Origin of the sequence: Gluconobacter roseus NBRC 3990 (genome assembly GCF_006538885.1) — a bacterium.
Classification (GTDB): domain Bacteria; phylum Pseudomonadota; class Alphaproteobacteria; order Acetobacterales; family Acetobacteraceae; genus Gluconobacter; species Gluconobacter roseus.
This window is the reverse complement of record NZ_BJLY01000003.1, coordinates 342,099-399,002: the sequence shown is the minus strand read 5'-3', so window position 1 is coordinate 399,002 and position 56,904 is coordinate 342,099. Positions and strand designations below refer to the sequence as shown.

The window sequence follows — 56,904 nt, the reverse complement described above, 5'->3', positions numbered from 1 at the left end:
CGTGAGCGCCCAGGTGGCGTCATCATACGAACTGCCGAGCGATCCCGCGATATGCGGCAGCGCCACGTTGACGATGGTGGTGTCCAGCACCTCCATAAAGGCCGCCAGCGTGACCGTGACGGCCACAAGCCACGGATTGTGACTGGGCTTCCAGTCCTGATGCCCGGCAGTATCGCTCATTTCACATAAACCGTCGGGACGACAGACAGACCAAGGGCGAGCGGGATGTTCGGATCAAGACCGCTGTCCAGCACGATCTTCACCGGAATACGCTGCACCGTCTTCACGAAGTTGCCGGTCGCGTTCTCGGGAGGGAAGGCGCTGAAGGATTCACCCGAGCCGAGCTGGATGGAATCCACATGGCCATGCAGTTCGAGCTGCGGGTAGGCATCGACTTCGACATCCACCTTCTGGCCCGGACGCATATGGGTGAGCTGCGTTTCCTTGTAGTTCGCCACGATCCAGACTTCCGGCTCGACGATGGAGAACATCTGCTGACCGGTCTGCACGAAATTGCCGCGCTCGACGTTACGCTGGGAAATCCAGCCGTCATGCGGCGCGCGGACTTCCGTCCATTCGAGGTTCAGGCGGGCCTGCACCAGATCCGCATTGGCGGAGGCAAGAGCAGCCTGTTCCTGCGTGACGCGGGCATCGGCATTGGCCACGTTTTCCTTGACCGGCTCGGCTTGCGTCAGCTGACCCTGGGCCTGCAGCACTCGGGCCTTGGCCTGATCCAGTGCGGCGCGGGCATAGTCGATGTCCTGCTGCGACGTCGCGGCACGGGCCACCGAACGCTGACGGCGGTAATCAGCTTCGGCTTTGACGAGCTGCGCCTGTGCGGCAGCAAGATTGCCCTGCGCGGTGACGAGCTGGCCGGGGAAGTTCTTGTGCGCCACTTCCAGCATCAGCTTGTAAGCATTGATGTTGGCATTGGCCTGATCGACGGCGGCCTCGGCCTTGTGCAGGGACGCGACATAATCGCGGCTGTCGATCGTCACAAGCAGGTCGCCCGTGTGGACGAACTGGTTGTCGTTCACCAGAAGCTGCGTGACGTAGCCGTTGACGTGGGGCGCAATGGCGATCTTGCGACCGGCCGTGTAGGCGTCATCCGTCTCGATATTGTTGCGGGTCAGGAAAAGATAGGCCCCGATACCCACGAGAACCAGAACCACCAGCAGGATCAGCGCGACCCGGACAAGGGGATGACGCTTTTTCTGCGGCTTTCCGTTCTTGTCGGATGTCGTGTCACCCTGCGCGTGATCGGCCTGATCGCCTTGCGCCATAATGTTTGTCTCGCTTTGAAAACAGGTCTGTCAGATCATGACCGGATGTGCTGTGCGGGGCCTGGAAACCCTCTACTGACCGATCGGTTCGGTCATCCATGACATATCGTCTCACAAGCTTCAAGACGCAAAAAACTGACCCGTTTCCATTCTCCCGCCAGTCCCGTCCCTTACGTCCCCGGCTGATCCAGAAACTCCCGCAGACGTGTAAGACCCTTACTAAAGTTCCGTCGCTCGGCATTCCCCTGCGCTCCTTCCCCAAGCCGCAGCAGCCAAGAGGGATGTGCAAGCGCCAGACGCCGGACAGCATTTTCGCCAGTTCCCACGGTCCATGACGTCCCGCGGACATCCGCCATCGCCATACCCGGCCCGTCCAGTGCCCTGAGCGCCGTGGCCCCCAGCGAAACGATGAGCTTCGGCCGAACCAGGGCGATCTCCTGTTCAAGCCAGGGACGGCAGGCCGCCACATGCCCCACATCCGGGCTCTGATGGATGCGGCGGCGCCCCTGAAGACGGAAGCGGAAATGCTTGACGGCATTCGTCAGATACAGCGCGCCACGATCAACCCCGGCCTCTCCGAGCGCCTTATGCAGGAGCTGCCCCGCCGGACCGACGAAGGGACGCCCTGCCAGATCTTCCTGATCGCCCGGCTGCTCTCCGACGACCATGATGCGCGCGTCTGCCGGCCCCTCTCCCACAACCGCCTGCGTGGCCGAACAGTGCAGCGGACAGGCCGTGCAGGTCCGGATCTGAGCAGCCAGCCCCTCAAGAGTCTCCGTCGTATCCAGCATCGGCTCGGCCGGAAGCTGTTCACGGGACCGCAGGCGCTCATGAAAGGCCGGTGCGGGCTGAAGCTCCTGCTCCGCCATTGTCCGGACGCGCACCTCCGCTCCGGCAACAAGCTGCGGGATCAGACGGGTTTCAGGCAGGTTCTTCCAGTAACGACCGGGCATTTCCCGGCGCATGGCCTTGGTACGAACGCGAGCAGGATTGAAGGTCGAAGCGTAATAGGTGTCCCACAGCTCCCCGAACCCGTCGTCCAGTTCCGGCTGTTCACAGGGTTCCGATGAGTAGGCCAGATCCTTGCCATCCCAGCAGATCGAGCCGCGTGGTGTCAGGATAATCCAGTCCATATCCGTAAAACGTTTTGCAAAGAATGGCGCGATCCGTTCAAGGATATGATGCTGCGGCTCGAACCATGCGAGGAACCGCCGACGTTCACCGCCCTGCCCCTCTCTTTGCGGGACCGGCTGCTCGCGGAAGCGGACAAAGGCCATCATCTTGTGACAGTCCTGCCGGTTCTGTCGCACCATCTGCCGCGCACGCGCGATATCGGCATCCGTCGCCACCTCAGGCAGATGCGGATTGCCCTGCACCCTCCAGGCAATCCGGTAGGCAAGTGCGAACCGGGCGGGATCGGAATGGCACAGCATGTCCCGCAGCAGCGCGAGGCAGGAGGCCCGCAAGGTCACGGTTTTCACGACCGGAACGGCCGTCAGCGCCTCCAGGCCATCGCCGTTATCCGTGATCTGGCCGAAAAGATCCGTCTCGCCCCCCCGGATGCGCCAGTCGAGCGCCTCGGGCAGGACCGCGCGCTGCAATGCCGCACGCGCCATCTCCCGCCAGGGCTCGAAATCCGCATTGTCCTCAAGCGTCAGAACATAGCGCGTCACAGAAGGCTCATCTGCTGCGGCGCCGGGCTGAACAGACTGCGCAGATCGTGCCGGTCAGTCAGGCGGGCGGGACTCCAGCCCGGCGTCTGGACGAACGGACGCACCTTGCGAATAGAGACGTTCAGCCGCGCCAGATCCTCCAGCCGTACCGCCTGATGCCGCCGTGCCCTGAGAATGGCCGCCACAGCCTTCACTCCCAGCCCCGGCACCCGCAGCAGCATTTCCTTCGACGCCCGGTTCAGATCGACCGGAAACAGCGCCCGGTTGTCCAGCGCCCAGGCCAACTTGGGGTCCAACTCCAGATCGAGCATTCCATCCGCGCGGCCAGCCGTCAGTTCCCCGAAGGCGAACCCGTAGAACCGGAACAGCCAGTCCGCCTGATAGAGCCTATGCTCCCGCTGAAGCGGCGGGCTTTTCGCCGGCAACAGTGCGGAAGCGTCAGGAATGGGGCTGAAAGCCGAATAGTAGACCCGCCGCAGCCCGTAGGAGCCGTAAAGATTGGCGCTGCTGGCGAGAATATCCTGATCGGACGCCGCATCCGCCCCCACGATCATCTGCGTGCTCTGTCCGCCCGGCGAAAACCGTTCAGCCCGGCGACCGGTATGGCTGCGTTCCTTGCCCGCATCGATTTTCAGGCGCATCTCGCCCATGGCCTGCCGGATACCGCCCGCTTTTTTCTGCGGTGCGTACTGCTCCAGACCGGCCACGGTTGGCATTTCCACATTGATCGACAGGCGGTCCGCATAGCGCCCCGCCTCTTCCAGCAGACGCGGCGACGCATCGGGGATGGTCTTGAGATGGATATAGCCCCGGAACCCGTGCTTCAGCCGCAGATCCCGCGCCACCTGCACGAGCTGCTCCATCGTGTGATCCGAGGAGCGGATGATGCCTGAGGACAGGAACAGCCCCTCGATGCAGTTGCGCCGGTAGAACTCCAGCGTCAGCCACACGACCTCCTCCGGCGTAAACCGCGCGCGCTCCACATTCGAAGACGAACGATTAATGCAGTAGGCGCAGTCATAGACGCAGAAATTGGTCAGCAGGATCTTGAGCAGCGACACGCAGCGCCCGTCCGGCGTGTAGGCGTGGCAGATACCGTTTCCCGTCGTGGACCCCAGTCCCCCGCTTTTGGCCGAGTCCCTGCGGCCCGAACCGCTCGACGCGCAGGACGCATCGTATTTCGCCGCATCGGACAGAATCGCCAGTCTCTGGGAGAGTGATTTCTTCATCGCGTGTTCTTATTTCGTTCCGAAGTATGAATCGCAAGGGGAAACGTGAATTTAACCATTTGTTTCCCAGTTTTCCGTTATTTTTGGTGGGTTTTTTTTAACGGTCCGGATTCAGCTTCCGTTAACCACTCCCCCCTATCCTGAGGTCGCAAACCTGCACCGACGGAGAACGAATTCAATGTCATTGTCAATTAATACAAACACTGCGGCAATGGCCGCACTCCAGAGCCTCAACCAGACGACGACGGATCTGAACAAGACCCAGAACGCCGTTTCCACCGGCAAGTCCGTCAACAGCGCGTCTGACAATCCGGCCATCTATTCCATCGCCCAGTCGATGAATGCCCGGATCTCGGGCCTGTCCGGCGTTTCGACCGGCCTGAGCTTCGCCGGTCAGGTTCTTTCCACGGCAAGCGCACAGGCATCCACGATTTCCGGCCTGCTGAGCAGCGTGTCCACCACGGTCACGAACGCCGCCAACAACGCCGAAGACCAGGATACGCTGAACTCCCAGCTTTCCAGCCTTTCCTCCCAGATCGACGCCAGCGCCAACAGCGCAACCTTCCAGGGCGTCAACCTGCTGTCCGGCGCCACGGGTGGCGGCGTGTCCTACACGTCCGTCTCGGCCGCACAGGACATCAACGGCAACCTGTTCGTTCAGAACGGCGCCAATGCCACGGCATCCGGCCTAGGCCTTGAAGGCCTGAGCACCACCATGAAGGGTGCAACGCTTGACATGGGAGGCGCGACCTACACTGCAGCTGACACCGGAAACACGCCAGCCGCATCCACGATTACCCTGAAAAATCAGGCAGCGGCAAACGGCAGCGGCACGGCCACGAGCCCCGCCACCACGACCGAGTTTGTCCTTGACGACAACACAAGTGGCCTGTCGTCCACGGCAACCGTTGGCACCGCACTGTCCAATGCTGTTTCAACAGCTCTCGGAAGCACCGCTACCGTAACGGTCGGCACTGATGGAACCCTGACATCCTCGGCTTTCGGCAGCAATGCACCAGTCACGACGTCCGACGGCACCACAACCTATACGATGACGAACGGCAAGAGCATTACCGCCAAGGCTGATGCCAGCGGCAATCTCACCTACAGCGTCACGACGGCTACCGACAGCAATGGCAATGCCACCAGCCTGGCGAAAGTCGTGGACGTCAACACGAGCACAGCCGCAACCAACACAACGGATGCGACGCAGCAGAACACCGACCGTACTACGACGCTTATGACAGCCATGAGCAATGCCGGATTTGGCGTCTCTCGCGCTAATGATGGCACCCTGACGCTGGCTGGTGGCAATCTTTCCACTGCAACAGGGAGTGTTACAACAAGCAATATCGCCGAAGGCACTTCACTGGATATGTCGGGCGCAACCTTCGCAGACGGTGGAACGGCTCTGACGGTTAAAGACGGCACCTCTTCCACAAGTTACGTCGCTCTCAAATCGCCCGATTCTACGACTTCTGCTCTAAGCAGTGCTGCACAGTCAGCTCTGAAGAGCACACTCCAAAGCCTTACAGGCGATACTACCGACGGTGACGTTACCGTTGCTGCTGACGGTTCCGTTGCACTTACCGGTACTGGTACAAGTGGATGGACCACAACCGGGAATGCTTCCAGCGGCCTTACTCTCACGGACAGCTCCGGAAATTCGACCACATACAAGTTCTTTTCCGGTACGGACAAAACATCCTGGACGTCAAGCCTCGCAACAACAGCAGGTCTTACAGCTGGGACCGACTCGACATACACGCTCGATACAGCCGCTTCCAATGTGACGCCAAGTACCAGCATCACTGCCTCGAAAGCAAAACCCACTGTCGGCACAACCTCCGGCACAGCCGTGGTACAGCTTGCGGTCAGTGCCGCTCTGACCAAGGTCAACCAGATCTCTGCGGGCTTCGGCGTTTCCGCCAACACCGTGACCCAGCTTCAGACGGCCACCAGCTCGCTGTCCGACGCCCTGACGACGGGTGTGGGCGCTCTGACGGATGCCGATCTGGCAGCGGAAAGCGCCAAGCTGACCTCGCTTCAGACGAAGCAGCAGCTGGCCGTTCAGTCGCTGTCGATTGCGAACTCGCAGTCTTCCACCCTGCTCAGCCTCTTCCGCGGCTGATCAGGTTTCTGGAGGGTACCGGTCTTCCGGTATCCTCCAGTTCCATATTTTTCCACCCCTGCCACATGCAGGACTGCTTCAGACGCCTCCTGCCCCCATTGCGCAGAGACTTTTGAAACAGTCTTCCCCGAAAGGAGTTTGCCTTCGTGACTTACGCCTCCTCACAGTACCAGAAACAGTCCGGAAGCTATCTGTCCTCCCGGGAAATCGAGGTCATGGCTTTCCGGCATGTCAATTCGCTGCTGGCTGATGCCAGGGACCATCAGAAAAAAACGATGGCTCTGGCTGCCAATCTGAAGCTGTGGAGCCTTCTGTCGATGAGCGTCGAGCGGAACGACAGCCCGCTCCCGCCCGTTCTGCGCGATGACATCATCAAGGTTGGCCTGTGGTCGATGCGTTATTCCAACGCAGCCCTCAACGCTTCAAAGGATCTGAAGCCGCTGATCGATGTCAATAATGACATGATCGAAGGCCTGTCTGCAGAACCCGAACCTTCCCCCATGACCGCTGCTGCCCCGCAGGCTTACGCCGGATCAGCCCCGACATCCTCTCTGGAACTCGTCGGCTGAAGAGAAATCAGCAATTGTGAATATTCAGGGCGCTGGCTCAACCAGGCGCCCTTTTTCTTTGTCTTATTGCAAGAAACCTGCGAGGCACGCCGGCCCTCGCAGGTTTCCACATCCTCAGGGTGTAATCGCCACGCGGTTATCGGAGCGGTCGATATCCGGGATGACATGATCCGGGTCCAGCGTGACAGCCCTGAGGCCATCATGGGCCGGCAGTGAAACAACGATGTCGCTGCCCTGACGCCAGGCTTCCGTCGGGATGCGGAGTTCGTCCGATTTACCGTCCGCATACTCCGCCCGCACGAGCACCGGAAGCGGGAGGGCTCCGTAATTGCGGACCTGCACGGTCACCGGCTTTCCGGCATCGTGATGCACGTCACCCAGCGCATAGTCCGGGGCGGCATTGGTGAAGTACCAGCCACGCCAGAACCAGCCCAGATCCTCGCCCGCTTCGCTGCTCATCAGGCGGAAGAAGTCCGATGGGGACGGGTGCTTGAACGACCATTCAGAAATATAGCGCCGGAAAGCCGCATCGAACCGGACCGGGCCGAGGATCTGTTCACGCAGCAGCTTCAGTCCATAGGCGCCTTTGAAATAGGTCACGCTGTGGCGGTATTTTTCGGACACGCTGTCCGCCGCGGTCATGAGCACGGGCGCATTCGGGTCAGTCAGGACCGGGACGATGTCCTGCGCGGGATTGCCGGTCTTGGGCGCGAACTCGGAATCACGCTTGGGAGCGAATTCACCGTTGTTGAAGTGGTCGGACGCATAGACGTCGATGAAGGTGTTGAAGCCCTCGTCCATGAAGGCGTTTCGGCGCTCATCCGTGCCCACAATCATCGGGAACCAGCCATGGCCCAGTTCATGCGTCGTGATCCAGAACAGTTCCGGATCGCGGTCGCTCATGCCGTCGAAGACGATGCCCGGATATTCCATGCCCGCGCCATGTCCGCCCAGATTGACGGCGTTCGGCCAGGGATACTCGAACCATTGTGACGAGAAATACTCGATGGCGTGTTTGACGTAATCCGTTGAACGGTCCCAGCCATGCGGCCCGATCCCTTCACGCGGATAGACCGACATCGCAAGCCGGGGCACGGCGTGATAGTTCGCCCAGGGCACGATCGGCGGCAGATTGATCCGCGCGGCATCCCAGACGAAAGCCGGCGAGGCCGCAAATGCCACGTCACGCGTATTGCGCATGGCGTAATGCCAGGTGACTTCGCCGCTCTGCTTCAGGTGGCTTTTAGGGTCGGTAATGTCATCAAGCGTGCGAATCATGACGCGCGCATCGCTCTGCGCTGCCTGCGCCAGACGGTTGCGCTCGACCGGGGTCAGGACCTGTTCAGGATTGAGCAGCGCGCCGGAGCCCACGAGCGTGTAGTTCCACGGCACGGTGACGCTGTAATCAAAGCTGCCATATTCCAGAAAGAACTCCTGCCCCAGATAGGGCAGCGTGTTCCAGCCGCGGCGGTCATCATAGACGCTCAGTCGCGGAAACCACTGCGCGACTTCATAAATGTCGCCTTCGCGTGACGGCGTAACGGCGGTCCGTCCACCCCATGGGCCGGGCAGCGTGTAGTGCCAGTCAATCTTCACGAAAGCCACGCCATGCGGGTCGATCGTGCGCGGCAGCTTGAGCTGCATCCGCGTATCGGAGATCAGGGGTGTCACGTCCACTTCGCGTCCGCCCTGCACGACCGAAACGCGCTCGATCACCATGCCGTCGGTGTGGTTGCCGGCCAGATTGTGACTGCTGGCGACCGCGCCGATCGCAGAGCGCGTATCCGCGCGGTAAATGTTCTGGTCAAGCTGGACCCACAGGACGTCCAGCGTTTCGGGGCTGTTGTTGCTGTAGGTCACGGTTTCGGAGCCGTGCAGCACATGGGTCTGCGTGTCGATCCGCGAATGGATGACGTAGTCCGTCCGGTTCTGCCAGTATTGCGGTCCGGGAAGACCCGAGCCCGAACGATAGACATTCGGGGCGTCAGGGAGCGTCAGGGGAGCGAAGACGGCTGCCGGGTCGGCAAGGGTTTTCGCAGAAACCGTCTCGGGCAGCAGGGCGGCGGGAACGAGCACGCCTCCCAGCAGGGGAAGCAGAAAAAGGCGCACAGACATCCGGGACGGACCCTCCATTCGTGGTTCGATGTTATCCCGTTATAATATCGCTGAGCGCTCCCAGATAGGATGCCAGGTCAACTTTCAGCGGCATCAGATACGCATTGTCGTTTTTCTCGCGGATAACGCCCAGCATCCGGCGCGCAAAAGCGATGTTGCCGTCCAGCGTTCCGTCATAGTCGCGCGGGAAGACCACATGGTTCACGCGCTCCCAGTAGCGACGGGATTTATCTCCCAGAACGGGCGAAATGCCCCAGAACACCGTGTCGTCCCGCAGCCAGTCCATGCAGTATTCGAGCATCGGAATATCGAAGAGCGGCTGCGCGAAGAACCCGCAGGCCCCGGCATCGCGCTTGCGGGCAATGTCCTCGAGTTCCTGATACGGCGCACGACGATAGGGGTCGAACACCGCATAGACCTTCAGATGCGGCGCCTCGCGGCGATAGCGCTCAATGATCTGGGCGGATGTGTTGGGATAGACCTTCCAGTCGCTTCCAGCTGGCGGAGGATCGCCAGCGACGACGAGGATGGACGTCAGTTCCGGACGGTCCGCACCCGGCAGCGGCGCGCCCGGTGCAATATCGACGGCGCGGATATGCGGGATGACCTCGAATGGCGTCTGCTTTGTGACCAGCGAGGCGGCGTCATAGCTGCGCAGATCAAAGCGCATCAGATCCGGGACATTCAGCGTGCTGACCTGCGGCAGGACATCGCGCACGGTCTGCACATCCCTCAGCAAAGCTTCTGCGGAGCGCGGAACCAGTTCGACCGAAACGCGGGTCATGAAGATGCTTCCGCGACGGCCTGCGTCGCACGGGCGGCCTGAAGCGTGTTGTGCAGCAGACAGGCAATGGTCATGGGGCCCACACCGCCCGGAACCGGCGTGATGTGACCAGCGATCGGGAACGCCTCATCGAACGCCACGTCACCGACCAGACGGGTCTTGCCGTTCTCGGCCGGAATACGGGTGATGCCAACATCGATCACGGTGGCTCCCGGCTTGATCCAGTCGCCGCGGACCAAGCCGCTTTTGCCCGTCGCCACGACCAGAATATCCGCTTCCCGGGCCAGTTCCTTCGTGTTGCGCGTATGGATATGCGCGACCGTGACCGTGCAGTTCTCCTTGAGCAGAAGCTGCGCCATCGGCTTGCCCACAAGGTTGGATGCGCCGATCACCACGGCATGCTTGCCGGTCATGTCCTCATGGACGGATTTGAGCAGCATCAGACAGCCCAGCGGCGTACAGGGCACGATTCCGTCGATTCCGAGCGACAGGCGGCCGGCATTGACCTCACCCAGACCGTCGACATCCTTATGCGGCGCAATGGCGTTCGTCACCACAACCGGATCGATTTGCGCCGGGAGCGGCAGCTGCACCAGAATGCCGTGGATTTTCGGATTGGCGTTGAGCTGGGTGATCAGGTCCAGCAGTTCGTCCTGCGACGTGCTCTGCGGGAGCATGTGCATGAAGGAACGCATGCCCACGCGATGGGTCTGGATCGCCTTGTTCTTCACATAGACTTCAGACGCCGGATCGTTACCCACCAGAACGACGGCCAGACCGGGAATGGTATTGCCCTGCTCAACGAATTTTGCCACTTCGCGGCCCACCTGATCGGTCAGGGCGCGGGCGATACCCTTGCCGTCAATGATCTTGGATGCCGGATCGGAAGACTTCTCGGGGGACAACGTGTTCATGGGCTCTCCGGATGACAACAGGCAGGCGTTTCAGTTACGCTTGCGGACAGGCCTTAACGGTCGCAGGAATTGAGGATGGTCTCGTGACCGACGAAATACGCAAGAACTTCGCCAGTGACAATGTTTCCCCCGCATGCCCCGCCGTTATGGACGCCATGATGCGCGCCAATGAGGGCTGCGTTGGCTCCTATGGCGACGATGCAATGAGCCAGACGCTGAACGCACGCTTCAGCGAAGTTTTCGGAGCAGAGGTCAGGGTTTTCCCGATCATGACGGGGACGGCAGCCAACAGTCTTGCACTCTCCGCGCTCGTGGCCCCTTATGGCGCCGTCCTATGTGACCAGAGCGCGCATATTAGCAATGACGAGGGCGGTGCGCCTGAATTTTTCATGCATGGCGCCAAGCTCGTCACCCTCCCCTCCGCTGATGGCCGGATGATCCCTGAGGCCCTGCGGACGGGTCTGCGCGCCAATGCGCAGGGCGGGATTCTCAAGCCGCCCATCCAAGCGCTGTCCCTGACGCAGGCCACCGAATGGGGCACGGTCTATGCCCTGAAGGATCTGGCGGCGCTGTGCAGTATCGCCCATGAACACGACATTCCCGTCCATCTGGATGGCTCGCGGCTGAGCAATGCCATCGCGCATCTGGGCTGCACACCAGCGGAAGCGACATGGAAAACCGGGGTGGATGTCCTGTCTTTCGGCGGGACGAAATGCGGGGCGATGGCGGCGGAAGCAGTTGTGTTCTTCGTCAATGACCGCACGCGCCCGGCGCTGAAGGATTTCGAGCGGCGCATCAAGCGCAGCGGCCATCTGTGGTCCAAGGCGCGGTTCCTGAGCGCACAGCTTCTGGCACTGCTGGAAAACGATCTGTGGCTCAAGAACAGCGCCCATGCCAACGCCATGGCGCAGCGCATTGTCGAAAGCCTGCGCCGTCACGCCGGGGCCCAGCTTCCGTTCGAGACGCAAGGCAACGAAGTGTTCGTCATCCTGCCCGATCGCCTTGTCGCAGAGTTGGAAGCCGCAGGCTACGCTTTCTATCGCTGGCCGACGCCCGAGGGTGTGTCCGGCACGCTGATCCGCCTTGTGACAAGCTTCTATACCCGTGAAGAGGACGTCGAGGCGCTGCTGGCAGAGATTGCCGCCTGAATGATCAGCCTCTTTGACCTGTTCAAGATCGGGATCGGGCCGTCCTCCTCGCATACCGTTGGCCCCATGCGTGCGGCGGCCCGGTTCGCGGACAGCCTGCTTCATATGCCGGATGTGGCCCGTCTTCGCGTTACGCTGTACGGCTCGCTGGCCTGGACCGCGCGCGGACATGCGACGGACCGGGCCGTCATTCTCGGGCTGGCGGGAGAAAAGCCCGACACGATGGACCCAGCACTTGCGGACAGCATCGTGCAGTCCGTCACCGACAGACATCTGATTCCATTCAACGGTCATCCCATGCCGTTTGATCCGGAAACTGACATCGTTCTCGACACGACGACCATCCCACCGGTTCATCCCAACACGCTCCAGTTCGAGGCGTTCGATGCCGAAGACCGCCTGCTGGCCTGTGCGCGGTTCTGTTCGGTGGGTGGCGGGTTCATCGTTCCCGAACAGGCGACCGAAACCGCGACCTATGCCCAGCCCGACATGCCGTATGACTTCACCAGCGGCGCGGAACTCCTGACCCGCACGCAGGAAACAGGACTCGATATTGCGGGTGTGGTTCTGGCCAATGAGAGCGTGCTGCGGCCGCGTGCCGAGGTCGAAGCATATCTGGACCAGATCGTGGCCGTGATGATGGACTGCGTGGAGGCCGGGCTGCACCGTTCGGGCACGTTGCCGGGTCGGCTGAACGTGCGCCGGCGGGCGGCGGCACTGTATGAACGGCTTCAGGAACAGCGCCGTAGCAACCAGCCCTCCGCGCACGGGATCATGGACTGGATCAGCCTGTTCGCCATTGCCGTGAACGAGGAAAACGCCGCCGGTGGGCGCGTCGTGACGGCCCCCACCAACGGGGCGGCGGGCGTGATTCCGGCCGTGCTGCGCTATTACCGCGAGTTCTGTCCCGAATATTCGCTCGACGGGCAGCGCCGGTTCCTGCTGACTGCCGCGGCCATTGGCGGGCTGTTCAAACTCAATGCGTCAATTTCAGGCGCGGAAGTCGGGTGTCAGGGCGAAGTCGGGGTGGCGTCTTCGATGGCTGCAGCCGGGCTGGCAGGGGCTTTGGACGCCACGCCACTTCAGGTGGAGAACGCGGCCGAGATCGGAATGGAGCATCATCTGGGCATGACCTGCGACCCGGTGGCGGGGCTGGTGCAGATCCCGTGTATCGAGCGCAATGCCTTCGGCGCGATCAAGGCCATCAATGCGGCCTCCCTCGCCATGCATGGGGATGGAGCGCATCACGTCTCGCTCGATCAGGTCATTCGCACGATGGCCGAGACGGGCCGCGACATGAACCACCGCTATAAGGAAACGTCTCTCGGCGGTCTGGCAGTCAATTTCCCCGAATGTTGAGGGCGCTCAGGCCGCGACCATGAACTGCGCGATGGCATCGGCGGCCCGCTGCGACGCTCCGAGCAGGGGCTCGCCAAAGGTCTCGCGAAACAGTTTTTCCTGTGCGGGCCGATAGACCGTGTGACGCTCCTTTGCGCGGGCGATGGCGGGCATGAGATCATCAAGATCCTCCACCACCTCCCCGAGCATCCAGTGCAGGAAATACGGATCATCCTGCCAGGGGAGCTTTCGCGGGTTCAGAAAGACGCAGGGACGCGGGATGGCCAGAAACTCGTAAACCTGACTGCTGACATCACCGATATAGAGCGCGGCCTGGGACGTGTAGGTCATGTCCAGCATGGCGGACGACCCCGTATCGACCATCACTTCCGGACTGCGCTGGCGTTTGAGCTGGCGTTCGCGGATGCCGAAGCCCCTGTGGAAAGTCTTGATATGCGGTGCCACAACCAGATTGTAATCATTCTGGGCCTTGAAGCCCCGGATTAGTGGCGTCATCCAGCCTGAGGCTGAGGTCAGTTTGCGCTGATAATGCGGATTATACAGCGCAAACGGGCGCCCATTTGCGAACGAGACCGTCTTTTCCCGCTGTACGGCCTCGAACACATCGAACTTCGGATAGCCGACAATCCGTGTGGTTTCCGGCTGTAGCAGTCCTTTGTCCTGAAAATAGCTCGCGATCTTGGGACCGGGAACAAGCGTCAGATCGAACTCGCGCACGAGATGCTCGTCATTGACGTAGCGGTCCCCGGCGCCATGCATGAGCAGAATGAGCTTTGGGCCGGACAGTCCCATCTCCCTGAGCACACCACCGGTATATTCCGTCGCCACGACAGCATCATACTGGTTCAGCTCGGCAATATTCTCCCGCAGCACCACAAGCCGTTCCTGATCGAGCCGCCTTGCGCGCTTCAGAAGGCGGGCTTTCAGAGATTTCGGAAAGGCTTTCAGCGGCAGGTCGGGAACGTCCAGAGCCTGACGGATGCGCCGCAGATGATCCACCGTTTCAGGGAAGCTGTAATACTCCACCACCTCATGACCCGGAAGCGCGGCCAGTGCGCTGGCAACAGAAGCCGTGTGGTAGCACTGGTAAGGCTCGGCAATATAAATGAAGGCGATTTTCATGACTGATCTGCTGCGTCCTGCCTGAAAAACGGGCTTTGAGCCTGTGCTTTTCCGAATAAGGGCCTTCAGGAGAAGACGGATCGCCGCGAGATCTCCATCTGCAGAAATCCTGGCAGCGATATGTGTAACAAATTCTTCATAGTTCCTGCCCTCACCCTGTCAAGGACCTTCCTCGGGCGCGACATTCCGCTACCGGCATGGACAGTACGGGGGCTTTGTGGTCAGTAAGGCCCACATGTCCGGCGAACGCTCCGTTTTCAGATCCATTTTCAAAAATGTCAGTGTTCTCACCCTGGGCCGCATCGCCAATGCGCTGTGCAGTTTCATCTATATTGCGCTGGCCGTCCGGGCGCTGGGCCTGTCCGATTTCGGGCTGCTGTTCCTGATCCATTCGCTGGCCTCGACCAGTTCGGTCCTGTCGCGGATGCAGTCCTGGCAGACACTGATCCGTTTCGGCAGTGAGAGCTTCGGCAATGGTGATACGGATCTCCTGCACCGGGTGATCCATTTCTGCATCCGCCTCGACACGATCTCGGCGGCCTGTGCCATCGTGTTCGGGCTGGTGGGCGTGCAGATCTACGGACACACCGCGCACTGGTCCGCGCATGTGCGGTTTCTGGCCGACCTGTACATGTTCGTCAGCCCGCTGATGTATTCCGGCTGGGCGAACGGCATCCTCAGGATGGCGGGGAAATTCCATCTCGTCCCGATCATCGACAGCTGTGCGGCCCTCGCCAAGACGCTCGGCGTCATCATAGGCTATGTCCTGCACCTGAAGCTCGGATACTTCCTGTTCATCTGGGCGATGACGATCATCATCGATTACGGATTCTACATCCATTACGCGTTGGATATCCTGCGCCGGAAATTCCAGTTCCGGTATTTCCGGGCGTTCCGGCACTGGCGCTGGCAGCTTCCGGGCATGTGGCAGTTCACACGCGCCGCCAGCGTCAACCAGACGCTGGGCAACATTTCGGGGCATGTGGCGACCCTGCTGGTCGGTAACGGGCTCGGACCGGCCGAAGCGGCCGTCTTCCGCGTCTGCCGCCAGATTGCGGACGGGATCGTGACCCCCGCGCAGCTCATTTCGCCCGTGCTCTATCCCGAACTGGTCCGGATGCGGGACCGGCAGGACTGGCGCGGCCTCAAGCGCGTGACGTGGAAGATGTTCGGCGTCCTGAGTGCGCTGTCCCTCGCGCTTCTGCTGCTGTCAGCATTTTTCGGCTCGACGATCTTCCGCTTCCTGCTGCACGTCCATGTGCATCACACGTCGCTCTATATTTCCATCATGCTACTGGCGGCGGTGTTCAGCCTGCTGGTCATCCCGCTGGAGCCGCTGCTGATCGTGGTCGGGCATGTGAAATTTCTCATGAAGAGCCGTACGGCCGTCATGGCGGTCTATTTCCCTGCGCTCTACGTCCTGACCCGGCATTTCGGACTGGCCGGAGCGTGCCTGTCCACGGCGGTCTGCAACGCGACCATCCTGCTGTCACAGATCCTTGGCGTCTGGTTCTTTTACGACCGCATCGGCAAATCGAAGGCCTGAGCTTCTGTCTGGCAGCCGCCGGGCACAGACATAAAAAAGGCGGGAAGGTCTGACCCTTCCCGCCTTTCAGGACTTATCCAGCCTGAACGCCTGACTTACTGGGCGTCGTCGGAGCTGTCGTCGTCAGAGCCGTTCGGAGAGACAGCAACGAAAAGCTGCTGTCCGTCACGCAGAATCCGCAGAAGCGGCGGCTGCTTGCGACCCAGCGCCTCATGCACCTGCGCCACAACGGCCTTGGGCGACGGCGTGACGTGATTGCCGACGGCCACGATGATGTCGCCCGGGCGGATACCGGACTGATCGGCCGGGGAACCCTGCACGACATCGGCCACAACTGCACCCTGCACGCTGTCATCAAGACCCAGCTCCTGACGTGCCCGCGGTGTCAGCGAGGCCAGGGACACGCCCAGCTTGCCCGCACCGGACTGTGCGCTGTCGGTAGCATCGCCCGAGGCGTGATCCTGGGCGGACAGGTTGCCGACCGTGAAGTTCACCGTCATCGGCTTGCTGTCACGCAGCAGCCCGAGCGTCGCGGGCGTGCCCGGCGCGATGGAAACGACCTTCACCGCGAGATCATGACCGTTCTTGATCGGCTTGCCGTTCAGCGTGGTCACGACGTCGCCGCTCTTGATACCAGCCTTCTCGGCCGGGCTACCCTTGGAGACCGAGGCCACCAGCGTGCCACGCGGCGGAGCACCTGGTTCCGGGGACTGAAGGTTCAGGGCCTGCGCCATGGTGGGCGAGATGTCCTGACCTTCGATACCCAGATAGCCGCGCGTGACATGACCGGTCTTTTCAAGCTGGCTCACGACGGATCTGACCGTGTCGGACGGGATCGCAAAGCCGATACCGATCGAGCCACCGCCGTTCGGCGAGATGATCATGGAGTTGATGCCCACGACCTTGCCGTCCTGCGTGAACAGCGGACCACCCGAGTTGCCGTGATTGATCGGCGCATCGACCTGAATGAAGTCGTTATAGGCGCCCGAATGCAGGTCACGGCCCAGCGCGGAAACGATACCCGCCGTCACCGTACCGCCCAGACCATAAGGGTTGCCCACGGCAATAACCCACTCGCCCGGCTGGACTTCATCGGAATCGCCAAGCTCAATGAACGGCAGCTTGCCGGTCGGCTTGACGCGCAGCAGCGCCACGTCCGTCTTGGGGTCGCGACCGATGATCTTGGCGGGCAGCGTGGTGCCGTCATCGAGGGTGACCGTCACCTTGGTCGCGCCGTTCACGACGTGGTTGTTGGTCACGACATAGCCGTCAGACGAGATGATGAATCCCGAGCCGCGGGCCTCGACCGTGCGGTTAGGCTGCTGCTGCGGCATCATCTGGAACGGAAAGGGGAACGGGAACGGCATGCCGCCGCCCTGTCCGCCGCCACCGCCCGGGCCGTTTTCCTCTTCATCGGCCACATCCGCCTTGATGTGGGACGTGATGGAGACGACGGCAGGCTTCACCTGTTTGACGAGATTGACGAAATTGGGAAGCGTCTGAACGCCCGTCTGCGGCTTGATGGCTCCGCTGGCGGCTGTCGTAGCACCGGCCTGGGGGGCGGCCGAGGGCGTGTCCGCGAAAGCGAACGGCGCCGAAACCAGCATCGTGGTGGCAGCGAGGGCGGAGAGGGACGCGCGAAAACGTGAGGTCATGTCAATCCCGACTGGTTACGAAAACATCATGGCTATAGCGTTGAACTATGGACCCCGTTCCCGTTCCGCAAGCTGACCGGCGTGTGAAACATCCGTAAGTTCATGACGGACTGTGAATTCAGCCCTCTGAAACACGGGTTCCGGCTGGAATGCGCAGCCTGCGGAAAAACGCTTTCAGCATCTCCGACGCCTCCCGCTCGCACACGCCGCCGATCACTTCCGGGCGGTGCAGACAGGACGGACGCTCGAAAATACGCGGCCCATGTTCCACGCCGCCACCCTTGGGATCATAGGCCCCGAACACGACCCGCCCGATCCGGAAATGTACAATCGCGGCTGCGCACATCGGGCACGGCTCCAGCGTCACGACCAAGGTGCAGTCCGTCAGGCGCGGGCTTTTCAGACGCGCGGCCGCCTCGCGCATGGCCAGAAGTTCGGCATGGGCGGAGGCATCATGCGCGCTTTCCACATGATTGCGTGCAATGGCCAGAACGCTTCCGTCGGGGCCGAGCACGACCGCGCCCACCGGTACTTCCCCGCACGATGCCGCCTCGCGCGCGGCCTGCAACGCGGTCTGCATGGCCGGGCCGATATCCGTCTGAATCCTTGTCTCACCCTGAATCATGATGCGATGATGCGGCGCATGACCCTTCCCCGTCCATCCCCTTCACATCGTGCCCCGCTGATCGGTCTGACGCTAGATCATGAACCCGGCGGACCGGGGCAGTTCTCGCGCTATCCGTTCCATGCGCTGCGGGAAAACTATCTGACGGCCGTGAGCGATGCGGGCGGGATGCCGGTCTGTCTGGGCTATGACTGCAATGCCGAAGCCCTGATGGCGCGGCTAGACGGACTGATCGTCACAGGCGGCGCATTCGACGTCGATCCGGCGCTGTATGGTGAGCCGTCACACCCGATGACCAGCCCCCGCCCGACCCGGACGGCCGCCGAACTTGCCCTGCTCCGGGCGGCACTGGCGCAGGGCAAGCCGGTTCTGGGCATCTGCGGCGGCATGCAGCTTCTGGCCGTGGAAGCCGGCGGCACGCTGATCCAGCACCTGCCGGAAGAGTTGCAACACGAACAGCCCAACCCGCGCCACGAACCGGGACATGACGTCGAAATCGTTCCCGGCACGAAACTCGCGCAGATCGTGGGAGCGGACCGCATGGCGGTGAACTCCTCGCATCATCAGGCCGTGCGCGCCCCCGGAGCGGCCAGAATCTGCGCCCGCGCGCCGGATGGAACGATCGAGGCCATCGAGCTTGAAGGCCCCGGTTTTGCCATCGGCGTGCAGTGGCATCCCGAATTCTCCCTCGACCCCGGCGACCGTCGCCTGTATGCGGCGCTTGTGGAGACTGCACGATGACCGACGACAATACCGAAAACACCGCCCCCGACATGGAAACCTCCGGCCCGAAAGGCGAGCGCATCGCCAAGGCGCTGGCCCGCGCCGGCGTGGCCAGCCGCCGCGATATCGAACGCATGATCGAGGATGGCCGCATCAAGCTGGGCGGACAGATCGTCACGCATCCGGCGACCTTCGTGCAGCCGGGCGACATCGTGCTGGTGGACGGCAAGCCTGTGGACTCCCCCGAGCGCACGCGGCTGTGGCGGTATCACAAGCCCGATGGCCTGATGACGACGCACAAGGACCCGCAGGGCCGCCAGACCGTATTCGACACGCTGCCCGAGGGCATGCCGCGCGTCATCAGCGTCGGGCGTCTGGACATCAATTCCGAAGGTCTTCTGCTGCTGACCAATGACGGCGAACTGGCCCGCCGCCTTGAGCTTCCGGGCAATTCCTGGGTCCGCCGTTACCGCGTGCGCGTCTTTGGCGTTGTGGACGAGAAGCGTCTGGCCTCGCTGATCGACGGTTTTGAATATGAAGGCGTGCGCTACGGCTCCATCGAGGCCGCGCTGGACTCCACGAAGGGCGACAATTCCTGGCTGACGGTCAGCCTGCGCGAAGGCAAGAACCGTGAGATCCGCCGCGTCATGGAAGGCCTGAACCTGCATGTCAGCCGCCTGATCCGCCTGTCCTATGGCCCGTTCCAGCTTGGCTCGCTCAAGGCGCGTGAACTTGAGGAAGTGCCGGGCAAGACGCTACGTGAACAGGTGCCGGATCTTCCCACGCCGAAGCGCCACCGGACGCGCTGATCCATGCGGATTGTTGGAGGAGACAACAAGGGCCGCGCCCTGACCGCGCCGTCCGGAACCAGCACGCGCCCTACATCGGACCGCACGCGACAGGCGATTTTCGATATGCTCGCCCACGCGCCCTGGTACGGGCAGGACGAGCTGGAACAGGCCTTCGTGCTGGACTGCTATGCCGGAACCGGCGCACTGGGGCTTGAAGCCCTGTCGCGCGGGGCACAGAAAGCCGCGTTCATCGAGCGCGACCGGAACGCGCTGGCGGCCCTGCGCGCCAATCTGGACATCTGCAAGGTCCGGGACCGCTCCCGCGTCCTGAGTTGCAGCGTCACGCATCCGCCCAAGGCCACGGAACCCTACACGCTGGTTTTTCTGGACCCGCCCTATGGCAAAGGTCTGGTCGAGTCGGGTCTGCGGGCGCTGGCGCGGACCGGTTGGCTGGCGGAAGGCGCGCTGATTGTGGCCGAGACAGGGGCCACGGAAGAATTCACGCCAATCGTGCCACCTTCCGAACACTTTATGCCCACATTGACGCCAGAAATCCTCTGCGAGCGTCGGTTCGGGGCCGCGAAGGTGACGATCTGGAGGCATTCCTCCACTTTTCCTTAATTTTCCCTCTGTATTCAGTACCCTGTCGGCTATAGTTCAGAGTGAATTTTACAAGCCGCTAATCCAGAAAACCGACGGGGTGACGAGACTTGGCCGCGTTCAGCCGATCGACCAGTACAGTGCGCAACATCGTCCGCGACGCGCATGACCGGCACATGACACCAAAACTGCGCAGTGCCCTGCGCGCACGCTGCATGGAACTGCTCGGGCTTGTCCTGCTGCTCTTCGCCGTGGCGGTCGGGATCGCCCTGTGGAGCTTCAATCCGCACGATCCGTCCTTCAACACCTCGACCGGAACGCAGCCGACGAACCTGCTGGGCCGCACGGGCGCGACCATTTCCGACGGGCTGATCCAGTGGCTCGGCCTTGGCAGCGGCATGCCGATCGTCATCCTGCTCGCCTGGGCCTGGCGCATGGTCCGTCATCACGGCATGAGCCTGCCGATCCTGCGGATCGTGGCCGCCCTCGCCCTCCTGCCCGCCAGCGCCACGTTTATTGGCACGCTCCAGCTTCTCGTTCCCGGCCTTCAGGTCGCCTGGCCGACCGCCAGCGGCCTGGGTGGAGAAATGGGCGTATCCTGCGCACAACGTCTTCTGGCTGCAGCTCATGCCGAAGCCGGCGCCGCCGGAAACGCCATTGCCGTCATTCTGGTCCTGTTGCTGATGGGGCTTCTGCTGCCGCTGGCCATGGGTCTTGAAGCCCGCGAATGGCGTGCACTCGGCCAGACGCTCATGCTGCTGGGCCGCCAGCCCTTCGCCATCGCAAAGCGCATGAATGGTCCGCAGACCTCCGACCGCCCTGCTCCGGACCCGCGGATGTACGAGTTCCAGCCAAGCCCTGCCGGTGGTGCTCCGGCAGCTGATGCCGCCCCGCTGTCCTTCCTGCGCCGCAGCTTCGGCAAGAGCGATCCGCGATCCCGTCCCGCACCTTTCGTGCCGCAGAATACCGGCTGGATGCAGCCGCCGATGGAAACGCAGGACGATCCCTACGGCAAACCGGCCGCCGAACGTCAGACCAGCAAGACGGAAGCTGCGGCTGACCGTGCCCGTCAGGCCGCAGCGCCGCAGGAAGAAGACGCACCGTCCAATCCCTATGCCGAGCGTCTGGCGCAGATTGCGCGCCAGCGTGAAACGCCGCCGCCTGCGCTGCGTCGCCAGATGGATGACGAAATGGACGAGGATCTGCCGCAGAGCAGTATCGATACACCGTCCGAGCCCGAGCCGCAGAAGCGTGGCCTGTTCGGAATGCGCCGTGCGGAACGTCCGCCCGAGCCGGTCCCCGCACGCCCTGCCGCGCCGCGCAATGCCGTGGCGACCGGTTGGGAACTGCCCTCCCTCGCCCTGCTGAACCCGCCGCCGCCTCATGCCGTAACGGGTCCGTCGCAGGAAACCCTGCAGTCCAATGCCCGTCTGCTGGAAAGCGTTCTGGCCGATTATGGCGTGCAGGGTACAATCGGTGACATCCATGCCGGTCCGGTTGTCACGCTGTACGAACTGGAGCCTGCGCCGGGCATCCGGTCGTCCCGGGTGATCGGACTGGCCGACGACATTGCACGCTCGCTCTCTGTCCTGAGCGTGCGTATCGCGACCGTGCCCGGTCGTAACGTGATCGGCATCGAGGTCCCGAACGCCAAGCGCGAAACGGTCTATTTCTCCGAACTGCTGCGCACACCGGAATGGCTGAACGGCACCGGACGCCTCCAGATCGCGCTCGGCAAAGATATTGCCGGTGTGCCGGTCTATACCGATCTGGCCAAGATGCCGCATCTGCTCGTCGCGGGTACGACGGGTTCGGGCAAGTCGGTCGGCGTGAACGCCATGATCCTGTCGCTGCTCTACCGGCTCAGCCCGGAAGAATGCCGCCTGATCATGATCGATCCCAAGATCCTCGAACTGTCGATCTATGATGGTATCCCGCATCTCCTGACCCCGGTCGTCACGGAACCGACCAAGGCCGTCAGTGCGCTGAAATGGACCGTGCAGGAAATGGACCGCCGCTATCGTCTGATGGCACAGCTTCAGGTCCGCAACATCAACGGCTACAACGAACGCGTAAACCAGCTTCGCGCCACGGGCGAGATGGTCACCAAGCGGGTGCAGACCGGGTTCGATCCTGAGACGGGCCGTCCGGTGTTCGACGAACAGCAGGTCGCGACGGAAAACCTGCCCTATATCGTTGTTGTCATCGACGAAATGGCCGATCTGATGATGGTCGCGGGCAAAGAAATCGAGACGGCCGTGCAGCGTCTGGCCCAGAAGGCCCGTGCGGCCGGCATTCACGTCATCATGGCGACGCAGCGGCCTTCCGTTGACGTCATCACCGGCACGATCAAGGCCAACTTCCCGACCCGTATTTCCTTCCAGGTCATCAGCAAGTTCGATAGCCGCACCATTCTTCAGGAACAGGGTGCGGAGCAGCTTCTCGGTCAGGGTGACATGCTCTTCATGCAGGGTGGTGGACGCATCACGCGTGTCCATGGCCCGTTTGTGGCCGACGATGAAGTCGAAGCGGTCGTTGCAGATCTGCGCTCCAAGGGCGACCCGATCTATAACGACGACGTGGTCTCGGGACAGGACGATGACAGCGCAGGCGGCCTGACGGCAGGGTCCGGCTCGGGCGGTGACGGGGAAGGCAGCCTGTTCGATCAGGCGGTGGACATCGTCATGCGCGAAGGCCGCGCCTCCACCAGCTTCATCCAGCGCCATCTTTCCATCGGCTATAACCGCGCGGCCAAGCTGATCGACCAGATGGAAAAGGAAGGCATCATCGGCGCTGCCAACCATGTGGGCAAACGCGAGATTCTCATCCGCCGCAAGGAAGAGCATGAAGACTGACCGGAAAGACCGGATCCGGCGCGCAAAAGCCGCGCGCAACGCACATAAACCAAGGCGCCTGCCACAACAGGCCGCCTCCCCTGCCCCGGACGGGCCGCGCACACCATTTCACCCCGGCATGGACATTCCCGTCCTGCTGGAAACACCCCGCTTCCTGATTCTGGACAAACCGGCCGGACTGGCCGTTCATCCCGGCCCCTCCACGCAGGATTCCGTTGAAACGCGACTGCTCCCGCATCCGCGCGGGGGGCCGTGGCTGGCACATCGGCTGGATGCCGATACGTCCGGCTGTCTGCTGGTCGCACGGCGCAAGACGGCGCTGATCGAGGCGCAGAAGGCGTTTCAGGAGCGGCAGGTCCGCAAGCTGTACTGGGCCGTCGTGGTGGGCGATCTTCCGCAGGACAGCGGCGAGATCGACGCGCCGCTTCTGCGTCAGTCTGACGCCTCGGGCTGGCGGATGGTCGTTGATGCGAAGGGCGACGAAGCCCGCACGCGCTGGCGGGTTCTGGGGCGTGCCGAAGGTCTGTGCTGGATGGAACTGGAACTGCTCACCGGGCGGACACATCAGGCGCGCATCCATTGCGCGGAACTGGGCACGCCGATCCTTGGCGATCCGGTCTATGGAACCCCTGCCCCGAACGGCTCAGCCCTGCCGGGGCTGCATCTTCTGGCCCGCAGTCTGGAACTGAGCCTGCCGTCCGACACGCTCAGCGCACAGGCGCCCCCGCCGGAGTTCATGGCGGAGACACTGCGAGCGATGGGATGTGAAAGCGCCGTTCAGTCCTGAACGAGCTTCAGGGTTCCGACCACGCTGCGGATCACGACATGATCCCGGCCATCGCCAACCCTGCCACTCGCCGTAACCGTCCGGACCTCTTCTGATCCCGCGGACTCTTTTTCCCAGTTCCCGGTCTGCACTGTCAGCCCCAGGGACTGTTCCAACGGCAGAGCCTTGTCGGCACGGCGCTGTTTCAGGCGAATGTCGAATGTTCCGCCAAAACCGTGTGGCAGGTGAACCGTCATGTCGCCACTGACCGTGCCGATATCGATCGTACGCATCTGGGACGCAGCGTCGAGCATCAGGGTCATGTCCCCGCTGATACTGCGGATCATGATATCCCGGCCGGCATGATCGAGAGTGCTCTCGCCGCTCATGGTGCGGATGGAGACGGCGCCGTCCGCGTGGTCCAGCGTGACGTTTCCACTCGCGCTGCGGACCTCGACGGCTCCGGCAGCGTGATCCACATCCAGCGTACCGCTGACCGTATGAACATCGAGCAGGCCGTGGGACTGCGTGACATGGATGTCACCGCTGACTGTCCGGACGGACAGGGGGCCGTCCGACGTCCCGACGGTGACATCTCCGCTGACAGTAGAGAACTTGCCGCCTTCGGGCAGGGTGGACTGGGAAATATCGTCCGAAATGGAGGACTGGCTCAGCGGCGCGGCACAGACCGGAAAAGCCAGTGCGGTCCCGAGGGCGAGGACGGGAAGAGAGAGCGTGAAACGGGTCATGGAAAGGGGGCTTTCCGGCTTCAGAACTGTGCAGAGACAACGGGGCGATTGAGGAGCGCTGCATGAACGCCGCGCGCGATCGCCCAGGCCGTGAGAATGCCCCAGGTCAGGGTCAGCCCCCACGGCACCACCATGAACACCAGCCCCAGACCGCCCGTGATGGCACCCAGTCCCGTGACCATGAGATGGATCATCCCGATGACAATCAGGGCGAACAGGCCGTACCAGAACATCCGCACCTGCCAGTCCAGTTGCGCACGCTTCAGCCCCGTGGCGAAACGGCGGCTTCTATGTGCGATGATGACGCCGATCAGGGCGGTTACACCCGTAAAGAAGCCGGCGATGTACAGGACATAAATCAGCAGGACCAGATCGCGCCCGGCTTCGGCATCATCACCGCGACCATAACGCCGGGCAGGTTCATAAGGGGCGTAGGATGCATACATGAGGGAAGACTCCTCTGAGAAAAACTCGACAGCAACCTTGATGCATGAACCGTGCCAGAACCTGTTTTTCTTAGATTCTGGCGTTGATGACCGATCTGAGACATCTGGAAATGGCGGATTACGCCAGTTCGCGAGCAGCTTTCATTCCGCCAGCACCCGGAAGCGCTCCGGCAGCGGACCGCGTCCAGCCAGAAAACCGCGCAATCCCAGAACCAGAGAGACCAGCATAACAATATTCCACAGGACAAAAATCCCGATCGGCAGCAGAAAAAGAAGCTGCCCAGGGCCGGAGCTTCCGGGAGGCTCGGTCACGAAGCAGGCCAGGAACAGCGCTGCCGTCCCGATGATGAAGGCTACGTCATACCAGAACAGACGCACCAGCCAATTCAGATGCGCCCGCTCCATTCCAACGCTCGATCTGCGCAGAATATAGGCAAGGATCACACCTGCCAGAAGACTGATCCCCGTAAAGAAGCGGGCGATATAAAGCGCATAGACGAGCAGGACGCCGCCCCTGCTCACATTGCGGCTGAGGTCATGGGAGGATCTGGAAAATTCGCTCAAGCGCGTTTCCTTGATGAAGGTTTACATTGAAAACGCCCGACCAGAAGGCCGGGCGCATGGTCACTCGATGGTGATGCCCGGAGAACTCTAACGGCCCAGTTTGCGGAGTTTCACACCCTGCATGAGCCGTTTTTCGATGACGGCCAGAGACATACCCCGGGTCTCGGGGACAAACAGGATCGTCAGCAGCAGGAACAGCGCGTTCAGTCCGGCGAAGAGCCAGAACGTGCCCGCCGTCCCAAAAGTCTGCATGAGCGTCAGGAAACTCACACCCACCAGAAGATTCGTCATCCAGTTGGTGAAGGTCGAGATGGCGATCCCGAAATCACGTCCGGCCAGCGGCTGGATTTCGGAACACAGGACCCACATCAGCGGACCGGCCGACATGGCAAAGCCAGCGCAGAAGATCATGAGCAGGAAGACAGCCGCGATCTGGGAAGACTGCGTGGTCATGCCGGTCTGGAGCAGCATGGCCAGAACGCCCATGCCGAGCGCCATGACCGTAAAGCCGGCATAGAGGATCGGCTTGCGGCCCCAGCGATCGACCAAGCCCAGCGCCACGAAAGTCGCGAGCATGTTCACCAGACCGATGATCGCCGTGCACCACATCTGGGACTGCTCATCGAAATGCGCGGCTGCGAGAATGTTGGGCGCGTAATACATGACGATGTTGATGCCCGCGAGCTGCTGCATCATCTGCAGCATCACGCCCAGAGCAACGGAGCGGCGGAAATTGGAATTGCTCAGGAAGAGTTTGAAGCCTTCCTGTTTCGTCTCCAGCTGTTCGCGGATGGCGCGGATTTCCTTGGCGGCCTCCAGCGGGTCATTCCGCAGGTCCAGCAGGATCTGCCGGGCCTCCTTGTGCCGTCCCTGCGTCATCAGCCAGCGCGGACTGTAGGGCAGGAAGAAGACGCCGATCAGGAACAGAACGGCCGGAATACCGGCGACGCCGAACATCCAGCGCCAGTTACCGCTATAGGAGAAATACGTGTCGGACAGGAACGCGATGAAAATGCCGACCGTCACCATGAGCTGATAGGTCGAGACCATCGCCCCGCGCGCATCCTCGCTGGCGATTTCGGACAGGTAGAGCGGTGCCGTGAAGGCAGAAATACCGACCGCAATTCCCATGACCACCCGGAAGGAAATCATGGAGGCAACCGACCAGCTCATCGCACAGCCGATCGTGCCGATCACGAAAATCGCGCCACCCACAATCAGGGAATGTTTGCGGCCAAGTGCCTTGGACATCCAGCCTGCACTCAGCGCGCCTGCCGCCGCACCGGCCATCATGGAACTGACAACCCATTCCAGCGCGACGGTGGACGCGTGATATTCCTTGCCGAAAAGATCCAGCGCGCCTGCCACAACACCAATATCAAGTCCGGACATGAGGCCCGCCAGGGCGGCAATTACGCCGATCGCGATGATCTTGAAGCGTGTTGCGTCGAAAATGGATGGCGTGGCGTCATCCTGAGGCGAAGTGGTCCCGTTTGTCCCGACCTGATCATTCATATTGTGGTGCGTTCCTTTCACTCAGTCATAAAATGACATCAATCTGTCAACCGGCTGTCATATCCGTAACCTATAACACAAATCCGCTTATCGCGGGAGGGCAGAGCGGATTTCACCCACCGTGAACCCGTTCCAGTTCCGCAGGATCTGGGTGGATGTCGTATCCAGAATCTCCCGGTCTGCCTCATCCCTGCATAGGGTTTCACCGCCAAAACGACGCATCAGTGCGGACATCGCGACCTCTGCGGCACGGTTGGCGCCGTCATCTGTCTTGATGGCCAGACCGAGGCCCAGTTCGGGCAAGGAAGCGATCATCACGCCCTCCGCCCCCATCTTCACAAAAGCCCTTGGCCCGAAACGGTCCATGATCTTCGTGTCGTAGCGTCCCGTCCCGGCGACCATGAACGGATTGGCCGCCACGGCCTCACGAAGTCGTGTAGCCGCACGGAAACGTCCTTCGGACAGACCGGTTCCCGCACCAAATCTTGCAAAACCTTTCGCCAGCGCTTTCAGCGGCACGGCATAGGTCGGCATGGAGCAGCCATCCATACCGCGATTGCTGTCGTCATGCGGCGTATCCATCATCGCGGCCAGCACATCCGTCACGCGGCGCTGGATCTCGTGAGACGGATCGATATAGCCGGTCGGATCGATGCCCTGATCGCAGGACAGGCACACCATGCCGGCATGTTTGCCCGAGCAGTTGTTGTGCAGCGGGCAGGCTTCCTGATGCGCGGCGGCCAGAGCACGGCCCGCGGGTTCGTAGGTCGGCCAGTGCGTTCCACATTCCAGAGACCCGACATCCCGGCCCACGGAAGCCAGCATCGTGGCGGCCATTTCGGCATGGGCCTTTTCGCCGCCATGCGACGCGCAGGCGAGCGCCAGCGCGTCATTGCTCAGACCCAGACGGTCGGCTGCACCACTTGCCACCAGTTCGATGGCCAGCAGGGATTTGACGGTCGAGCGCGGAAAGACCTCAGCGTCCACGTCGCCGCAGGACCAGACCACGCCGCCATCGGCATCCACCACAACAGCCCGGCCCAGATGATGGGATTCCACCCGTCCGCCGCGCGTGACCTCGGCCAGAAGGCCCGACTGTGCTGCCATTTGATTGTTCCCCTGTTTCTCGTGGTGTCTGTCATGACGGTTCCGGGCCGAGCACATAGCACGGACGACCGTCCTGGCGATCCTCCGTGAGCCAAGGCTGGATCAGGCGGCGGCGGACGCGCACCACGCCCATGTCATCGACAGTTGAAACATGCGCCAGATCTTCCGCGAGATGCGCAGCCGTGCGGAACATGAGTTCCTCCGTTAGTGGCAGACCGGCTTCCACGAAACTTCGGGCCGTGTCGGCGTCCGTCAGATGATAGACAAACGCCTCGCCTGCGGGCAGACGAAACCCGACAGGGCTCAGGAAAGAGGCCTCGACATCCGCAGCTGGAAGATGCGTCAGCGGAGGCACCCAGCCGAGCAGGTCCGGCTGTTCCGGCGGGGCCACAGGCCTGCGGGCGGGAGCGGTCTCCGAACGTTCGCGACGGGATTTCGGCAGGTTCTCGAACAGGGACGCCGACGACGGAGAACGGCGGCGACCCATCCGTCTCAGCCCGCTGCAGTTTTCGGGCGGCGCGCTGGCGTGACACCCGCCTTCTGGCAGTCCGCGCACAGGCCTTCGATTTCCACGGTGGCGGCTTCGGCGCGGAACCCCATGCTCTGGGCGGCACGCGTCAGAACTGGCGCAATAGCCTCCTGCTCCAGCTCCCAGGCCCGGTCGCAGCCGCGGCAGATCAGGAACTGCGCGCGGTGCATTCCGCCTTCGTCATGGTGATTGCAGCCATGCGGACATTCCACTGCATGGGAGCAGCCGACAAAGGCGCTCAGCCTCTCCAGACGGTGGATCAGACTGTGCTCCAGCAGGAAATCCAGCGCCCGGTAAACCGTGGGGGGCGCCGCTTTCGGATGGGCGGGGCGCAGTCTGGCCAGAAGGTCATAGGCCCCGGACGGCTTCTCGCTGGACAGGATCAGGCCCAGCACCTGCCGCCGCGTCTCCGTCAGGCGCTGCCCGTTGCGCTGGCACCATTCGGCTGTGCGGTCGAGGCGTTGGGTGACCTCGGGCGAAAAGGTCAGGGCGTCAGCAATGGCAGCAGAATCCGGCATGACGCTCAATATGGCATCCCGATCGCGCTTTGCCGAGAGAGCGCGAGCAAACGACGTCAGGTTGCGAACTGCCGCACCAGATCACGGATCACGAGTGGGTCGTTTTCCAGCATGACCTGTCGGCGCAGCTGGTCGCAGTCTTCAAGCGTGAGAGTACGGATCAGCCGTTTCACGCGAGGCAGGGAGGCGGAGTTCATGGAAAAAGAGCGCAGGCCCAAACCGATCAGCAGCCCTACCACACGCGGATCGGACGCCATTTCTCCGCAGACCGAAATCGGGCGACGCGCCCGCAGCGCCGAATCCGCCGCCGCCTCAATCAGGCGCAGGACACCGGGATGAAGCGGGCTGTAGCGGTCCGCCACCATGGAATCCGCGCGATCCACGGCGAGCGTGTACATCGTCAGGTCATTGGTGCCGAGCGCCATGAAATCGGCATGCTTGGCCAGCGTATCGACGGTCAGTGCGGCAGCTGGCGTCTCGACCATGATCCCCAGTGGCGGCAGCGGATCGGGAAGCTGATGCCCCTTGCGCTTCAGGCGCCGTGCGACCCGGTCATAGATCTCCCGCGCATCCACGATCTCGTCCGAAGACGTCACCATGGGCAGGAGCACCCTCACTGGACCGATTGCGACACCCTCTTCAGGCGCGGCCGCCCGCAGGATGGCGGCGAACTGCGTTTCCAGCACGTCCGGCACCCGAAGCAGAAGCCGCACTCCCCGCAGACCCAGCGCGGGATTGTCCCCATCCGCAACCTGCTCCGCCAGCCCGAGCCTGCGCATGCAGGCACGGCCCTTTTCGCCCCCCCAGTCCAGAACGCGGATCGTAACCGGCCGCCCGTCCATGGCCTGCACGATGGCGCGATAAGCCTCGGTCTGACCGTCTTCGTCCGGAAGATCCTCGCGTTCGCCAAACAGGAATTCACTGCGCAGCAGACCGATGCCTTTGGCGCCATTTCGCATCAGCATCGGCAGTTCTGCCGGCAGTTCCAGATTGGCTGAAAGTTCGATGTCCTCGCCGCTCTGAAGCTGGGCCGGCAGACGTTTGAGCCGTCCGAAAGCCCGCTTTTCCTTGACTTCCCGCTGTGCCGCTTCCGTCGCCAGACGCAGTTCGGTTTCGTTGGGGGAAAGCGTGACGGTGCCCAGATGCCCATCCACGACCACCATCTCGCCTTCCTGCACCTGCGCCATGAGATTCGGCACGGCGAGGATGGCGGGAATGTCGAGCGCGCGCAGCAGGATCGCGGTGTGATCCGCACCGCCCCCACCCTGCGTGACCACGGCCGCGACCCGGGCCGGGTCAATCATGGCGATATCAGCCGGGCGAAGCTGCTCGGCGACCAGAACCGAGCCCGGCGGCAGACTTGAAAATGCCCGGTAGGAAATGCCAGTGAGGTTCCGCACCAGACGGCGGCCGATTTCCTCGAACTCGCCTGCCAGACGCAGATTGGCGTCGGCTTCCTGTGTGTTGTTTTCGCGCGCCACAGCCTGCGCCATGCGCGAGACCTGCAGTGCCAGTTCCTGCGTAACCTCCGAAACGGCAGCTTCGGCACACAGCCCCTCATCCGCAATGCGACCACGGACCTGCCGGACCAGCCGCGAGGGGCCGAGCATCCGTTCATAGACCGTCAGAAGGGACGCAATTTCCTCGCGTCCTTCTTCCGGCAGCCCGACCAGCCGGTCCCGCATTTTCTCGATCTGATGGAAAGCCCGGGCAATGGCCTCGTCCAGACGGACATTTTCCGCTTCCGGCCCGATGGCGCTGTAGCGTTCGGTGATATCGGGAAGGGGCAGTTCCTCGACCCGGCCTGCCGGTCCAAGCCCCAGACCGGGCGTAATGGCCTTGCCCTGGAGGAAAACTCCGGAACGTGTGCTGCGACGGGAGGAGCGGGGAGAGCGGCTTCGGGACGGTCTTAAGGACGGTTCAGTCACGCTCACCGAACCCGTCTGCAATCAGGGCTTCCAGAGCATCCAACGCTTCAGCGGCCTGTGGGCCATGGGCACGGAGCATGACGGTCTGGCCCTCACCGGCGCCCAGCATCATCAGTCCCATGATCGACAGGGCGGAGACGACATTGGAACCATGAGCGATCGTGGTCTCCGCGTCAAAACGCTCGGCTGTGGTGACGATCTTGGCGGCGGGCCGGGCGTGTAGGCCCAGATGATTGACGATGGAGACGGTGCGGGGCGCAACGGTCGCGGAAGAAAGGGTCGTATCGCTCATTCAGTGAACTCAATTCAATGAACAGGCAGCGTACAGGCACGCGGCCCTCCATGGAGGCAGGGATCGGGAAGCTGCGACGCTACGGCGATGTACTTCCGCCCCGCCATTGTGGCCTTTTCCACGCAGCCTGCAAGATCCAGATCCCGCCGCGTTTTCGCCAGCTTGACCAGCATCGGCACATTCACGCCCGAGACGACCTCGACATGTCCCGGCTCCCGCAGAGACAGCGCCAGATTGGATGGCGAACTGCCGAAGATGTCCGTCAGCAGAAGCACGCCCTCGCCGGTATCGAGCCGATGAAGCAGGCGTTCGGCCGCCGGGCGCAGCATGGCGGGATCATCATCATCCGCCACACCGACCACACCCACCTGTGCCTGCGGCCCCACGACATGGATCAGCGTTTCCAGCAGGACATCGCCAAGACGTCCATGCGTTACCAGCATCAGTCCGATCATACCGTTCTGTCCTGTGAGGAATCCTGAGGAGGTACGGCCCAGCGCCAGGACGCCAGACCCTTGCGGGCAAGTTCACGGTGCAGGACCATCATCGGTCCGACCGGCATAGTTTTCGGGAGGATGCGGGCCAGTTCTTCCACGATCGTCACCGAGCGGTGACGGCCGCCGCTGCATCCGATGGCAATGGTCGCATATTTCTTGCCTTCCGCCACGAAACGGGGAAGCACAAGCTCCAGCAGGCTCTGGATATGGCCGAAAAACGCGGAATAAGCCGGGTCCGACTTCACGTACTGCACCACCGCCTCGTCCAGCCCGGTCATGGGCTGAAGGGCCGGATCATAATGGGGATTGCGCAGGAAACGTGCATCAAAAACCATGTCCGCCTCGCGCGGCAGACCTGACGGATAGGCAAAGGACATCAGCGCAACCGTCAGCCCTTCCCCGCCTGTGCTGCCAAAGCGCGTCTCGATCAGCTGGCGCAGTTCGGGAGAAGGCAGGTCGGACGTGTCGATGACCAGATCCGCATTGGCCCGCAGTGGCGCCAGAAGGGCGGTTTCCTGTTCGATTCCGGGAAGAATGGTGCCGCTGGTGACCAGTGGATGGCGGCGGCGCGTGGCGGTGAAGCGACGCAGAAGGATTTCGGGCTCGGCAGTGGCGTAAAGAAGCTGGACCGAGCAGTCCGGCAGAAGCCGCAGGCGTTCGAGCTCTTCCAGCACGCGGGACGCTTCAAACCCACGACTGCGGACGTCGATTCCGATGGCCAGATTCTGCCCGGCCCGTGAGGCGAGCGCCTGGATCAGGTTCAGGGGTGGGTTATCCACGACCTCATGTCCCAGATCTTCCAGAACCCGCAATATGGATGATTTTCCCGCTCCGGACAGACCCGTTACGATCAGGATCCGGCGGGAACCATGACCATATTCGGATAAAGAGCCAGACTCGGGATGGTTCGCCGATGCCATGTGCCACACTCTAGCCGTTTTTCTTTTTGTGCGGAACTATTTCGCACCTTCACGTTTTTGCAACGTCGCCCCCTGCCCCAACCACCCATTCATAAGTCCCGCAGCAGGCCTTCACCGCCGCCCTGATCCGCGCCACCGTTCCCGGAAAACCGGGCTCCAGGCGCAGCATGACTGCTCCCGTCCAGGGGTCCCGGCACGGCTCGGGCAGGCGGGGCTGCCCCTCCCCCAGACAGACCCGCAAACGGACCCTCGCATTTATGACAAAAGGTGTCCGGAGAATCCCGACCCCCCGGACTTCGATCAGTCCGGCAAGCCGTTCAGGGGCCGAAGCAATAGTGCCATCCAGCACCACCCGGTCATCCGCCACGAGGTCAAACCCCGCATCCATCAACCGCAGTGCCAGTTCGGATTTCCCCGAACCCGAAGGACCGGAAATCAGGACACCTTCCCCGTTCCACGCCACACAGGACGCATGGACCGAACCCCCAGGCGGAGCGGACAGGACGGACATGACGGATTGCGACCTCCACGGGAGCGGACTAAGACCTTGGGTCGGACAGGGGCATGACGGACCTCTGGCATGGACCAGGACTACGAACCACTATGGGCGCATCCTCCCCACACCAAAGCGTCACCGTACATGGAGACGAAGTCACCTGCACTGATTTCAGCGGATTCAGCCCGGACGGGGAACGTCCCGGCCGGCTGTCGGATGAATGTCAGGCTGCTCTCTCCGCCATTTCACTGGCTCTTGCCGATCATGGCCTGACCCTTGACCATACCCGGCACGTCGCCGCCATGATCCGGGAAGGCCAAACTTTCAGCCAGTGTCAGGCCGCCCTGAACGAAGCGCTGGCGGCGGCAAGACCTGCGCTCACCCTGCGGATCGTGCAGCGCTTCCCCCTCCCCGAACAGCGCATTGCCCTGAGCCTGACCGCCACGCCACACGAATAATCGGCATTATCCGCCATTCTATGGTCTGAAATACCATTTTTCGTAGAAAACTGGTTTCAAGACGATTTTGAAACAGTTTTCCAGACCGGAAATTCAGAACTGGCACGCTTCCTGCATTGAGGATTTCCAGACGCCAAGAGCGTCGGAATTTTCTTCAGGAGCTTTGTGCCATGACCCGTTTTTCCACCCTGCTGATCTGCACCCTGTCTGCCGCCAGCGTTGTCCTGCCGCTCCAGATGGCCCAGGCCCGCCCTGCCGACCCAGGCACAGCCAGCACTGAAATCGACCTCTCATCGCTGGATCTAACTTCCGCACAGGACTGGGACACGGCCACGAAAAAGATCCGTCAGGCCTCCCATGCTGTCTGTCAGCAGCTTCAGGATGAGAACTGGCTGTTCATGAGTGATGTAACCGACTGCGAGCAGGATGCCGCTTCCAACGCTCGCGACAGCCTGTACGACCTGAGGGACCAGCAGCGTACCCGGTGCCGGAACGGGCATGTGCTTCTTGCTCTTTCCGCCCGGAAGTAATGGCCATGTCCCGACATCTTCTGCCGGTGCTGGTCCTTGCGCTGCCTTTTGCAGCAACGCTCGGACCGGGCGTGATCGACGGGCTGACATCCGGGCCGGCCATCACCGTTCAGGTGCCGGAGCGCATTCCGGCGTTAGGGCGCGCGCGGGAGCCGCACCACGAAACAGGCCCCGCGGATCGCCCCGGACGCATCCATCCGGTTCTCGGCGAACAGACTGCCACGCAGGGCGTGGATGATCTGCCGGCTGATCGCGAGGCCGAGTCCGGAATGCTGGCCGAAGTTCTCGGTCTGGGGCCGCTCTGAATAGAAACGGTCGAAAATGCTGTCGAGCTTGCCCGGCGGAATACCGGGGCCCTGATCGGTGATGGTGATTTCCACCACGCTACCGGTTCCAGGGCCTTCCCCGGCAATATCGCGCGCGCTGGCATGTAGGGCGATGATGCCCTTTGGCGGCGAGAACGACACCGCATTGCCGATCAGATTGCGCAGGACCTGCACGAGCCGGTCTTCCACGGCCAGCGCCTTCAGCGGCGGGTCCTGATCGCGGACGTCGAGCCGGAGCACGGGATCGTTTTCCCGGCGCGTCGTCTGATGCATTTCCGCCAGAATGGAGAGAAGAGCCACGACCGAAACGGGTTCAGGGCGCACACGGGACAATTCCGCATCAATCCGGCTCGCATCGGAAATATCCGTAATCAGCCGGTCGAGCCGTTTGACGTCGCTGTTGATAATGCCAAGGAGCCGTTCGCGCCGTTCGGCGATCTGGATGCGCGGCAGGGTCTCAATCGCCGATCGGATGGAAGAGAGCGGGTTCTTGATCTCGTGGCTGACATCGGCGGCGAAGCGTTCGATGTCGTCCATCCGCGCCCAGAGCGCCAGCGCACTGCCCCGGAGCGAGCGGGCCAGAACGCCGATTTCGTCACGCCGGGCCAGAAGCCGCTCCGGCACGAGATCCTTGCGGCCATCGGTCTCGCGCATGTCGTTGGAAGCGCGCGCCAGCGTCAGCAGCGGGCGGGCAATCGTGAGCGACAGGTACCAGGACAGCAGTACCGTCACGACCAGCGCTGCCAGCACCAGCGACAGGATCGAGGAACGGACGGCAAAAAGCGTGCGGTCCACTTCCGGCGCGTGACGGGTGAGCTGGATCTCGCCCACCGTGACACCATCGCGCACGACAGGCTCCACGACCGTCACGACAAGCTGATGATCCTTGGTGCGCCGGATGAAAGGCGGCAGTTCGGCCTGCGAATGGAGCGGCTGCGCATCATGCGGGCCGTCCATGGCGGTGTCGTTGGTGTCGAGCGTCACTTCTTCGCTGGAGGTCAGCGGCAGGAGCGACAGCAGCCAGTCATAGAAACTTTCAAGGATATTGTTCCGGGGCGGCTGCCAGGATCCGCCATCGACCACATCTGGCGCCGTGTGATCCTGCTTGCGACGTGAGGCCGTGCGGCTGTCCACGACCAGTTTGCCATCCGGATCGAACAACAGGGCGTGCGCATTGGGACTCGGCTCGGTCAGACTGGCCAGAAGCGGGCGGGCCTGCGCGACATCCAGTTCCAGATTTCCACCGGGCGCCGGATGACCAGGCGCATGGGCCGCAACCCGGACGGCGGACTGGCCGAGGGCTCCGGCATAGATATGGGCCTGCTCGCGCAGGGCGTTGACATCGGTTTCCAGCAGGCCGTTCTGGAACTGGCCCAGAAACAGCAGCGTGACAGCCAGAAGTGCGAGCGGCAGGGCATTAAGCAGCAGGATCCGCACCAGAAGCGGCGAGGCCAGACGCCGGCGGGAGAAAGAAATCTCCGACAGCGGACGCGGCTTCAAGCGGTTCAGGACCTGCGCCCAGAGGGTCCGCAGCGACTCGACGAACCCCGTCCCTAGACGAGTGCGGGCCGATTCGGCACGACGACGGTCGCGCCCCTGTTCAAGCCGGTCGGCATCGAGCATGTGACCCGTCGGGAAAGAGCCGGAATCATCATCCACGCGCGCTTACTCGTCCCGGTAACGGTAACCGATGCCGTAAAGCGTCTCGATCTGGTTGAACTCGTCATCCACCTGGCGGAACTTCTTGCGGACGCGCTTGATGTGGCTGTCGATCGTGCGGTCATCGACATAGATATTATCGCCATAGGCCGCGTCGATGAGCTGATCGCGCGACTTCACCATGCCCGGACGCAGGGCAAGCGCCTTGACCAGCAGGAACTCCGTAACCGTCAGCGCAATGTCCTGACCGTCCCACAGGCACTGATGGCGCGTCTCGTCCAGCGAGAGCTTGCCCCGCACGATGGCGGAGCCCACAGCCGCAGCACCCGTCGCCTCGGCGCGGCTCGCGTCCTGACGGCGCAGCAGGGCGCGGATACGCTCGATCAGCAGGCGCTGGGAGAACGGCTTGGTGATGTAATCGTCCGCTCCAAGACGCAGCCCCATGAGCTGGTCCAGCTCCTCGTCTTTGGAGGTCAGGAAGATCACCGGCAGATTCGAGCGCGCACGCAGGCGCTGGAGCAGTTCCATGCCATCCATGCGCGGCATCTTCACATCCAGCACCGCAAGGCTGACGGGACGCGAGGTGATGCCCTGAAGCGCGCTTTCGCCATCGGTATAGGTGTGGACGGTAAATCCTTCGGCTTCGAGCGTCATCTGGACGGAGGCGAGGATGTTCCGGTCGTCATCCACCAGCGCGATGATTGGCGCGGCGGAGGCTGCGGACGGCGGCTGCGAAGCCGGCGCGGGCGGCGCGTAGGGGGTTCGGGGCGTCTCCATGAGGGGTCCGTCTGCTGAAAACTGTTGCGGCTTTTTACCTATAACCCATGATCCATGATGGCGGAAAATAGGCTTTTCAATGACATGATGCGTCGCTATGCGACCGCGCAACCCTTGTCTTTGAGACAATCAGCGTTATCTCCTGAAGAAGTACGGGGCCGCATGATGGCCCGTCCCATAGAAGAAGGTCGTGACATGACAGACCACAACGCATCGCCGGAAACGGCCCACGACGTGCCTGAACAGGGCGTCGAGACCTCCGGCCATGAGACTCCGGGCATGAACGAAACCGGCGGTGAAACGCTGGAAGAAACCACGCCGGAAGCCCGGATCGAGGCTCTTGAAGCCGAAGTCGCGGAACTGAAGGACCGCTGGGTCCGTTCCGAAGCCGAAAGCCAGAACATCCGCGCCCGCGCCAAGCGCGACATCGAGGATGCGCGCCAGTACGCCATCCAGAAATTCGCCCGTGACGTGGTCGAGGCTGCCGAAAACCTGCAGCGCGGCCTGGCGTCCCTGCCGCCGAAGACCGAAGGCGAGGATACGCTCACCACCAAGCTGCGCGAAGGGATCGAGGGGACGGAACGCTCCTTCCTCAACATTCTCGAACGCCACGGCATCACCTGCGAAGACCCGACCGGCAAGCCGTTCGACGCCAACCTGCATCAGGCGATGGCGGAACAGCCGTCCGACCAGCATCCGTCGGGCCATGTCATGCAGTCCTGGACGCCGGCCTGGCTGCTCAAGGGCCGCCTGCTGAAGCCGGCCATGGTCGTTGTCGCCAAGGGTGGCGCACAGGCTGCACCGCAGGGCGTCGACAAGACGGCCTGACGTGACCCTGGCATAAGGACCGAAATCCCACGTTCGGGATTTCTTTGCGGAACGGCAACCGGGAATGGTTGGCGTTCCGCAACACCCTGCTAAAGTCGGCGCATGAGTCGCATTCTTGTCATAAAGCTCGGCGCCCTGGGCGATTTCGTTCAGGCATTCGGAGCTTTCGCGTCCATCCGGGCCGCTTTTCCCCACGCCACACTGACCCTCCTGACCACCGCACCTTTCGTGGATCTGGCCCGCGCCGCGCCGTGGTTCGACGAAATCCTCACGGATGACCGCCCGTCACTGGCCAACCTGCCGGGACTGTGGGCGCTGTCAAAAAAACTCCGCGGCTACGACCGGGTCTTTGATCTTCAGACTTCCGGCCGCTCGAAAACCTATTTCCGCCTTGCAGGACGACCCGAGCACTGGTCCGGCATTTCCGACGGGTGCTGCCATCCGCACGGCAATCCGTCGCGCAACGACATGCATACGCTGGCCCGTCTGGACGACCAGCTTCATGACGCCGGCGTCACACCCCTGCCCCGCAGCGTTCCGCAGTGGCTTGAAGGACATGGGCCTGAAATTGCAGCCCCCTATGCCGTGCTCGTCCCAGGTGCGGCCTTCCACCGCCCACAGAAACGCTGGCCCACGTCACGCTTCGCCGAGATCGCCAATGCGCTTGCAGAAAAGGGTATCCGCCCGGTCATCGTGGGGACACAGGCCGAGGCGCCGCTGGCTCAGGACATCCTGCGCCTCTGCCCCACCGCCTTTGATCTGACAGGGCGGACCACGCTGCTGGAACTGGCTGGTGTGCTGGACCGGGCGGAACTCGTAATCGGGAACGACACCGGCCCGATGCATCTGGCCGCTGCAATGGACACACCCTGCATCACGCTCTTCGGTCCTGACAGTGACCCACGCCTCACTGCGCCCCTTACGCCTACGGCTGGTCGGACGGACCTGATCGTGGTGCCCGATCTGGCAATGCTGCCAACATCCAGGGTTCTGACCTGCATGGAAGCGATGCTCTCCCGATGACCCGGGTCCGCTGTGTCATGATGCAGAAGAACGAGGCGACCCTGCTGGAGCCATGGATCCTATGGCACGCGGCAATTTTCGGCTTCTCCAATCTGACAATCATCGACAATGGCTCGACCGATCCAACGGTTCTGGACGTCCAGACGCGGTATGAAGGCAAAGGGGTTCGGATCGTCCGGGATCATGCATCTCCCGTGGATTTCCTGCACAAGGGAGACGTCATTGCCGGGATCATCCGGCAGTGGGATGCAGAAGATGCGTACGATTTTGCCGTACCATTGGATTGTGACGAGTTCCTGACGGTCTTTCTGGATCAGCTTTCGCTCGATCCGGAAGTCATCCGGCGGCAGTTCGATTATCTGGTGCAGGAAAACGCCACGTTCATCACGGACCGCTTGCTTTTGAATGTTCCGCTGGCACCCGATTACTACAGACCCCAGATCGTGCGACGCGGTCTGTTCCGGGCGCACACGATCGTCAGTCTGGACCGGGGGTTCCATAACCCGCAGAGCATCTATCCCGAGCGTTACGTGCGTACCCCGTTCGTGCATCTGCATCTGCACAACCGGCCGGATTATGAAGAAATCCGCCGGTTTGCCCGGCAGAAGCTGGATGCGGCCAAAACGGGTTCACCGTTGGAACACCCGAAAGACGGCACACATCTGCATTACTATTTCAATGCCAGCAGTGAGGAGTTTCTCGCTGGTTACAGGCAGGTGCCAGATATCTATGCGCCAATGATTGCGCAGCGCCTGCGGGATCTGGGGGTTGATCCGGATATCCTGCTTGGCAAAGGCGACAGCGTCCCTCATCCACCTCTGAGCATTCCGTCCGGCTTTCTGGCACACCGGACATTGGAAGACGGGCAACAGCACGAATACCGGGTGTTCGATCCTGTTTTCTACGCCCGGAACAATCCGGACGTTACGCAGGACCCGTATTACGGGACATGGCCAGTCATCCATTATCTGACCTGTGGATGGGATGAAGGCCGGCAGTCCGATCCCGGCAATGTCCCGCCGCTTGTGCTCCAGATGGACAAAGCGACCTGAAAACGGACTGTCTGTCCGTCTGGGGGTTGCAGCGCGGCGGGGATTGAGGCCATTTACCGGTTCGTTTTTCGGCAGAGCGATCTGCCGTCCCCACTCGCACAGGAGCGATCTCCATGCCCGCCATCACACTCCCCGACGGAAGCGTCCGCACATTCGACGGGACGGTGACGGGCACGACGATCGCCGCTTCCATCGGGCCGGGTCTCGCCAAGGCCGCCATGGCAATGGAAGTGGACGGCAAGCCCGTCGATATCGGCACCGAAATCAGCAGCGATGCGTCCGTGAAGTTCATCACCCGCAAGGATGAGGACGCGCTGGAAATGATCCGCCATGACGCGGCGCATGTTCTGGCCGAGGCCGTGCAGTCCCTGTGGCCTGAAACGCAGGTCACGATCGGGCCGAGCATCAAGGACGGGTTCTATTACGATTTCTCCCGCGAGAAGCCGTTCACCCCGGAAGACTTCCCGGCCATCGAAGCCAAGATGCGCGAGATCGTGGCGGCCAATACGCCGTTCGTCCGCGAGGTCTGGGATCGTGACGAGGCCATCCGTTTCTTTGAAGAAAAGGGCGAGGACTTCAAGGCGCAGCTGATCCAGGATCTGCCGGAAGACGAGCAGATCTCGATCTACCGTCAGGGCGAATGGCTCGATCTGTGCCGCGGCCCGCATCTGCGCACCACCGGCGATGTCGGCACGGCATTCAAGCTGATGCGCGTGGCCGGGGCCTACTGGCGCGGCGACCATCGCAACCCCATGCTGACCCGCATCTACGGCACCGCCTGGCGCGACAAGAAGGAGCTGGACGCCCATCTCCTGCGCCTTGAGGAAGCCGAGAAACGCGATCATCGCCGCATTGGCCGCGAAATGGACCTCTTCCACATCCAGGAAGAAGCCGTCGGCCAGATCTTCTGGCACCGCAAGGGCTGGCGCCTGTACACGGTCCTGCAGGACTACATGCGTCGTGCGCAGGAGCGGAACAACTACGAGGAAGTTCGCACTCCGCAGCTCGTGGACCGCGCGCTCTGGGAAGCCTCGGGTCATTGGGACAAGTATCGCGAGAACATGTTCGTCGCGACCGTCGAGGACGAGGACAAGACCCTCGCGCTGAAGCCGATGAACTGCCCGTGCCATGTGCAGATCTTCCGCCACGGCCTGCGCTCCTATCGTGAGCTGCCGCTGCGGATGGCGGAATTCGGCGCGTGTCACCGTTACGAACCGTCGGGCGCGCTGCATGGCATCATGCGCGTGCGCGGCTTCACGCAGGACGACGCCCATATCTTCTGCACGGACGACCAGATTGCAGACGAGACCGCGAAGTTCGTGAAGATGCTGGCGGAGGTCTATTCCGATCTTGGATTCGACAGCTTCCGCGTGAAGTTCTCCGACCGTCCGGAAACGCGTGCGGGTTCTGACGAGGTCTGGGACCGTGCAGAAGGCTCGCTCAAGAAGGCCTGTGAGATCGCAGGCGTTGAGTACGAATACAATCCGGGCGAAGGCGCGTTCTACGGTCCGAAGCTGGAATTCGTGCTGACCGATGCCATTGGCCGTGACTGGCAGTGTGGTACGCTTCAGGTGGACTATGTCCTGCCTGAGCGTCTGGATGCGTCTTACATCGGCGAGGACAGCAACCGTCATCGTCCGGTCATGCTGCACCGCGCGATTCTCGGCAGTTTCGAGCGCTTCATCGGCATCCTGATCGAGCAGTATGCCGGCAAGTTTCCGCTCTGGCTGGCACCGACGCAGGTTGTCGTGGCGTCCATCGTCTCCGACGCCGCCGACTACGCCAACGAAGTCGCGGCAACGCTGAAGGCCGCGGGACTCCAGGTCGAGACCGACACCCGCAGCGACAAGATCAACGCCAAGATCCGCGAACACAGCCTTGCGCGCGTTCCGGTCATCCTTGTCGTGGGTCGCCGCGAAGCCGAGGAACGCAAGATCGCCATGCGGCGTCTGGGCGGCGCGGCACAGGAGATCCTGTCCCTCGACGAGGCCGTTGCAGCGCTTGCGAAAGAGGCTCAGGCCCCCGACATCGCGCGCTTTGCAAAGGATTGAACGTAATCCCCTTGCACCGGGCGTAAGGCAGGACTATGTGCAGAAGGAACGGGATCGGAAATGGCCGTATCCCGCCTTTCTTCGTGAAGGCGGATGCTGGTGACCGGACCCGAGAGAAACTGATGACAGGAGCTGACCATAGCTAGACCGCCGATGCAGGCCGCGCCCACCCGTGAAGGACCGCGCGTCAACGAGGAAATCCGTGTTCCGCAGGTTCGTCTGATTGACGAAGAAGGCGAAATGCAGGGTGTCATGACGACCCGCGACGCCCTGATGCGCGCGTTTTCGGTGGGTCTCGACCTTCTGGAAATCAGCCCGACCGCTGTTCCTCCTGTCGTGAAGATTCTCGACTACGGCAAGTTCAAGTATGAGCAGCAGAAGAAGAAGAACGAAGCCCGCAAGAAGCAGAAGGTCATTGAGATCAAGGAAGTGAAGGTTCGTCCCGGTACGGGCGAGCATGACTTCCAGACCAAGCTCAAGGCCATTCACAGCTTTCTTGACGAAGGCGACAAGGTCAAGATTTCCCTGCGCTTCAAGGGCCGCGAAATGGCCCATCAGGAGCTCGGCATCAAGATGCTTGAGCGTATCCGGCAGGAAGTCGAGGAAAAGGCGAAGGTGGAGCAGATGCCCCGTCTTGAAAATCGCCAGATGCTGATGGTGATCGCACCCCGCTAAGGGGCGCTTTCAGCCCGCACATGAAAAACCGGCCGCCCTTTCGGGATTGGCCGGTTTTTTTATGGCCTGTCCGTCAGGCGGCCTCGGTTTCAAGGTTTGCCCGATAGAGCCCGACGAACTGCCGTAGCATTCCTGCGATCTCGGCGACCGGACTTTCCCAGTCTCCCGACCTTGGCTGACGGAAAATCCGCATGCTGGGATACCACGGTGTCGTCGTGCCGGTTTCGCCCCAGCGCCAGCAGGCATCGCTTCGTGACAGCATCCAGACAGGCAGGCCAAGTCCACCCGCCAGATGCACCATGGATGTATCCACGCTGATCAACAGATCCACGCCGTAAAGCCGGGCGGCCGTATCGGCGAAGTCTACAATTCCATCCGTTACTTCGACGACCGGCAGGCCTGTTTCGGCAATCTGGTTTTTGGGTGTCCCAAGCTGAAAACTGACAAAACGGATGCCCTCCACATCCATCAGGGGCGCAAGCTTTTCCAGCGGTACGCTTCGACGCCGGTCAACCTGCGAGGCGATCGGATCATGGGGACGGGGATCTCCACTCCATACCAGACCGACAATCAGGTCAGGCGGGGTCATGTTTTCCGTGATTATCTGTCGCAGTGCGCCACCCTGCCGCTCCTGCTCTTCAGCAGGAACACGCAGATACGGACAGCCGGGCGCCATGGATGGCGTCATCTTCAGTCGCAGTGGCAGCCCAACCATGGGGCAATGCAGATCCAGATGCAGTGATGGGTCAAGGATTGAGACGACCTGATCGATTCCCTCCATCCATTCCAGAATCCGGACCAGAGGCACGGGAACCTGAACCACAACAGTGGCTCCAAGAGCCTTGAGGAGAGGGACAAAACAGATGAACTGGAGCGTATCCCCATAGCCCTGCTCGTGGTGAACCAGAATGGTCTTGCCACGCAGATCTTCCCCTTCCCATTGTGGAACGGTCAGATCCGTGCGTGGCGTCTGAGAACACCGCCAACGCCATTCATATTCACGCCATCCCGGCTCAAAATCACCCATCTTCAGCAGACTGACCGCGCGCCCGAACCGACAAACTGCATTTTCAGGATCGAGAGCAATGGCCCGATCATAATATGGCAGCGATTCTGCACTTCGACCCAGCCCCTGAAGAACATGGCCGATATTGTTAAGTGCCGGGACATGGTCGGGACTCAGGGCCTCGCCGGTCATGGCGTGCTCAAGAGCCCTGTCAAACGCACCTTTCCGCGCCAGAACCATACTGAGATCAACGTGATAATGGGCATTTGAAGGCATCTGCTGGATCGCAACCTTCAGGGCCCGTTCCGCGCCATCCAGATCACCGGCTTCCAGAGAAACAATCCCCAGCCGATGCCAGATCCTCGGTGCATTAACATTCAGGTGCAGGCTCTGAAGATAGAAGCGCCGGGCCTGGTACCAGTCTCTGAAACGTTCGTACAGGCACCCTGCCAGAAACGTCGAATGCGGATCCTGTGGGAGGGTCTGAATCCCTTCATGCAGCTTTTCGAGCGCGCCGGAGGTATCGCCTGCGTCTGCCAGAGCGAGAATATCCTGTGCCAGCAAGCGGAACGAGTTGGGCATGAAGACTCCTTTTTTTCCGTGGTAGCGGATGCCTCCTAAGAAACCCTTAAATTCCCTCGTTTCCCTGCACTAATATTGTAGGCTCAGTCTTCCATTTTTCGGGTCAGGCGCTGCAGGAACGGACGAGCCCGCAGGAAGTGTCCGTAGCCCCATTGGAGAACGGTCAGAACAATCCGATTCCGGGCAGCCAGACCTAGTGGCCGCAACATAGGAATAGCCCGCCACATGGCGGCAAAGGCAGCGGCACCCTCGTACAGCCTTCCGTCTTCCTCGGCATGGAACCGGGCCAGCAGGGTGGCCCGGTCCAGCGGGCAACTCTGAGCCGACTCCAGATTGATGAAGCGGATGGCACCACGGCGGTCCAGACGTTTCATCAGCGCGATTTCCCGCCGGCAGAGCGGGCATCCGCCATCGAACCAGACCGTCACCATGATTTGCAACGCTCCGGCCACGGACGGTTCATGGCGACAGTTCCGCCTGCACGGAGACATTCACGCGAAGGGTCTGTTCATCCGGACTATGCTGCGGCGGTGCGGAATCGGCCATGCGGGCGGCCATGAGCATCACCGGACGCGGCCCCGGTTCCTGATAGGAAATGCGGACTTCCTTCAGGCGCGCAAGGCGCAGGCCAAGGGTCTGTGCGCTCTGTTCGGCCTGCGGGCGAACCTTTTTGAGGGCTTCAGTCCGGGCTTCCTGCAAAAGCCTGTTCCGGGTGGCGTCGTCCAGCGACCAATCGAGTCCTTCCAGCATCAGGGACTGCGACTGAAGCTGCCCGGCCAGACCGAGAAGCCGCACGGAATCCTGTCCGCTGAGTTCAAGCTCCTGCCGGGCGGTCCAGCTTTTGGGACCATGTTCGGGCGTATTTTCGTAGATCGAGTATCCCCCCGCCTTCGCCACGATTCCGTCCTGACCGCCTGCCAGTTTCATGGCAGCAGCCATCCGGGTGTTCACGTCCTTCTGGGCCGCGGCGGCAGACGGGCTGTCGGACCGGACGGAAAGGCGAACCGTCAGTTCCGTTGGAACCGCATGGGCAGTGCCCATGACGCTGAAATCAAGCTGGGTGGTGTTCTGCTGCATGTCGGCTGCCTGTGCAGTGGAAAAGACGCCTATTCCGGACAGGGCGATGGGAGAGAAGGCCAGAGCAGCCGCCAGAAATGGAACAGGCCGAGGCAGGGAAAAACGGATCATCAGGTCTCCTGAGGACAGGTGTCTTGAGGACGTCCGAAATGCCGTCAGCGCGGTTCCGGAGCGTGTTTCAGCAGGACCAACGCCCGGCGCAGGCGTTCGATCCCCGCCCGGACATGACCCTGCGTACAGAGAAGATCGCCCTGCGCGCGCAGGTGACGGGCATCTTCCATGGTTCCCAGCGGGATGGCGGCGGGAGGAGCGGCCAGCCGGGTGTCCACGCTTTTGCGCAGACGGGCGCAGTATTCCGCGTTCTCGGACGTCACTGAAATGGCGTCATCCGAACGTCCCGACGGCTGGTGCTGCACCGGGCGCAAAACCGGTGACGCAGCCAGACAGCCGAGCAGACAGAAAGCCGGTAGAACGGTCGGTGAAGGAAGGAAAACGCGCATCACAGCGTGTGTAACCTATTTCAGCTAAGCGCAGGGTGGGGCGTGAATGAAACTTCCGTCATCCCTTTTTTGACACGGTGGGTACAACCGGAAGCAGAAGGGTCGCAGACAGACCCGGTTGCCCGGCCTTCAGTTCCAGCGCACCGCCATGCAGGCTCATCACGGCCTGCACCAGCGAAAGACCCAGTCCGGCGCCTGGCGTGTTACGTGCCGTTTCCGCACGAAAGAAGCGTTCTGAAGCACGGCCGAGATCATCCTCGCTCATACCCGGTCCCTGATCTGCAACCGTAATCGCCAGACGATCACCGCGCATCTCCACCGAAAGGGTAATGACCGTATCGGGCGGGGCGAACTTGATGGCGTTGTCCAGTAGATTGGCCACGGCCTGTTGCAGCAGGTGCGGATCACCATTGACTGGCTGGACTCGTCCTGCCCTGAAAACCAGACGCAGGCCCGCATCTTCGACAGAGGCCTCGTAAAGTTCGCTCAGCCCTTCCAGCAGCGGACGGATATCCAGCACCGTGAAGGCAGCCCGTCTGGCCCCGGCTTCAAGCTGGGCAATTCTCAGCAGAGCCTCGAAAATCGACGTGACCCGGTCGAGATCCATGACCGCGCGGTCGATGGCGGCGTGAAGCTCCTCGGCGGAGGTGGCAGTACGGTTGGCATCCTCAAGGCGGGCACGGGCGCGGGCGATCGGGGTGCGCAGATCATGAGCGATGGCGTTGGAGACCTGTTTGACACCATCCATCAGGCGATTGATCCGCTCCAGCATGGTGTTGACGGTCTGCCCCACCAGATCCGTCTCATTGCCGGTCAGCGGGATGCGCTGGCTCAGGCCACCCTGCGCCACGGCGGCCGTGGTGCGGGCGATGGAGCGCACGACCTGACGGAAGATCCGCCGGATCGCTAGCGCCCCACCTGCTGCCAGCAATGTCACCATAATCCAGGACCAGATCAGCGTATCGGTCAGGACGTGCCGCACAAGTTGTCGCCCGCGGACATCGCGCCCGACGATCATCCTAAAGTCATGCGTCAGGGGATAGGCATGCATCTTGGCGTTGGTGCGGAACCCATCGCGCTTGATGGCCAGTTCGTAAAACGTGTCCAGCCGGGTGATGACGACAGGCCAGCCCGGCAGGTTTCCGGCATATTTCCGTCCATCGGGGCCGACCAGAAGATACAGCTCGTCGTCATCGACGTTCTGGTCCAGCCGGTCCTGGATGGCGAGGCTGAGTGCGGTGGGGCCACCCTGCACCCAGCGATGGGACAGGTCGGCGGCATCGACCTGCACCGCAACCTCGACCTGATGATCGAGCTGGCCGGTCGTATTCCACCAGATGAAGGACAGGAACGCCCCGGCCGAAATCACGAAGACGAGGCCGTAAGCCAGAGCGAAGTTCAGTCCGGCCGACCGGATCGGCCAGCGCAGGCGCCGTTTCAGAATCAGACCGAAACAGCGGACCTTGCGCCGCAGCATCAACAATCAGTCCGCCCGCAGGATGTAGCCGGCATTGCGGATTGTGTGGATCATGGGCTTGTCGAACGACTTGTCCACTTTCTGGCGCAGGCGCGAGACATGCACGTCAATCACGTTGGTCTGCGGGTCGAAATGATAGTCCCACACGCGCTCGAGCAGCATGGTGCGGGTCACGACCTGCCCGGCATGGCGGATCAGGAACTCCAGCAGGCGGAACTCGCGCGGCTGAAGGTCAATCTTCTCGCCGCCGCGTTTGACTGTGCGGGACAGCAGATCCATTTCCAGATCGCCAACCACAAGCCGCGTCTGCGGCGCACTTTCCGGGCGGCCACGACGGCCCAGCGCCTCGACACGCGCCAGAAGTTCGGAAAAGGCGAAAGGCTTGGTCATGTAATCGTCGCCACCGGCCTTGAGGCCAGCCACACGCTCATCCACATCCGCCAGCGCCGAAAGCAGCAGGACCGGCGTTGCGTTCTTCTGCCCGCGCAGGGTTTCCAGAATCCGCAGACCGTCGATGCCGCCAGGCAGCATCCGGTCCAGGATCACGACGTCATAATTCTCGCTGACAGCCAGAAACAGGCCGTCCTTGCCATTATCCGCCTCATCAACGACATGTCCGGCCTCCCGCAGACCCTTGAGTACGAAAGCACGGACAGTCGGATCGTCTTCGACCAGCAGAATACGCATCGTTGTCTTTCTTCCTTCCGAACGCAGTCTTGCCGTTCCCGTACGGAAGAATACCGGCTTGGCCGAAGCCGTCAAAGGCGGTTGTTACAGAAAAGCTCCGCCTAGCGCGGGATGGCGTTGTCGAAATCGTCCTGCTGGGCGTCACGCAGGGACGACGCGCTGATCGGGCCCCATGAGAACGGGGATGCTTCCGACGGTCCATCCCGGTAACCGCCGCGCTCATGAGACGGAGGAACAGGACTGCATCCGGCAAGCGCACCCAGCAGAAAGACACCGCACAGTCCAAAGCGGATTTTTCTGCCGGATAGCGGCTCAGTCATCGGCATCGCGGGGACGCGCGCCGATATGGATGGGCAGCGTCAGAGACTGTTTTCCCCGCTGGATCCGGAATGTCAGAACCACACCCGGACGGGCCGCCGCAATACTCCGCAGCAACATCCGTGCGCTGGTGACGGGCACATTATCCACCTGTGTGACGATATCCCCGCGCCGCAGACCGCCCTTCTGCGCGGGGCCGCCATTATCGACACCGGCGATACCGATGGCCGTATCGCTGTCATCGAGCGTGATGCCGAGCCAGCCATGTTCGGCATGGCCGGTCGCCTCGATTTCCGCGACGATCGGGGCCACGATTTCGGACGGGATGCCAAAGCCGATCCCGACCGAACCGCCCGCCGGGGTCACGATCGCGGCGTTCACGGCCACAACCTGTCCACGCATATTGAAGGCCGGACCGCCCGAATTGCCGGGATTGATCGGGGCGTCGAGCTGGATGAAATCATCGAGCGAACCGATCCCCAGATCGCGCCCGACCGCCGAGACGATGCCCGCTGTCACGGATGATCCAAATCCGAACGGATTGCCCGCAACAAGAATCCAGTCCCCGATATCGGTCTGCTGGCTGTCACCCCAAGTGACATGCGGGAGCGGTTCAGGGCTGTCGACCTTGATGACGGCAATATCCGTCAGCGGATCAGCGCCGAGCAGACGCGCCGGCATTTCATGCCCGTTGGACAGCGAGACGACCACCTTATCCGCCCCGCCCACGACATGTCGGTTCGTGACGATGATACCGGACGGATCGACGATGAAGCCCGATCCGGCGCCAACCATTTCTTCCTGCTGGCGCTTCATCCGGTCCCGGTAACGCTTTTCGAGCGGAGTGCCGCGAATCTGGGGTGGAATGTGGTCGTGCCCGTCCGGGCTGTTCTGCGTGATGGCGATGTTGACGACGGCCGGGATCACCTGTCGCACCAGCGGGGCGAAGCTTAGCGGGCCATATTTGACCAGAAGCGGCGGCAGAGCGGGCGCGGGTGCCGGAACCACGGCGGGTTGTGTGGGGATGCCCTGCGCATCCGTGTTTTCGCCTGCGACCGTGCGATCGGGGATGATGGTCGGGAGCATTTTCGGCGCTGGGGCCTGCATGACCAGCGGTTTTTGCGGCTGTTCCGCAGGATGCGGGACCGGCTGCGCAGTGTTCCCATGGCCGCGTAAAGCCAGCATCAGCCCCACCGTCACGACAGTGGCTGTTCCGGCACCGATCGCAGCAGCCTGCAGGGCGCGGTTCATGGGAAACAGGACAGGAACATCGTCATAGCCATGCTGCTAACACAGAATTGTTCCACATCCTAAGATCATGGCAAAGATCGCGTCGAATCAACGCCTCGGGCGCGGTTTCGAGGGCTCGGCGGTCGCGGGATCCTCGGGCCAGTCGTGGCGGGGATAGCGTCCGCGCATGTCCCGGCGCATGTCGGCCCAGCTTCCTTTCCAGAATCCTGCCAGATTGGCCGTAATCGCCTGCGGCCGCCCGGCCGGAGACAGCAGCGCGCATTGCAGGGCAAGCTGTCCATCGGCGAGTTGCGGCGTCTGGGCCGTCCCGTAAAAGGCCTGCGCGCGAGCGGACACCGTGGGAACCGCGCCGGTATAATCGATATCGTGCGTGCTGGCCTTCAGCGTCAGGCGTGGTGGGAGTTTGCGGTCCAGCGCGGCAAGATCGGCATAGTCCAGACGGGCACGGAGAATGAACAGCAGGTCCAGCGCCTTGACCTGCGACAGCCGGTCACACCCGGCCAGATAAGGCTCCAGCCAGTCGAGCGACGCGGCCAGCCCCTCATCGGACAGATCCGGCAGATGGGGCGCATAGGTGGCGCGGGCATGGGTCACGCGGGCCTGAAACTGACGTCCGGCCTCCGTCCAGGTCAGGGCCTGCGCCAGATTCGCAGCGACCTGCTGCATCAGGAGCGTCTGAGCTTCCTCAGGGCTGATTTCGCCATTGCGATCGCGCAGGACCAGCACGCCCAGACGGAGCCTGCGACGGGCGATGATGCGGCCGGATGTACCGTCCAGCGTTGTTTCCACCTGCTCGCGGGTCCGGTCCAGCAGGGTCCGGGGCAGGTTCTCGGCATCCAGCGGGGCAGCGAGCGTGATTTCCGTTGAGGTGCGGGTGTGGAACGCCGCTCCGGCCAGCAGCTTTTCGCGGGCCAGCGGATCATTGGCTGAGACGCGGGCACTTCCCCCGCCCGCCAGCCGGAAACGCCCGAGTTCGCCTGCCGCCTGCGCGACACGATCCGGGAAACCGGCGACCAGTAACGCGCCTGCATGGTCCGGCAGGGGTGCGAGCGGCACGTCCCGCTCTCCCATGCGGCGCAGGAAGCGTTTGGCGGACTGACGCATGTGGAACAGGCTGGCGCGGTCCGCGCGGGGATCGTCGCGCTCGAATAAAGCAAGGCGTGTGCGGATGTCGACGCCCGGTGCTGGACCGGTAGGGCGGTTCGGGCGCGGACGGAGCAGGTCGCGCTCCTCCAGCAGGGCTGCGAGACAGGCCGCCGTTACGCGCTCCGGGAGCGTGCGGGCCGCGCAGAGCATCGCGGCCAGACGCGGATGCGTGCCGAGGGATGCCATACGCTTGCCGAGCGCGGTAATGCGGTTGGCGTCATCCAGCGCGCCGAGTTCGCGCAGCAGTTCGCGCCCACCGGTCAGCACGCCGGATGGAGGCGTGTCCAGCAGTGGCAGGTTGTCCGGAGCCGTGCCCATGACCTCCTGCCACGCCGCAGTCACGAGCGCGAAATCCGTCAGATCGGCGACGAGGATTTCCGGAGCGTCCTGCGGGCGCAGGCTGCGCTGCGTCATTTCCGACCACAGGCGGATGGCGATGCCCGGAGACTGCCGTCCCGCACGGCCTGCGCGCTGGGTCGCGGTAGCACGCGATATTTTCAGCGTTTCCAGCCGCGACAGGCCGGTATTCGGGTCAAGGCGTGGGGCTCGGCGCAGGCCGCCATCGACGACGATCCTCACGCCAGAAACGGTGACGGAGGTTTCAGCAATGGACGTCGCCAGCACGACGCGGCGCGTGTTGGACGGGGCGATGGCGCGGTCCTGATCCTCGGTCGTCTGTTCGCCATGCAGCGGAAAGACTGGAACCGTGCCCTCCAGCAGGGCCTGTGTGCGGCGGATTTCGCCGACGCCGGGCAGGAAGGCAAGGATGTCGCCCTCTTCTTCCGCCAGAGCCTGACGGATCGCGCGGGCGCAGGATTCGGGCAGGTCCCGCATATGGGGAATGTCACGGGTATGGCGGATATCGATGGGGTACTGGCGGCCTTCGCTCTCGATCAGCGGGGCGTTCATCAGCGTCGTGAAGGCGCGGCCATCCGGCGTGGCGGACATGGCTAGAATCCGCAGATCCGGCCGCATTTCGCGCTGCATGTCCAGACAGAACGCCAGCGCTGCGTCCAGATCCAGCGAGCGTTCATGCACTTCATCGAACAGCACCGCGCCCACGCCATCGAGCAGCGGATCGGTCAGCAGGCGGCGCAAAAGCAGGCCTTCCGTCACGACCTCGATACGCGTTCTGGCGGACATGGCGGAATCGGTGCGGGTGCGGAATCCCACGATGCCGCCCGGCTTTTCACCCAGCGACGACGCCATGCGCGATGCCGCACCACGAACTGCCACGCGACGAGGCTCCACGAGAATAAGACGCTGCGTTCCGAGCCAGGGCGCGTCCAGAAGCGCGAGCGGCGTCAGCGTCGTCTTGCCCGCACCCGGAGGGGCGACGAGGACGGCGTTGGGCTGCGTCTCCAATGTTGCCAGAAGCTCCGGCAGGATGGCCGTGACGGGGAGTTCGGGGGGAAGGGTGAAAGTCAGGGCGCGGCTCCGGCACAGCAGGTCAGAGCCGCTGTTATACCGTGCGTCTGCGCGAAAGCGATGGCGTGGAAAAGTGCCGGAAACGAAAAATGGTGGCCGGAGCCACCATTCTGTCAGAGCGCCTTGAGGCTTCCTGCGGACTTGCGTCCGTTGCGGCCGTCTTCAATCTCGTAAGAGACCTGCTGGCCTTCATTCAGGTTCTGCAACCCGGCTTTTTCGAGAGCAGAAATGTGAACGAAAACGTCTGTGGTGCCGTCGCTGGGCTGGATGAAACCGAAGCCCTTCGTGGCGTTGAACCACTTTACTGTACCTGTCGCCATTGCAGGTCTCCTTTGATAACGCAGCTTTACGCGCAAACATTCACGTAATCAGTTTTTTCAGAGAGGGAAGGTGCGATCACGCGAATGAGCGATCGACGATATTCTCCAGCCAGAAAAACAGCTGCACTCAGAATATGCCTGAACATTTGGCCGGGAAGCAAGCTCAAAATAAAACCCGCTCTGCATATTTCATATGAGAAGTTTTCGTAGAAAAGATTTATTTTCACCTTCCAGTAATTGCATCAAATCCCTGAAAAACAGATCTTTAACTTCTTTAAGAACTTCGACGGAGAAAGAATTTCTTTTCCGGCCCTAGGCTTCACGTTTAGCGGAGCGGAAAGCCGAGCCGGTGCAGGACCGTGCGCATGACATGCCGTCCGCTCAGGCCCCTGAAGCTATCCACCCGCTTGGCGACCGTTTCCGACCAGGCCCGCGAGGTCAGACCCTGTTCCTTCTGGTAATCGTCCGCGATGCGGTCATAGGCCGCAATCCCTTCTGCCTCGTTTTCCGTGCTGTAACGCTCGCGGTGCAGGACGACGCCCTGTCCCAGACGGGGTTTGTAGCCGTTCTGGGCGGCCGGATCGGGTTTGCCGACACAGAGTCCCACGACCGCAACCGAGCGCGGCGGAAGGGACAGGAGCGTGGCGACTTCTTCGGGATGGTTGCGCAGGCCGCCGATATAGACCGTGCCCAAACCGAGGGATTCGAACGCGGTCACGGCGTTCTGAGCGGCGATCCCGGTATCGAGCGTCGCCATGAGGAACGTCTCCTGATAGTCGAGCGCCTCGTGCCCCATCCCTGCCCGATCGGCGATCCGCTCCAGCCGGGCCAGATCAACGATCCAGGCCAGGAACAGCGGCGCGACCTCGATATGCTTCTGGTTGCCGCAGAGTTCGGCCAGTCGGGCGCGCGTTTCCGGATTTTCAACGGCCACGACGGACCAGACCTGAAGATTGCTGGACGTAGCGGCTGAGGACGCCGCGGCAATACCAGCTTCCAGCGTGCCTTCAGGCAGGGCGTCGGGCAGATAGGCCCGGACCGAATGATGCGACAGCAGCAGGTCGAGCACCGCGTTGTCCGGCAGGGTTTTCGGCGCCGGTGTACGGTACCGTGTCTGCCACAGCGTGGAAATCCGTTCGGAAGAAGTGCCCGACATCTGGTGTTTCCTTATTCGTCGTATGTCATCAGAGCGTTCAGCGGAACGTCCAGTTTCTCACGGCCCTTCAGGTCCGCCAGTTCGATGAGCACAGAAGCGCCCACGACTTCGGCCCCGACCTTGCGCAGAAGATCGATGGAGGCCGCGAGCGTACCACCCGTTGCCAGCAGATCGTCCAGCACCACGACGCGCTGGCCCGACTTGATGGCATCAGCCTGAATGTGCAGCTCGTCCTCGCCATATTCGAGGCCGTATTTCAGGGAAATGGTCTTGCCCGGCAGCTTGCCCGGCTTGCGCAGCATCGTGAAGCCACAGCCCAGACGCAGGGCGAGCGGTGCGGCCGTCAGGAAGCCGCGGCTCTCGATCCCGGCCAGCATGTCAGGCTGCCAGGCGGCGATCACGCGGGCCAGACGGGCGGTGGCGACCTGCCAGGCATCGGGCGAGCGGATCAAGGTCGAGATGTCGTAAAACAGGATGCCCGGTTTCGGAAAATCCGGGATCTCGCGAATGTAATTCTTGAGATCGAGCGGCTGGGGATCCTGAAACGACATGGCGGCACTGCTTTCATCTGGTCATGGCAAACAGCGCGGCATGTAGGGGACTCTCCCCCCCGACTCAAGTCCGGATTGCGCCTAAAGCCTAACCCGGGGCCTGATCCTGCGCCTGTGCAATGGCCGCAAGAAGCCCCGCTTTTCGGAATGGCTTGGGCAACACAGCCATGCCCTGCGGCGCCATAGCGCTCTCTTCATAATCGCCGGACATGAGCACGACAGCCATCTGCGGGCAGCGTTCGCGCAGCAGATGTGCAATTTCCAGCCCGTTCTGCGGGCCGGGCAGGTTAAGATCCGTCACCAGAAGATCCGGCGCATCATCCCCTTCCAGAGCGGAAGCACCGTCCAGAACATGACGCACCGTCCAGCCTTCGCGCTTCAGAACCGTTTCGACCACCAGTGCAATCGCGGTATCGTCTTCGACAAGCAAAGCCTTCATGAGGAATTATCCTTCAGGAATGGATCGATGGTTCTGCCACGGCTGGCAATCTGGGACGCAGCAGCGCGAATCCCATGGCGGCGACAAAGGCAAAAGACAGGAAGATGGCCATGGGAACTGCCGTCCCCGCCGGCATCAACCCGAACAGGGCACTCGCCACGGCACCGAAAAGATACTGCATTGTCCCGGCCAGTGCCGAGGCCGAACCGGCACGGTCGGACTGTTCGGACAGGACCCCCACCATGGAATTCGGACCAATAATGCCTGTCGGCCCCATAGTGATGATGAGCGCAATGATGAGTGGCCAGAGAAAGATGCCCCGGATATGTCCCTGCGGGTCCACGTCATAGGTCGAGACCAGCGCCAGAACGAACAGGATCGCGCAGCCCGCCAGGCTGACGCCCAGCGCACTGAACAGCATCCGTCCCGTGCTAACCCGCCCAACGAGCTGTCCATTGATGGCGGAGGCACCAATCATGCAGACCGCGAACAGCCCGAACAGCATGCCGTAATGGAACGGCGACATGCCGAAGACTTCCTCAAACAGCATGGGAGCCGCCGTCAGATAGGTGAAGGTCACGAAGCCCAGAAAGCTCCAGACCAGACCGTTCGTGATAAAGCTCCGGGTGCGCAGGATATAGATATAGCGCTCGATGATGGAAACCGGACGCAGGTCACGCCGATCCTGCGGGGCGAGTGTTTCAGGGAAGATTGTCATCAGCAGAAGGGTACAGATCCCACCATAAGCGGCCGTGACCCAGAAGATGACACGCCAGTCCACGAATTTCAGGGCAAACCCGCCGAGCATGGGGGCAAGGATCGGCACGGTGCCCTGAATGACGATCAGACGGGACATCATTTTCGACGAGGCATCACCCTCCGTTAGATCGCGGATGCACGCATTCGGCACCACGAGTCCGGCCGAGGCCATGATGGCGGAAAAGACGCGGCAGATGCACAGGAACGTCATGCTCGGCGCCATGGCGCAGCCGATTTCACCAATCGTATAGCCCAACATGCCGAGCAGCAGCGGCCAGCGGCGACCGAACCGGTCGGAAATCGGGCCGATGGTAATCTGTCCGATGGCCAGCCCGATCACCCAGGCCGCCATCGTCGCACTTCCCGAACCCGCAGCCGTATGAAGCTGGCGCTCCATTTCGGGCAGGGCCGGAAGGTAGACATCCGTCGAAACAGGCCCGACAGCCGTAAAAATACCCAGCAGAACCGGCAGCCATGCGGGCAGAGGATCGCCCCGTCTGAATGTCATGTTCTGGTCTGTCATGCGCGTCTGCCTGTTCAATTCAGGTTACGTGGTGTGAAGCTCTTCAGGAAGCTGGAGTATCTGCATTGCCCCTGGGGGCAGTCTGGCCATGCTGGCGGAGCAGAATGGCTCCAAGCACACCCGACACGACGAACAGGATTCCCGCAAGTCCCAACTGAAGGACATGCCCGATCCGCGTTCCCGACCCAACCAGCACAAAAATCAGCGTCTGCGGCAGGCCGCCGAGAAATGTCGCCACCGAAAATGGCAGCAGCGGCAGTTCGAACAGTCCCGCCGCCGTCGAAACCAGCAGGGCGGACCCCACCGGCATCAGCCGCAGTGTCAGGACGGCCCGAAAAGGCTTTGCGTGGAGCGTGCGTGCCAAAGCGGTATAATCCGCTTCCAGCCTGTCATGCAGCCGTGCCCGAAACCCGGCCGGAGCCAGCACCCTCGCCCATCCATAGGCCATAACAGCCCCCAGCATATAGGCCAGCGAACACAGGACAAGCCCGCCCCACAGCCCGAAGGCCAACCCTGCCGCCACACATAATGCCTGACGCGGCAGTCCGCAGGCGCTGTAGGGCACGGCCAGCAGCAGGAACCACAGCGGCGCGCCCGGCGTCTCGTGCCAGTGCGGCGCGTTTTCCAGCAGGTGATGGATGAACGGCAGGCGCTGGAGGGCTGCTACCAGCACCAGCATCGCACCGATCGTCAGGGCCGCACGCCATGGCACGAACTGTCGCAGCGTGCGACGCAGTTCCGGATCGGGGGGAGGAGAAATCGGACTACCCATCCCTGCCCGATACCAGCCGCAGGCCCCGGCGGCTATGGGCTGACACGTAAACACGAGTTCATGCTGGCGCCCCTCTCGCAGGGC

General features: G+C 62.2%; 56 protein-coding genes (1 of these 56 cut by a window edge). 17 read left to right on the top strand and 39 right to left on the bottom strand.

The genetic code is table 11. The annotated features are described in order from the left end of the window. From GRO01_RS09290 to GRO01_RS09275, 4 genes are all read right to left on the bottom strand, one after another. A protein-coding gene (locus GRO01_RS09290) for a DHA2 family efflux MFS transporter permease subunit (protein ID WP_062511165.1) crosses the window boundary here: on the bottom strand, positions 1–180 show its beginning. It extends 1,398 nt beyond the left edge of the window; 180 of the gene's 1,578 nt are visible here — the first part of the coding sequence; the start codon lies at positions 178–180; its stop codon lies beyond the left edge, outside the window. Beyond that, on the bottom strand, positions 177–1,283 hold the full coding sequence (locus GRO01_RS09285) for an HlyD family secretion protein (RefSeq protein WP_062511163.1): 1,107 nt from the start codon (positions 1,281–1,283) through the stop codon (positions 177–179). The genes GRO01_RS09290 and GRO01_RS09285 overlap by 4 nt, the downstream gene beginning before the upstream one ends. Positions 1,284–1,453: 170 nt before the next feature. Next, entirely contained in the window at positions 1,454–2,956 is a 1,503-nt protein-coding gene (locus GRO01_RS09280; protein WP_083541424.1) for a UdgX family uracil-DNA binding protein, read from the bottom strand. Next, positions 2,953–4,185 (bottom strand): putative DNA modification/repair radical SAM protein, encoded by a 1,233-nt coding sequence (locus tag GRO01_RS09275; RefSeq protein WP_062511161.1) that lies wholly within the window; start codon positions 4,183–4,185, stop codon positions 2,953–2,955. Before GRO01_RS09275 ends, GRO01_RS09280 begins: the two co-directional genes overlap by 4 nt. A 178-nt stretch (positions 4,186–4,363) precedes the next feature. On the opposite strand from GRO01_RS09275, the gene GRO01_RS09270 reads away from it, so the two are divergent. Together GRO01_RS09270 and GRO01_RS09265 are read left to right on the top strand one after the other, a co-directional pair. Further along, the gene (locus GRO01_RS09270; RefSeq protein WP_141306965.1) at positions 4,364–6,316 is read left to right on the top strand and encodes a flagellin N-terminal helical domain-containing protein; all 1,953 of its coding nucleotides are present in this window, start codon (positions 4,364–4,366) and stop codon (positions 6,314–6,316) included. A gap of 146 nt (positions 6,317–6,462) precedes the next feature. Continuing rightward, on the top strand, positions 6,463–6,885 hold the full coding sequence (locus tag GRO01_RS09265; protein WP_062511157.1) for a flagellar biosynthesis regulator FlaF: 423 nt from the start codon (positions 6,463–6,465) through the stop codon (positions 6,883–6,885). Positions 6,886–6,999: 114 nt separating this feature from the next. Here the strand turns inward: GRO01_RS09265 and GRO01_RS09260 are convergent, their stop codons facing one another. Genes GRO01_RS09260 through folD form a run of 3 tightly spaced genes read right to left on the bottom strand, consistent with a single transcriptional unit; the run spans position 7,000 to position 10,698 of the window. Continuing rightward, positions 7,000–9,000 (bottom strand): M1 family metallopeptidase, encoded by a 2,001-nt coding sequence (locus tag GRO01_RS09260; RefSeq protein WP_062511154.1) that lies wholly within the window; start codon positions 8,998–9,000, stop codon positions 7,000–7,002. A 31-nt stretch (positions 9,001–9,031) separates the two neighbouring features. Beyond that, the gene (locus tag GRO01_RS09255) at positions 9,032–9,784 is read right to left on the bottom strand and encodes a hypothetical protein (protein ID WP_062511153.1); all 753 of its coding nucleotides are present in this window, start codon (positions 9,782–9,784) and stop codon (positions 9,032–9,034) included. Beyond that, positions 9,781–10,698 (bottom strand): bifunctional methylenetetrahydrofolate dehydrogenase/methenyltetrahydrofolate cyclohydrolase FolD, encoded by a 918-nt coding sequence (folD, locus tag GRO01_RS09250; RefSeq protein ID WP_062511151.1) that lies wholly within the window; start codon positions 10,696–10,698, stop codon positions 9,781–9,783. Before folD ends, GRO01_RS09255 begins: the two co-directional genes overlap by 4 nt. A gap of 83 nt (positions 10,699–10,781) precedes the next feature. Here folD and GRO01_RS09245 point away from each other — a divergent pair, with 83 nt between their 5' ends. Both GRO01_RS09245 and GRO01_RS09240 read left to right on the top strand, forming a co-directional pair. Next, positions 10,782–11,846, top strand: a complete 1,065-nt coding sequence (locus GRO01_RS09245) for a threonine aldolase family protein (RefSeq protein ID WP_062511149.1) — start codon at positions 10,782–10,784, stop codon at positions 11,844–11,846. After that, positions 11,847–13,205: an L-serine ammonia-lyase gene (locus GRO01_RS09240; protein WP_062511148.1), complete on the top strand. Its 1,359-nt coding sequence runs from the start codon at positions 11,847–11,849 to the stop codon at positions 13,203–13,205. It abuts the gene before it with no gap. A 6-nt stretch (positions 13,206–13,211) separates the two neighbouring features. On the opposite strand, the gene GRO01_RS09235 is transcribed toward GRO01_RS09240, so the two are convergent. After that, the gene (locus tag GRO01_RS09235) at positions 13,212–14,327 is read right to left on the bottom strand and encodes a CDP-glycerol glycerophosphotransferase family protein (RefSeq protein WP_062511147.1); all 1,116 of its coding nucleotides are present in this window, start codon (positions 14,325–14,327) and stop codon (positions 13,212–13,214) included. Positions 14,328–14,562: 235 nt separating this feature from the next. Between GRO01_RS09235 and GRO01_RS09230 the strand changes: the two genes are divergently transcribed. Continuing rightward, positions 14,563–15,873, top strand: a complete 1,311-nt coding sequence (locus GRO01_RS09230) for a lipopolysaccharide biosynthesis protein (protein ID WP_062511145.1) — start codon at positions 14,563–14,565, stop codon at positions 15,871–15,873. 95 nt (positions 15,874–15,968) lie between these two features. On the opposite strand, the gene GRO01_RS09225 is transcribed toward GRO01_RS09230, so the two are convergent. Beyond that, positions 15,969–17,528: a Do family serine endopeptidase gene (locus GRO01_RS09225; RefSeq protein ID WP_062511143.1), complete on the bottom strand. Its 1,560-nt coding sequence runs from the start codon at positions 17,526–17,528 to the stop codon at positions 15,969–15,971. A gap of 118 nt (positions 17,529–17,646) precedes the next feature. Next, a complete protein-coding gene (locus tag GRO01_RS09220; protein WP_231490436.1) occupies positions 17,647–18,108 on the bottom strand; it encodes a nucleoside deaminase in 462 nt (153 codons plus the stop codon). A gap of 51 nt (positions 18,109–18,159) precedes the next feature. Between GRO01_RS09220 and GRO01_RS09215 the strand changes: the two genes are divergently transcribed. From GRO01_RS09215 to GRO01_RS09195, 5 genes are all read left to right on the top strand, one after another. Next, the gene (locus tag GRO01_RS09215) at positions 18,160–18,894 is read left to right on the top strand and encodes a gamma-glutamyl-gamma-aminobutyrate hydrolase family protein (RefSeq protein WP_062511139.1); all 735 of its coding nucleotides are present in this window, start codon (positions 18,160–18,162) and stop codon (positions 18,892–18,894) included. After that, positions 18,891–19,685 (top strand): pseudouridine synthase, encoded by a 795-nt coding sequence (locus GRO01_RS09210; protein ID WP_062511137.1) that lies wholly within the window; start codon positions 18,891–18,893, stop codon positions 19,683–19,685. The genes GRO01_RS09215 and GRO01_RS09210 overlap by 4 nt, the downstream gene beginning before the upstream one ends. A gap of 3 nt (positions 19,686–19,688) precedes the next feature. Further along, complete coding sequence (rsmD, locus tag GRO01_RS09205) at positions 19,689–20,288, top strand: 16S rRNA (guanine(966)-N(2))-methyltransferase RsmD (RefSeq protein ID WP_062511135.1); 600 nt, start codon at positions 19,689–19,691, stop codon at positions 20,286–20,288. A gap of 119 nt (positions 20,289–20,407) precedes the next feature. Beyond that, positions 20,408–23,122, top strand: coding sequence for a DNA translocase FtsK (locus GRO01_RS09200; protein ID WP_083541448.1), 2,715 nt, complete (start codon positions 20,408–20,410; stop codon positions 23,120–23,122). Beyond that, on the top strand, positions 23,112–23,909 hold the full coding sequence (locus tag GRO01_RS09195; protein WP_062511133.1) for an RluA family pseudouridine synthase: 798 nt from the start codon (positions 23,112–23,114) through the stop codon (positions 23,907–23,909). The genes GRO01_RS09200 and GRO01_RS09195 overlap by 11 nt, the downstream gene beginning before the upstream one ends. Here GRO01_RS09195 and GRO01_RS09190 read toward each other — a convergent pair. From GRO01_RS09190 to GRO01_RS09135, 12 genes are all read right to left on the bottom strand, one after another. Next, complete coding sequence (locus GRO01_RS09190; protein WP_062511131.1) at positions 23,900–24,637, bottom strand: DUF4097 family beta strand repeat-containing protein; 738 nt, start codon at positions 24,635–24,637, stop codon at positions 23,900–23,902. The genes GRO01_RS09195 and GRO01_RS09190 overlap by 10 nt on opposite strands. A 20-nt stretch (positions 24,638–24,657) precedes the next feature. Next, positions 24,658–25,083: a hypothetical protein gene (locus GRO01_RS09185; RefSeq protein ID WP_062511129.1), complete on the bottom strand. Its 426-nt coding sequence runs from the start codon at positions 25,081–25,083 to the stop codon at positions 24,658–24,660. Between the two features lie 141 nt (positions 25,084–25,224). Further along, positions 25,225–25,647: a hypothetical protein gene (locus GRO01_RS09180; RefSeq protein WP_062511127.1), complete on the bottom strand. Its 423-nt coding sequence runs from the start codon at positions 25,645–25,647 to the stop codon at positions 25,225–25,227. Positions 25,648–25,734: 87 nt separating this feature from the next. Then, the gene (locus GRO01_RS09175) at positions 25,735–27,162 is read right to left on the bottom strand and encodes a sugar porter family MFS transporter (protein WP_141306961.1); all 1,428 of its coding nucleotides are present in this window, start codon (positions 27,160–27,162) and stop codon (positions 25,735–25,737) included. A gap of 87 nt (positions 27,163–27,249) precedes the next feature. Next, positions 27,250–28,269 carry an asparaginase gene (locus GRO01_RS09170; protein WP_062511125.1) on the bottom strand — a complete coding sequence of 340 codons (1,020 nt, stop codon included), beginning with the start codon at positions 28,267–28,269 and terminating at the stop codon, positions 27,250–27,252. A gap of 31 nt (positions 28,270–28,300) precedes the next feature. Next, complete coding sequence (locus GRO01_RS09165; protein WP_062511123.1) at positions 28,301–28,756, bottom strand: hypothetical protein; 456 nt, start codon at positions 28,754–28,756, stop codon at positions 28,301–28,303. A 5-nt stretch (positions 28,757–28,761) separates the two neighbouring features. Beyond that, a complete protein-coding gene (locus tag GRO01_RS09160) occupies positions 28,762–29,316 on the bottom strand; it encodes a Fur family transcriptional regulator (protein ID WP_141306959.1) in 555 nt (184 codons plus the stop codon). Positions 29,317–29,372: 56 nt separating this feature from the next. Continuing rightward, positions 29,373–31,244 (bottom strand): phosphoenolpyruvate--protein phosphotransferase, encoded by a 1,872-nt coding sequence (ptsP, locus tag GRO01_RS09155; protein ID WP_062511485.1) that lies wholly within the window; start codon positions 31,242–31,244, stop codon positions 29,373–29,375. Continuing rightward, positions 31,237–31,536, bottom strand: coding sequence for an HPr family phosphocarrier protein (locus tag GRO01_RS09150; RefSeq protein WP_062511119.1), 300 nt, complete (start codon positions 31,534–31,536; stop codon positions 31,237–31,239). The genes ptsP and GRO01_RS09150 overlap by 8 nt, the downstream gene beginning before the upstream one ends. A 14-nt stretch (positions 31,537–31,550) precedes the next feature. Beyond that, positions 31,551–31,991 (bottom strand): PTS sugar transporter subunit IIA, encoded by a 441-nt coding sequence (locus tag GRO01_RS09145; protein ID WP_062511117.1) that lies wholly within the window; start codon positions 31,989–31,991, stop codon positions 31,551–31,553. Further along, positions 31,988–32,953 (bottom strand): RNase adapter RapZ, encoded by a 966-nt coding sequence (gene rapZ / locus GRO01_RS09140; protein ID WP_062511115.1) that lies wholly within the window; start codon positions 32,951–32,953, stop codon positions 31,988–31,990. Before rapZ ends, GRO01_RS09145 begins: the two co-directional genes overlap by 4 nt. A 49-nt stretch (positions 32,954–33,002) precedes the next feature. Continuing rightward, positions 33,003–33,464 carry an HPr kinase/phosphorylase gene (locus GRO01_RS09135; protein ID WP_083541422.1) on the bottom strand — a complete coding sequence of 154 codons (462 nt, stop codon included), beginning with the start codon at positions 33,462–33,464 and terminating at the stop codon, positions 33,003–33,005. A gap of 53 nt (positions 33,465–33,517) precedes the next feature. On the opposite strand from GRO01_RS09135, the gene GRO01_RS09130 reads away from it, so the two are divergent. Beyond that, on the top strand, positions 33,518–33,907 hold the full coding sequence (locus GRO01_RS09130) for an endoribonuclease L-PSP (protein ID WP_231490431.1): 390 nt from the start codon (positions 33,518–33,520) through the stop codon (positions 33,905–33,907). Between the two features lie 170 nt (positions 33,908–34,077). Then, on the top strand, positions 34,078–34,437 hold the full coding sequence (locus GRO01_RS09125; RefSeq protein WP_062511110.1) for a UrcA family protein: 360 nt from the start codon (positions 34,078–34,080) through the stop codon (positions 34,435–34,437). 134 nt (positions 34,438–34,571) lie between these two features. Here the strand turns inward: GRO01_RS09125 and GRO01_RS09120 are convergent, their stop codons facing one another. Then, a complete protein-coding gene (locus GRO01_RS09120) occupies positions 34,572–36,386 on the bottom strand; it encodes a stimulus-sensing domain-containing protein (protein WP_062511482.1) in 1,815 nt (604 codons plus the stop codon). 42 nt (positions 36,387–36,428) lie between these two features. Next, positions 36,429–37,199, bottom strand: a complete 771-nt coding sequence (locus GRO01_RS09115) for a response regulator transcription factor (protein WP_062511108.1) — start codon at positions 37,197–37,199, stop codon at positions 36,429–36,431. Positions 37,200–37,361: 162 nt separating this feature from the next. On the opposite strand from GRO01_RS09115, the gene GRO01_RS09110 reads away from it, so the two are divergent. From GRO01_RS09110 to infC, 5 genes are all read left to right on the top strand, one after another. Beyond that, positions 37,362–38,027, top strand: a complete 666-nt coding sequence (locus GRO01_RS09110; protein WP_174787426.1) for a nucleotide exchange factor GrpE — start codon at positions 37,362–37,364, stop codon at positions 38,025–38,027. Positions 38,028–38,129: 102 nt separating this feature from the next. Then, positions 38,130–39,050: a glycosyltransferase family 9 protein gene (locus tag GRO01_RS09105; protein ID WP_062511106.1), complete on the top strand. Its 921-nt coding sequence runs from the start codon at positions 38,130–38,132 to the stop codon at positions 39,048–39,050. Next, positions 39,047–40,102 carry a glycosyltransferase family 2 protein gene (locus GRO01_RS09100; RefSeq protein WP_062511105.1) on the top strand — a complete coding sequence of 352 codons (1,056 nt, stop codon included), beginning with the start codon at positions 39,047–39,049 and terminating at the stop codon, positions 40,100–40,102. The genes GRO01_RS09105 and GRO01_RS09100 overlap by 4 nt, the downstream gene beginning before the upstream one ends. A gap of 113 nt (positions 40,103–40,215) precedes the next feature. Beyond that, positions 40,216–42,153, top strand: coding sequence for a threonine--tRNA ligase (gene thrS, locus GRO01_RS09095; protein ID WP_062511104.1), 1,938 nt, complete (start codon positions 40,216–40,218; stop codon positions 42,151–42,153). Between the two features lie 153 nt (positions 42,154–42,306). Continuing rightward, positions 42,307–42,828, top strand: a complete 522-nt coding sequence (gene infC, locus GRO01_RS09090) for a translation initiation factor IF-3 (protein WP_011252394.1) — start codon at positions 42,307–42,309, stop codon at positions 42,826–42,828. 73 nt (positions 42,829–42,901) lie between these two features. Here infC and GRO01_RS09085 read toward each other — a convergent pair whose 3' ends face one another. The 15 genes from GRO01_RS09085 to GRO01_RS09015 form a co-directional block, all read right to left on the bottom strand. After that, positions 42,902–44,416 carry a tetratricopeptide repeat protein gene (locus GRO01_RS09085; RefSeq protein WP_062511103.1) on the bottom strand — a complete coding sequence of 505 codons (1,515 nt, stop codon included), beginning with the start codon at positions 44,414–44,416 and terminating at the stop codon, positions 42,902–42,904. Between the two features lie 83 nt (positions 44,417–44,499). Next, the gene (locus tag GRO01_RS09080) at positions 44,500–44,847 is read right to left on the bottom strand and encodes a thiol-disulfide oxidoreductase DCC family protein (RefSeq protein ID WP_062511102.1); all 348 of its coding nucleotides are present in this window, start codon (positions 44,845–44,847) and stop codon (positions 44,500–44,502) included. A 28-nt stretch (positions 44,848–44,875) separates the two neighbouring features. Next, a complete protein-coding gene (locus tag GRO01_RS09075) occupies positions 44,876–45,604 on the bottom strand; it encodes an SIMPL domain-containing protein (RefSeq protein WP_062511101.1) in 729 nt (242 codons plus the stop codon). A gap of 44 nt (positions 45,605–45,648) precedes the next feature. Further along, entirely contained in the window at positions 45,649–45,993 is a 345-nt protein-coding gene (locus tag GRO01_RS09070) for a hypothetical protein (RefSeq protein ID WP_062511100.1), read from the bottom strand. A 58-nt stretch (positions 45,994–46,051) separates the two neighbouring features. Continuing rightward, entirely contained in the window at positions 46,052–47,470 is a 1,419-nt protein-coding gene (locus GRO01_RS09065; protein ID WP_062511098.1) for a HAMP domain-containing sensor histidine kinase, read from the bottom strand. Between the two features lie 6 nt (positions 47,471–47,476). Further along, entirely contained in the window at positions 47,477–48,157 is a 681-nt protein-coding gene (locus GRO01_RS09060) for a winged helix-turn-helix domain-containing protein (protein WP_062511096.1), read from the bottom strand. A 101-nt stretch (positions 48,158–48,258) separates the two neighbouring features. Next, the gene (locus GRO01_RS09055) at positions 48,259–48,477 is read right to left on the bottom strand and encodes a hypothetical protein (protein WP_141306957.1); all 219 of its coding nucleotides are present in this window, start codon (positions 48,475–48,477) and stop codon (positions 48,259–48,261) included. Next, a complete protein-coding gene (locus GRO01_RS09050) occupies positions 48,470–49,726 on the bottom strand; it encodes a S1C family serine protease (RefSeq protein WP_062511091.1) in 1,257 nt (418 codons plus the stop codon). The genes GRO01_RS09055 and GRO01_RS09050 overlap by 8 nt, the downstream gene beginning before the upstream one ends. A gap of 87 nt (positions 49,727–49,813) precedes the next feature. Next, complete coding sequence (gene hrpB, locus GRO01_RS09045) at positions 49,814–52,321, bottom strand: ATP-dependent helicase HrpB (RefSeq protein ID WP_167494583.1); 2,508 nt, start codon at positions 52,319–52,321, stop codon at positions 49,814–49,816. A 92-nt stretch (positions 52,322–52,413) separates the two neighbouring features. Next, positions 52,414–52,620: a cold-shock protein gene (locus GRO01_RS09040; RefSeq protein ID WP_041111398.1), complete on the bottom strand. Its 207-nt coding sequence runs from the start codon at positions 52,618–52,620 to the stop codon at positions 52,414–52,416. Between the two features lie 325 nt (positions 52,621–52,945). Continuing rightward, positions 52,946–53,776 carry an NADPH-dependent oxidoreductase gene (locus GRO01_RS09035; RefSeq protein ID WP_062511089.1) on the bottom strand — a complete coding sequence of 277 codons (831 nt, stop codon included), beginning with the start codon at positions 53,774–53,776 and terminating at the stop codon, positions 52,946–52,948. Positions 53,777–53,787: 11 nt separating this feature from the next. Then, positions 53,788–54,327, bottom strand: a complete 540-nt coding sequence (locus GRO01_RS09030; protein WP_062511087.1) for an adenine phosphoribosyltransferase — start codon at positions 54,325–54,327, stop codon at positions 53,788–53,790. Between the two features lie 88 nt (positions 54,328–54,415). Beyond that, entirely contained in the window at positions 54,416–54,766 is a 351-nt protein-coding gene (locus GRO01_RS09025) for a response regulator (protein WP_062511085.1), read from the bottom strand. A 13-nt stretch (positions 54,767–54,779) separates the two neighbouring features. Next, the gene (locus GRO01_RS09020; protein ID WP_062511083.1) at positions 54,780–56,048 is read right to left on the bottom strand and encodes a multidrug effflux MFS transporter; all 1,269 of its coding nucleotides are present in this window, start codon (positions 56,046–56,048) and stop codon (positions 54,780–54,782) included. Positions 56,049–56,091: 43 nt separating this feature from the next. After that, the gene (locus GRO01_RS09015; RefSeq protein WP_244926377.1) at positions 56,092–56,874 is read right to left on the bottom strand and encodes a TVP38/TMEM64 family protein; all 783 of its coding nucleotides are present in this window, start codon (positions 56,872–56,874) and stop codon (positions 56,092–56,094) included. Positions 56,875–56,904: the final 30 nt, after the last annotated feature.

Bases quoted from the DNA above. Each gene is read 5' to 3' on its own strand.
- GRO01_RS09285 (WP_062511163.1), bottom strand. From the start codon at position 1,283: ATGGCGCAAGGCGATCAGGCCGATCACGCGCAGGGTGACACGACATCC.
- GRO01_RS09275 (WP_062511161.1), bottom strand. From the start codon at position 4,185: ATGAAGAAATCACTCTCCCAGAGACTGGCGATTCTGTCCGATGCGGCG.
- GRO01_RS09270 (WP_141306965.1), top strand. From the start codon at position 4,364: ATGTCATTGTCAATTAATACAAACACTGCGGCAATGGCCGCACTCCAG.
- GRO01_RS09260 (WP_062511154.1), bottom strand. From the start codon at position 9,000: ATGTCTGTGCGCCTTTTTCTGCTTCCCCTGCTGGGAGGCGTGCTCGTT.
- GRO01_RS09255 (WP_062511153.1), bottom strand. From the start codon at position 9,784: ATGACCCGCGTTTCGGTCGAACTGGTTCCGCGCTCCGCAGAAGCTTTG.
- folD (WP_062511151.1), bottom strand. From the start codon at position 10,698: ATGAACACGTTGTCCCCCGAGAAGTCTTCCGATCCGGCATCCAAGATC.
- GRO01_RS09240 (WP_062511148.1), top strand. From the start codon at position 11,847: ATGATCAGCCTCTTTGACCTGTTCAAGATCGGGATCGGGCCGTCCTCC.
- GRO01_RS09235 (WP_062511147.1), bottom strand. From the start codon at position 14,327: ATGAAAATCGCCTTCATTTATATTGCCGAGCCTTACCAGTGCTACCAC.
- GRO01_RS09230 (WP_062511145.1), top strand. From the start codon at position 14,563: ATGTCCGGCGAACGCTCCGTTTTCAGATCCATTTTCAAAAATGTCAGT.
- GRO01_RS09225 (WP_062511143.1), bottom strand. From the start codon at position 17,528: ATGACCTCACGTTTTCGCGCGTCCCTCTCCGCCCTCGCTGCCACCACG.
- GRO01_RS09220 (WP_231490436.1), bottom strand. From the start codon at position 18,108: ATGCAGACCGCGTTGCAGGCCGCGCGCGAGGCGGCATCGTGCGGGGAA.
- GRO01_RS09215 (WP_062511139.1), top strand. From the start codon at position 18,160: ATGATGCGGCGCATGACCCTTCCCCGTCCATCCCCTTCACATCGTGCC.
- GRO01_RS09210 (WP_062511137.1), top strand. From the start codon at position 18,891: ATGACCGACGACAATACCGAAAACACCGCCCCCGACATGGAAACCTCC.
- rsmD (WP_062511135.1), top strand. From the start codon at position 19,689: ATGCGGATTGTTGGAGGAGACAACAAGGGCCGCGCCCTGACCGCGCCG.
- GRO01_RS09195 (WP_062511133.1), top strand. From the start codon at position 23,112: ATGAAGACTGACCGGAAAGACCGGATCCGGCGCGCAAAAGCCGCGCGC.
- GRO01_RS09190 (WP_062511131.1), bottom strand. From the start codon at position 24,637: ATGACCCGTTTCACGCTCTCTCTTCCCGTCCTCGCCCTCGGGACCGCA.
- GRO01_RS09185 (WP_062511129.1), bottom strand. From the start codon at position 25,083: ATGTATGCATCCTACGCCCCTTATGAACCTGCCCGGCGTTATGGTCGC.
- GRO01_RS09175 (WP_141306961.1), bottom strand. From the start codon at position 27,162: ATGAATGATCAGGTCGGGACAAACGGGACCACTTCGCCTCAGGATGAC.
- GRO01_RS09170 (WP_062511125.1), bottom strand. From the start codon at position 28,269: ATGGCAGCACAGTCGGGCCTTCTGGCCGAGGTCACGCGCGGCGGACGG.
- GRO01_RS09165 (WP_062511123.1), bottom strand. From the start codon at position 28,756: ATGGGTCGCCGCCGTTCTCCGTCGTCGGCGTCCCTGTTCGAGAACCTG.
- GRO01_RS09160 (WP_141306959.1), bottom strand. From the start codon at position 29,316: ATGCCGGATTCTGCTGCCATTGCTGACGCCCTGACCTTTTCGCCCGAG.
- GRO01_RS09150 (WP_062511119.1), bottom strand. From the start codon at position 31,536: ATGAGCGATACGACCCTTTCTTCCGCGACCGTTGCGCCCCGCACCGTC.
- GRO01_RS09145 (WP_062511117.1), bottom strand. From the start codon at position 31,991: ATGATCGGACTGATGCTGGTAACGCATGGACGTCTTGGCGATGTCCTG.
- rapZ (WP_062511115.1), bottom strand. From the start codon at position 32,953: ATGGCATCGGCGAACCATCCCGAGTCTGGCTCTTTATCCGAATATGGT.
- GRO01_RS09135 (WP_083541422.1), bottom strand. From the start codon at position 33,464: ATGTCCGTCCTGTCCGCTCCGCCTGGGGGTTCGGTCCATGCGTCCTGT.
- GRO01_RS09130 (WP_231490431.1), top strand. From the start codon at position 33,518: ATGACGGACCTCTGGCATGGACCAGGACTACGAACCACTATGGGCGCA.
- GRO01_RS09125 (WP_062511110.1), top strand. From the start codon at position 34,078: ATGACCCGTTTTTCCACCCTGCTGATCTGCACCCTGTCTGCCGCCAGC.
- GRO01_RS09120 (WP_062511482.1), bottom strand. From the start codon at position 36,386: ATGCTCGATGCCGACCGGCTTGAACAGGGGCGCGACCGTCGTCGTGCC.
- GRO01_RS09115 (WP_062511108.1), bottom strand. From the start codon at position 37,199: ATGGAGACGCCCCGAACCCCCTACGCGCCGCCCGCGCCGGCTTCGCAG.
- GRO01_RS09110 (WP_174787426.1), top strand. From the start codon at position 37,362: ATGATGGCCCGTCCCATAGAAGAAGGTCGTGACATGACAGACCACAAC.
- GRO01_RS09105 (WP_062511106.1), top strand. From the start codon at position 38,130: ATGAGTCGCATTCTTGTCATAAAGCTCGGCGCCCTGGGCGATTTCGTT.
- GRO01_RS09100 (WP_062511105.1), top strand. From the start codon at position 39,047: ATGACCCGGGTCCGCTGTGTCATGATGCAGAAGAACGAGGCGACCCTG.
- thrS (WP_062511104.1), top strand. From the start codon at position 40,216: ATGCCCGCCATCACACTCCCCGACGGAAGCGTCCGCACATTCGACGGG.
- infC (WP_011252394.1), top strand. From the start codon at position 42,307: ATGCAGGCCGCGCCCACCCGTGAAGGACCGCGCGTCAACGAGGAAATC.
- GRO01_RS09085 (WP_062511103.1), bottom strand. From the start codon at position 44,416: ATGCCCAACTCGTTCCGCTTGCTGGCACAGGATATTCTCGCTCTGGCA.
- GRO01_RS09080 (WP_062511102.1), bottom strand. From the start codon at position 44,847: ATGGTGACGGTCTGGTTCGATGGCGGATGCCCGCTCTGCCGGCGGGAA.
- GRO01_RS09075 (WP_062511101.1), bottom strand. From the start codon at position 45,604: ATGATCCGTTTTTCCCTGCCTCGGCCTGTTCCATTTCTGGCGGCTGCT.
- GRO01_RS09070 (WP_062511100.1), bottom strand. From the start codon at position 45,993: ATGCGCGTTTTCCTTCCTTCACCGACCGTTCTACCGGCTTTCTGTCTG.
- GRO01_RS09065 (WP_062511098.1), bottom strand. From the start codon at position 47,470: ATGCTGCGGCGCAAGGTCCGCTGTTTCGGTCTGATTCTGAAACGGCGC.
- GRO01_RS09060 (WP_062511096.1), bottom strand. From the start codon at position 48,157: ATGCGTATTCTGCTGGTCGAAGACGATCCGACTGTCCGTGCTTTCGTA.
- GRO01_RS09055 (WP_141306957.1), bottom strand. From the start codon at position 48,477: ATGACTGAGCCGCTATCCGGCAGAAAAATCCGCTTTGGACTGTGCGGT.
- GRO01_RS09050 (WP_062511091.1), bottom strand. From the start codon at position 49,726: ATGAACCGCGCCCTGCAGGCTGCTGCGATCGGTGCCGGAACAGCCACT.
- GRO01_RS09040 (WP_041111398.1), bottom strand. From the start codon at position 52,620: ATGGCGACAGGTACAGTAAAGTGGTTCAACGCCACGAAGGGCTTCGGT.
- GRO01_RS09035 (WP_062511089.1), bottom strand. From the start codon at position 53,776: ATGTCGGGCACTTCTTCCGAACGGATTTCCACGCTGTGGCAGACACGG.
- GRO01_RS09030 (WP_062511087.1), bottom strand. From the start codon at position 54,327: ATGTCGTTTCAGGATCCCCAGCCGCTCGATCTCAAGAATTACATTCGC.
- GRO01_RS09025 (WP_062511085.1), bottom strand. From the start codon at position 54,766: ATGAAGGCTTTGCTTGTCGAAGACGATACCGCGATTGCACTGGTGGTC.
- GRO01_RS09020 (WP_062511083.1), bottom strand. From the start codon at position 56,048: ATGACAGACCAGAACATGACATTCAGACGGGGCGATCCTCTGCCCGCA.